Raw genomic sequence first — 57,671 nt, forward strand, 5'->3', positions numbered from 1 at the left:
CGAGGACCAGATCATCTGGATCCCGTCGATCGGCACGACCGGCGTGTCGGTGTGTGTGGTGGGAATGAGGCCGTGCTCGTAGGCGCCCTTCAGCGGGCTCATGTGGTTTGCACGCGATTCGCCGAAGAAGACGTTTTTGTGGCGATCGCCCCAGTAGAACGTATGCCCGATGAAGAAGTCGGGATGCACGTCGAGCGCTGCCATCTGGTTGAGTTGGTCCGGCCGGGTGAACTGGGCATGCTGGATGGTGTGACGCGCATCCTCGCGTGGAGCGGCCAGCTGGGCGGCGGCAAAGGCGTCAAGCGTGTCCTGGATGCCCTGGTCGCCGTTGGAATGGATCGTGACCTGCCAGCCTTCACGGTGCAGTTGTTCGACGAAGTCGAAGAACTGATCACGGTCGTCCCAATAGGAAAAGCCCTTATAGGACCCGTCATCCTGCGGGCGCTGGGTCATGTAGGGCTGGCTGAAATGCGCGGTATAGCCCTGTGGCGACCCGTCGACGGTGATCTTCATCGGCCCATGGGTGATCATGTTGCCGCCGGCGGTGATGTCGGTTCCGGATTTCACGGCCGGATATTCCCGCGCAGCCTCGATATTCCTCTCCCTCGGCCAGTAGATGAGCCGCAGGGACAGATCGCCGGTATCGAGCGCCTCCTTGTAGACGTCGATCGTGCTCGGCTCGTTCGGCTGGTCGTTGGCGGTGGTGAAGCCGTGGGCGGTCCACATCTCGGAGGCCTTGCGAATGGCGGCGAGTTCGTCCTCCTTCGTAGTCTCCGGCGCGATTTCACGGACCAGCGCTCCTGCATTCCCCTCCAGCACGCCGGTCGGCTCGCCGGTCTCGGCATCCTTCTCGATGCGTCCGCCATCGGGATCGGATGTGTCGGCCGTGATCCCTGCCATCTCGAGGGCCTTGGAATTGGCGACCGTGACGTGGCCGGAAATGTGCCTGATGATCACCGGACGCGTCGTGCTGGCCTTGTCGAGATCCTCTTTCGTTGGGTGGCGGTTCTCTTCGAGCAGCGTGTCATCATAGCTGGTTCCGAGGATGACCGGAGCCTCGCTGTCGGTGTCCGCCATCTCTTTCAACTTGGCGATCAGCTGATCCATATTCGTCGTCGTCCCGATCGGCGGCGGGTTGAGATCGGCCTGCAAACCCCAAGTGCCGGCAGCGACGAAGTGGCCGTGCGGGTCGATGAAGCCGGGCAGCATCGTCTTGCCGTCAAGATCGACGCGCTCGGTGTCATCATCGGCCAGTTTCTCAATCTCGGTCATCCGTCCGACATGGGTGATGCGATCACCCTCGATGGCAACTGCTTCGACGAAGAGGTTGTCCTCGTTCATGGTGACGATGTTGCCACCGAAATAGATCTTGTCTGCGTCCGCATAAGCAGTCGTGGACGCCAGCGCAAGAAGCGTCATGGAAACAGGTGTTAGAAATCTGGACATCTCTAAGCCTCTTTTACCCGCCACAAGCGAGTTTTGTTTTAAGCAGATGAAATTACGGATAAAGAGTATTTACCGGCACTTCATGAAGTATGCTTTTCGGACTTTGAAGACTTCTAGATCAACTAGTTATATTAGCTATTACTACCAAGCTAGCTGCCCTTTCTAAGCCTGTCAAAGTAGGACTCCATCAATTTTGAACACTAAACTCAGCGGCGCAGTCCTTAAAACGAGCTGGGCTTGGTCCTAATACAGGATGTCTAGAACATGCAGCACGAAGCGTTTTTCACCCTGAGTTCCTATCACGTCGCTCTGGCGGTCGTCGGCGCGATTGTGATTGTGGCGCGTTGGCTGCCGCGTCTGATTTCCAAGCGTGAACCTGTGGCGGCCCCGCTGATGATCCTTTTTGGTGCGGGTGCTACGTTATTGCTGCCGGGTTTGCCGGTACTGCCCGATCCACGCCAAACACCGCTGCCGTGGGAGCTGATGAGCGAGCTGACTATCATCATTGCGCTATTTGCCGCCGGTATGCGTATCGATAGCTTACGCCCATGGAAAAAATGGACGCCGACGTTGCGGATGCTTGCCATCGCAATGCCACTGACCATTTTCACCGTGACGCTGCTGGGGGTCGGGTTGGCGGGGCTGACCGTGGCCGGTGCGATTCTCTTAGGCGCTGTGCTGGCGCCCACCGATCCAGTTCTGGCGTCGGACGTGCAAGTGGGTCCGCCGCACGAGGGCTCGGAACACCCCGTTCGCTTTACCCTGACGACAGAAGCAGGCCTGAACGACGGGCTGGCATTTCCGTTTGTCTATCTGGGTTTGATTGTCGCCGCGGAAGGTTTGAATCCCGCTGCCTGGGGCCTGGACTGGGTTTTATTAGATGTCTTTTACCGAATTATTTTGGGTGTTGTCATGGGCTGGGGCAGTGGCAAGACGCTTGGCTACGTCCTTTTTAGCGTGCCCAAAGGCGCTCTTTTAGCCGACACCAGTTCAGGCGTGATCGCATTTGCGGCGGTGCTGATGTGCTATGGCCTGACCGAAATAGTCGAAGGGTACGGCTTCATCGCCGTTGCGATACTCGGGTTGACCCTGCGGCGGATAGAAGAGGAACACCATTTCCATCGCCGCCTGCACGATTTCTGCGAATCCATCGAGGACGCGCTTACCGCGCTGCTGCTGGTTGCCTTGGGTAGTGTCCTTCCGCTTTTGTTGGCGGATCTGAGCTGGACGCATTTCGTGGTCGCTATTGTGCTGCTTGCAGTTATTCGTCCTGTCTCGGGGTGGATTGCGCTGCTGAGAACCGATCTCGACTTTCGCGATAGGGCCGTGGTGTCGGTGTACGGGGTGCGGGGCATCGGCTCAATTTATTATCTGTGCTACGCGGGGAATCATATTGAGTTCATCAACGAGATTCAGCTTTGGTCACTCGTTGGCCTGGTTATTCTTCTATCGACGATCCTGCATGGTTTCAGCGTCGGCTGGGCGCTGGACCGGTTGGCCAAGGAATGATCTTAAGACTGCCTTACCGCACCCAATCCCAGTAGGGCTGAGCGCCGAAGCGCAAGGATAGCAAGTCAATCAACATGCTTACCTTGGCAGATAGATGCCGATGCCGGGGGTAAAGCGCACTCACCGTGATATCGGATGGCGGGTAGTCACCAAGAAGCGTGCGCAGTTGTCCGCTTCTCAATGCCTCGCCGGCAATAAAGGTCGGCAGCATGGCGATACCTTGATGATTTATCGCGGCATCCCGCAAGGGCTCGGCGTTGTTTGCCCACATGACGCAGTTGATCGCATAGCTTTGCTCGCCCCCTGCCCCCCGTAGACGCCACTTGCTTCCGGAACCTAGGTAGCCATAGTGCAAACAGCGGTGCATGTTGAGTTCGGTGGGCTTCGATGGCTCTCCCCAGCGGTGCAGATAGCCCGGCGATGCGCACAGCACACGCCGGGCTACCACCAGTTCCCGGGTCACGAGACTGGTCGTGGCCTGCGGAGTTCCAATTCTTATTGTCACATCGAAACCTTCTTCGATCGGATCGATAACGCGATCGTTGAGTACCAGCTCCACATAAACTTCAGGATACAGCGCCATGTATTCGGCCATTACCCGGGATAGATGGTGGGTGCCGAATGACATGGGCGCGTTGACGCGCAGATTGCCGGCCGGCTTGCCCTGGAGCGATGTGACGGATGAAACCGCGTCGTCCAGGTCGTTCAAAATTTGTCGGCAGCGATCGTAGAACGCCATCCCGGTATCCGTCGGCGTTACTTGCCGCGTGCTGCGCCGCAGTAGCTGGATGCCGAGTTCCTGCTCGAGATTGATGACCGCCTTGTTGACCACTGATCGCGACAGATTCATCTCGCGGGCGGCGGCAGCAAAACCGCCGGCTTCCACAACCCGTGTGAATGCGCGAATACTTGCGAAGCGATCCACCTCTAACCCCTCCAATTGTCGCGATAATAACGACAGCATGTAATGTATAATGGATATTGTATCCGTTTCAGAACAGATGCACGATATCGTCATTAGTAAACGAGGAATGGAAGGCGCACGTTTTTCTTCGGTGCACTATCTTCCACAATGGTGCAACACCAAACCAGCAACCCAGGAGATGCTTGATGTCCTTTACCTATAACCGTCTCGACAAAGACAACGTGGCCGTGTTGTTGGTCGACCACCAGGCCGGTCTGCTATCGCTGGTTCGCGACTACAACATGGATGAATTCAAGAACAACGTCCTGGCGGTTGCCGATATCGCCAAGTTCTTCAACCTTCCCACCATCCTGACCACCAGTTTCGCAGACGGTCCCAACGGGCCGATCGTTCCCGAGCTCAAGGAGACCTTTCCCGACGCGCCCTTGATCGCGCGGCCCGGTCAGATCAACGCCTGGGACAACGAAGAGTTCGTCCAGGCGGTCAAGGATACGGGCAAGAAGCAGTTGCTCATCGCCGGCGTCGTCACCGACGTATGTGTCGCCTTCCCGGCGCTGTCAGCTCTGGAAGAAGGCTATGAGGTGTTCGCGATCACCGACGCCTCCGGCACATTCAATCCCGCCGTGCGGGACGCCGCATGGAACCGGATGTCCCAGGCCGGCGTGCAACTGATGAACTGGTTTGCGGTCGGCTGCGAACTGCACCGTGACTGGCGCAACGACATCGAAGGCTTCGGCGCCATTCTGGCCAATCATCTGCCGGCCTACGCCAACCTGATCCAGAGCCGGACCGCCGCCGAGAACGGCTAATGGCGTAGTTGCATCATCTTTGTCCGGTATGCCCTGAGTCGCGTGCACCGTAAGCACGCGGCTTACGGTGCATGGCCACAACACTGGGATTGCGTGTGACGGTAATATTGGCATCGACGAGCTACTACCCCTAGGGGTCACCGCAATCCTGGACAAGACCGGTTTTGTGAGTTGCCAGTCGATACCCAGGCAGGTCGAGCGCATCCAGTTGTTTCGGATTCCCGGTATGATTCTGCACGAGCCAGATACACCGAAGGAAAGCGTGTGAGCGAAAAAGAGACGCCGGAACAAACTTCAACGGCCTTCCCCTGGGCATCACAGACAGGACGGTGCTGATCGTGTTGCCGCGTTTTGCCATCGTTCTTTGTCTGGCGCTGCTGGTCGGGGGCTGTGCCCTTGGCCCGCAACAGCTCACCAGTAGCCGCATGGCTTATAACGATGCGGTTCAAGTTACCGAGCAACGCGAACTGCTGCTCAACATCGTTCGGCTGCGCTATCTCGAAACCCCGGAATTTCTGGCGATAAACGGCATTTCTTCCCAGTTCGAGCTGGATTCCAGCGTCATGCTCGGCGGTGAATTTGATGGTGACGGTGATCTTGCGCTGGTTCAGCCCCAGGCCCAGCTCAGTTTCGCAGAGCGCCCGACCATTACATTCACCCCACAGCAAGGGCCGGAGTTCACGCGTCAGCTCATCGCGCCCATCGGACCGGAAACGCTCTATCATCTGATCGAGTACGGCTGGGGGATCGAACGTATATTCAATCTCGCCGTGCGTCAGATCAACGCAGTCGGCGCGCCTATCGGCGTGGCGCGTGAGTCGACCGGGGGTGCAGGGTCATCCGAACTGCGCCATATCATCGGAACCTTGGCGCAATGGCAGCGCCAGGGCCATATAGCCCTGAGACTAACCCAGGGGTACGAGCCTGTTTCACCGCGCTTGTCGGCCAATCAAATTGCCGGCACAGACGTGGTGGATGCCGCCAAGGAGGGCTATCGGCTGCAGGCAAACGATGACGGCTACGTTCTGGCGCGCAAGATGTATCGCATGACGCTGAACCTGGGCGACGCCTTTGGGCGCACGCCGGCGTGGCAAGAGCTGGCCCATCGGCTGGGCCTGGCGCCGGACCGGCGAAGCTACGCAATCGACATGGCCAGCGAGCAAATACAGGACGATGTACAAAAGGCAGATACGCTTTATCTTGCCACGCGCTCGCCGTTGGGGATCATGGCGCACCTCGCCCAGGGGGTCGCTGTGCCCGCCATCGACCTCGAACGCCACGAAGTCGCGGACGCAGAAGCCTCTTCGAGGCCGCCGTTCACCATCATCAGCAGTCCCGAAAAACCGTCGAATGCCTATCTGGGCGTGCAGCACCGCGGGCACTGGTTTTATCTTGCCGGCGATGACCTGGAATCCCGGCGTAGCCTCGGTGCGCTCATATCCTTGCTGCGCCTGGAGCTTAGCGCCGGCGGCAGTCAGAATCTGCCGGTACTGACGCTGCCGGTCGGCCAGTAAACTTTCAGACTCTGCGTTGCCTAAGCGTTGTCCATTGACGTAAAAGAGAGCTAGATCACATTACTCATTATCGGAGAACGCATGAGACTCACCATCCCCCTCACCCTCGCTTCCACATTGCTCCTTACCGCCTGCGCGACGTCGCAGCAAGACGCCCAAACAGCAGCGCCAAAAACCTATAATTACGCTTGCGAAAGCGGTGAGACAATCGCGGTCTCCTATCCCGACCCGGATTCGGCCAGGATGGAGTATCAAGGCACCACCTACAGCATGCAGATTGCTGTCTCCGGAAGCGGCGCACGTTATGTGGGTAGTGGCCTGGAATGGTGGGCCAAGGGTTCCGGCCCAGGCTCGCACGGTACACTTTTTCAACACAACGCGGATGATACGACCGGTGAGCGCCTCGAGTCTTGCACAGCAGCGAGTGCGCGCTAACGAGACGCTTCGGTTGGCTGCTCCAGCAGCGACTAAGTTTGAGCGACCTATCTAGGGTCTGTTGACGTTTCATTCGCGTCCGCGCTGGTACCAGTTTTTATTCGGGGCAAGGCAGGAGGAGAGAAATTTGGTTATTCCAAATGAGCGACGACTAACGCCGCAGCGGATAAAAACTGACCCAGCCCTTTGGGTTGCGCATCAAAAAGCGCCATCCTGCGTTGCGAAACTTGAAAAGGGAATAACCCTTCACTGCGTTCCGCGCCTTGACTGGCACTTTTTGATGCAGCAACGCGGTTCGCGATGAAACGTCAACAGACCCTAGGATACCGATGCCATGAGCAATACCGAATCAAACCCTGCGCTGTTCGAATCGTTCGAGTGCCCCATCGTTGACGGTCACCGGCTTATTCAGCACCTATCGCCGCGGAAGGCCGAAGTAGGCGGCATTCCCATCAACCGGGTCCTGCCCCAGCGCGGGCGGCGCATGATCGGGGCGTGGTGCTTTCTGGACCACGCGGGACCTGCCGTATTTTCCGTGGACAGCCAGGGCATGCGCGTCGGCCCGCATCCGCATACTAGCCTGCAAACCTTCACCTGGATGCTGGCCGGCGACATCCTGCATCGCGACAGTCTGGGGAGCGAGCAGGTGATCCGCCCTGGGGAAGTCAATTTGATGACCGCCGGTCGTGGTATCGCGCACACCGAAGAATCGCTCCCGAGTGAATCACAGCTACATGCGGCGCAGCTATGGATCGCACTGCCCCATGCCCACCGGCATACCGAGCCACGGTTCGATCACTATCCCGACCTGCCACGTTGGCAGGAACAGGGCGTCGATATCACGCTGCTCACCGGTGCGCTCAACGGTCATGAAGCACCCACCCTGGCATTCTCGCCGCTGGTAGGGGCGGATATGCTCGCCGACACTGCAGCCACCGTTCGCCTGAACCTGCACAATCACTTCGAATACGGCGTGCTGGTACTCGAGGGTAGTCTGCGCATTAATCAGGACACCTTCGCTTCGAACGAACTTGCCTACCTGGGCCGCGGGCTTGATGACACCGCGCTGGAACTCGATGCCGGTACCCGCGTGCTGCTGCTGGGAGGCGAACCGCTGAACGAGGAGATCTTCATCTGGTGGAACTTCGTGGGCCACAGCAAGGCCGAGATTGCACAGGCGCAGAAAGAGTGGGAGGCCGGCGATGCGCGATTCGGCGACGTGCCGGAATTCGACGGCGACCGCATGATGCCGCCGCCCATTCCATGGCGCATCAAGTCTGATACTTGATCGCTCATACTAAAAAAGTTTACAGACCAACCCCTGACACAAACCAAGGAAACTAGAATAGTGAAACTGACCATCGTCCTCACCAGCACCCGCCCCGGCCGAGTCGGCAAGCCCGTCGCCGACTGGTTCCACGGTTATGCCCAGGCCAACCCCGCAGGATTCGAGATCGGGTTCGCGGATCTCCAAGACATCAATCTGCCGATGCTGGACGAACCCAACCATCCCGCTATGCAGAAATACGAGCATGAGCATACCAAGCGCTGGTCGAAGATCGTCGAAAACTCGGATGCCTTCATTTTCGTGTTGCCGGAATACAACTACACGCCGCCGCCGACGTTCATCAACGCACTCGATTACCTGTACAAAGAATGGAACTACAAGCCCGCGGGCTTTGTAAGCTATGGCGGCATCTCGGGAGGTATTCGATCGACCGAGGCCGCCAAACCCATTCTAAACGCGATGGAAATGGTGCCCATCAAACAACAGGTGATGATCCCCATGGTGACCAATCACCTCGAAGATGGCACCTTCGTGGCAACGGATATTCATGAAAAGAGCGCGCAAACTCTGCTTGAGACCATGGCCCGCTGGACCAAGGCACTGAAAGCCATGCGCTGAGCCTAGGCATGGTTCGAGGTAGCGTTTGATCATTGCCGCCGCTGTCATTGCTGTTTTTGTAAATCCCGACACAGCTTTGACAGCGGCGGCACTTTGCTAGGTATGAAGCTGGTATCGCCGAACCTAGACCGGTTATCGGCACCCCATGAATTCAAGAACCAAAGACGCCGGGAATGATCTTCCTATCTGCCGGTGGTCCATCCGCCGTCCATGGTAACCGTCGCTCCGTGCATATAATTGGAATCGTCGGAGGCCAGGAATACGGCTAGCGCTGCAATCTCTTCAGGCTTCCCAGCTCGCTGTGCCGGAATATCATTCAAGCGTTCGTCTTCAATCCCCTCGGTCATTGGTGACTCTATGAACCCCGGGGCGATAAGGTTAGCTTTAATGCCTTTTCTTCCAAAATCATAGGCTAATTGTTTCGTGAAACCTTCTACCGCATGTTTTGACGTGACATATGCCGACCCCCCTGCCCCCGCGACATGGGTAGATTGAGAGCCTACATTGATGATGACGCCCTTGCCTTTCTTTAAAAAGTGCGGAATCACCGCTTTTGAGGCTAGATACGGCCCTTTGACATTGATATCCATCAATTTTTCGTACTCATCTTCTTCTACTTCAGCCGCTGTTTTATAAGCGTCATGGATACCAGCGCCATTATATAAAATATCTATTTGTCCAAATTCTTCGAGCGCTTTATCGACAACTGTTTGCACTTCTTGCGCTTTCGATACATCTGCCTTGACGAAGATTGATTCCTGACTTTTGCCCCGGAGCTCATTGATGATGCGATTACCTTTTGATTCACCGCGACCCACTACCACTACCTTGGCACCTTCATTTGCATAGGCTTTGGCAGTCGCTTCACCCAGACCGGATGTTCCACCGAATATAATGGCAACTCTATCTTTTAATTTCATTTTCTTTCCCTTTAATGAAGCTTCCTTATATTAAATATAGCTCAAAATGGCCCACAAAAAAGCTGGGCCATCGAGCATTTTAATTACCACTTCTACAGCACGCATCAGAACTCATATTCCTGAGCCGGCTGGCTGAAACCAGCGCTATTCACAGGCCCTTCAGGCCAGGTCGAACAGCAATACCTCCGAGGCGCTGCGACCGGTCAGCTCGATTGTCTCATTCGGTGCGAAGGCTGCGGCATCGCCGGCTTCCAGCACTTGTCCATTGACCTCGGCGCTGCCACGGACAATATGCAACCAGACATAGCGCGTCGTCGGCAGGCTCGCACTCTGGCCTTCATCGAACAGGCCGGCATAGAGATTGACGTCCTGATTGATGCTCACAGAGCCGTCACGACCGTCCCGGGAGGCCACGAGCCGCCAATTTCCCTGGCGCTCATCAACAGAAAAGGCCTTTTGCTCGTAGCTGGGCTTGATGCCCCGCTGTTCCGGCTCGATCCAGATCTGCAGGAAATGGACGAGCTTGTCCTTAGCGTTATTGAACTCGCTATGGGTCACGCCGGTGCCGGCAGACATGCGCTGAACCTCGCCGGGGCGGACGACCTCGACATGGCCCATGCTGTCCTTATGGGCCAGTTCGCCTTCCAGCACGTAAGAGATGATCTCCATGTCGCGATGGGAATGTGCACCAAAGCCCTGGCCAGCCTCGACACGGTCCTCGTTGATCACCCGCAGCTTGCGAAAGCCCATGTACTCAGGGTCGTAGTAGTTCGCAAAGGAGAAGGTATGAAAGGAGCGTAGCCAACCATGGTTGGCATAGCCCCGGGCATCACTAGAACGAACAAGCATGCTCCCTCCAAGATATTTCAGTAAATGCTGTTAGTCTGAATTGGCGGTTTCAACTCCAAGTGGCCACTAAACCTTGCTCGCCAGACTGCGATCTATTGACACCTTGCCCGCGCCACTGATGACCAACGATACCGAGATGGCCAGCAGGGCAAGGGCGAACTCATAGCCGTTGTTGCTCATGAACAGGCCATTGCCGATATGCACCGCAAAGATGGCCACCAGCATGGCAATGGACAGCACAACGCCGGCGGGGCGAACCAGAAGCCCGAGCAGCAGGGCAAGACCACCGAAAAACTCGCCGCCGCCGGCCAGCAAGGCCATCAGGTAGCCAGGTTCGAGGCCCATCGACGCCATCCCTTGTGCAGTGGCTTCCAGACCGTTACCGCCAAACCAGCCGAACAGCTTCTGGGCGCCGTGGGCCATGAAGATGATCCCTGCCGGTACGCGCAACGCCAAGGGTGCAAAGCTTTCGTGAGTGGAAAGTACCCTGTTGATCAGTGATGACTGCATGTCGTGTCTCCCTGTGTGTTTTGCAATGAATACAGGATAGCCCTGGTGAGCGAATGAAAGGGTGCAATTATCGGGTCATGAACAACGAATAATTCGATGGATTGTTCTAACCTTCCCAGAAACCGGATCACCGCCAATGTGGGATTTCCGATATTGTTGGCTTGTTAACTGAAATGGCCCGCTTCAAGTTGGATGCTTCCGTTATTTGTTCTAAATGCGGGCAGTCCTATATGGAAAAGGACAGCTTATGCTACAACTATCCTGTACCGCCCCGCCTTGGCAAACAATGTCAGCGTTGAGCTGCACCCAGGTCAGGAGTATTTATGGCATATCGATCCATCATGCTCACTAACGTGTCTCTCATTGCCATTGTAGGCGTCAGCGCCTGCACCGCTGTTGTTGGCTCAGCGCAGGCCGAACCGCCACCAGATTTCAAGAATATCGATGCGGCACTATTCACTTCAGAAAGCGCGCCCCAATCGGCACGTGCCAGGGAAACGATGATTACCGTCCCGGCAGGCCGCTATACGCTCGGTAGAAGCGATGGGCCCGCCATCGAACAACCCGAGCACGCAGTCGAATTGCAAGCCTTCCAGATTGATCGCACCGAAGTCACCAATGCGGCATTTGCCGAATATCTGAATGCGCTGGATATTTCCGTGTCCACACCCTTCAAAGCTGGCCGAGCCTCCCGAGACGACTTATCCGACGATAGCGTTGCCGTGCTGATGGAAGAAAGCCGGAGCAGTGGCCTGTATCCGATCATCGCACTTGATGATGCTCAAGCACGTATCGGCTACCGCGATGGCGCCTTCCGGGTCACTCAGGAATACGAAGACCATCCTGTCACCGAGAGCACCTGGGCGGGCGCGCGGGCTTATTGCGAGTGGCGCGGCGCGCGTCTACCCACCGAAGCGCAGTGGGAAGCCGCGGCCCGGGGCTCGGATGCCAGTCTCTACCCCTGGGGGAATACGGCACCGGATGATAGCCGTGTCTTTGTCTCGGGACGCACTGGCGTGACTGGCGTGGTGGGCGATCACCCGGACGGCGCCTCAGAACTCGGCGCCCTCGACATGAGCGGCTCGCTTGCTGAATGGACGTCAAGCCTGATGCGCCCTTACCCCTATGATCCTGACGATGGGCGAGAGGCGGCGGATCAAGCCGGTGAGCGGGTCACCCGAGGCGGCGACTACATCTATGATGCCAACGCCGCCACGCTTACCGCCACGCACCGCAACGGTTTCTCCAACGCACCCGGGCGCGGCCACCGTCATATCGGTTTTCGTTGTGCCGCCGACATCGACGCTCAGGATGGGTAGGATCATAGACGGCATCTCAAGAAATTCCTGTATCGTCAGTGACGGGTGACCCATCACATGAGACTTGGCAGCCAGAGCGTTCCAAGATCACTTACCTGACAATAGTGCTGCCGTTATTATAGAAGCCCGTGTCGAGATATTGGCCAGCGGTGCGTGAGCGCCTGTTGGCCGGAAACGGCCCGCAGCGTCATGCTGCGGGCCGAGACGTTAGCGGTAAGATGAATGCTTACCACAGACCGCGACGGTGGTTGTCCACCCAGCGGAACATGCCTCGAATGTTGTGGACGCGCATATACTCATAGCCGAACCAGTCGTCCTTGTGCTCGTTGCCCGCCGTGACGTTGCGCCACAGCTGGTCCCAGGGCATCCCCTCGCGATGGAGCTCGAGCACCTGGTCGTGCAGCTCGGTCATGTAGTCCCGCAGTGCGACCTGGTCCTCGGTGGTCGACGGGCTATAGTGGCCTACCTCGACCACGTCTGGATTTTTGTCGATCACCCAGTCCAGCGTTTCGATCCAGCCGGGATAGTAGAAGTCCAGAAAATCCATATAGGGGAAGGTCTCGGACTGGCACACATCCGTGCACTGCATGGCGCTCAACTCGGGAATCCAGACCTGGACCATGCTGTTGGAGTGGTTGCCCGCCGTCTCGTGGTGGAGCAATACTTCGTAGTCGCCGAAGGTGACGGTCATCTCCTCGTCGAAGGTTATGGTGGGCTCGGCCACGGGCATCTTCTCGCCGATGATCGGCTCGAGGGCGTTGCGCTGCGCAATCACTTTGGCGCCGGCGTCCTGATACACGGTCGAGCCCGCGAGGTGGTCGAAATGCGCGTGGGTCAGGATGGCCAGGGTGATGTCCTTGTCGAAGCGCGACTTGATCTCGTCACGCAGCCATTCGGCCGCGCAATTGTTACCCGCATCGATGACCAGAGCGCCTTCGTCCTGAATCAGCACCAGCCCGGAATGGGTCGCCGGGAAGGTGTTGTTGGTGTGGCGATACAGATTCTCCTTGCCTTCGATCGGCACGAGGCTGCGTTCGACATCGCATTGATCGGCCCAGGGGTCGGGGGCGATCTCGCGACCTTCGAACATCGACTTGTCGACGTCTTCACCGGTATGGGTGAAGGCCATCGCGGGGCTCGCGGCCGCCAGCAGCAGCGCGGTGGCCAGGGTACGTTTCTTCAGCATGATTCAACCCTTTTGCATTTCGGCGCTGGCGCCGGTCATAGAGATGTAGGATGGATCGAGGTCGGCCATCGACCGGGCTCCGGTCAGCAGCAAGTCCGAGCGCAGCTCGTTGGCCAGCGATTCAAGCACCGATTGCACGCCCTTGGCGCCGCCAACGCCCAGGCCGTACAGCACCGGGCGGCCGACGGCGACGCAGGTCGCCCCCATCGCCAGCGCACGGATCACATCGATACCGCGACGGATGCCGCTGTCCATGATGACCGGCACGCGGCCGTCAACGGCCTTGGCGACCAGCGGCAGCGCGCTGATCGCGCCTGGCACACCGTCAATCTGGCGTCCGCCGTGGTTCGAGACCTGAATCGCATCCGCGCCGGCGGCGATGATGGGGTCGACGTCTTCGCCGCGCAGGATGCCCTTGACGATCACCGGCAGGCCGGTTTCGTCCTTGATCATCTTGATGTCGTCAGGGGTCAGGTCGGCCTTCTGATCCAGGAAGTTTCCGGTGCCGCCGAAGGCAGGGTCGTGGTTGCCGAAGGTCATGTCACTGCGAAACGGCATACCCATCGCGCGGAACTCATCGGGGGTGCCCGGCCCGAGGGCGTCGGCGGTCAGCACAATGGCGGAGTAGCCCGCATCCTTCGCGCGCCTGAGCAGCGACTTGGTGACGTTCACATCCTGGTTGAAGTATAGCTGGAACCATTTCGGGCCCGTGGTGGCTTCGGCAATCTGTTCCAAGGTCTTGTTCGAGGCACCGGACGAGCAATAGAGCGCCCCCGCCATACCCGCGCCCCGGGCGGTGGCGACTTCGCCTTCTTCATGGACCATGCGGTGGGCGCCCATCGGGGCGACGAAGAACGGGAAGGGCAGCTTTTGACCCAGAATCTCGACGGAAAGATCGATATTGTCGGCGCTGACGCCGGTCAGGCGGTGGGTCATGATGCGAAAGTCTTCCATGGCGCGACGGTTTTCACGCAGGGTCCATTCATCGCCCTTGGCGCCGGTGACAAACACATAGCCCGCCTTGGGAATGGCGGCTTTGAAGTCGTCTTTCAGCCTTGGCAGGCTGACGATATCGAGTTCCTTGTTGGCAGTCGAAGCGCCATAGCCGGAAGCGGCGGACGCGGCAGCCTTGGGCGCGGCGTTGGACGCCGATCCCGAGGAAGAGGTGGAGGAAGAGGTCTGTGCCAGGGCGGCCCCAGCGAAGGGCATCGCACCGACGGCGGTGGCGGCGTAGCCTAGAAAATTTCTGCGAGTGGTCATGTCAGGTCCCAGAGGTCAAAAAGTTTTTGGTACGTTATTCGCTCTCGTTGCGTTAGCGGCCAAGGCCGTGTTGTGCAGGATGAGCGTTCATAAACTACAGCATCACTTCCATTAGCGGTCGAGTACTCAATTTTCGCCGCGATCATGACGATGGCTTGCCAGGGGTGCCCTGAAAACGGCTCCCGATCTCGGCGCGAACCTCGCCACGGCTCAATCTGACCGGCCACCGAACGTTTTACCGCTGAGCATACGCAGCAGTGTCCCGTCGCGATCGATCAGATGGTGCTTCAGTGCGCCTGCGACGTGAACCAGCACGATCGCCACAAGCGCGTATCCGAAATAGGTATGCACGAACCTGGCGGGGGCGCTGAGCCACACGACCTCGCCGAGCCCGGGAATAGTGAACAGCCCGAAAACATCGACCGCGTGGTCACCGAACAGAGCTCTCATCAGCCCGGAAATCGGCATCAGCAGGATGCCGGCAAGCAGTAACCAATGCGTATAGGCTGCAGCCTTCTCCTGCCATGCAGGCATGGGGTCGGCTGGACCGGGGAACCCTTGCATCAGGCGCCAGCCCACCCGCCATACGCCGTATATCAGTACCAGCACGCCGGTTGCCATGTGCACGCCCTGCAGCCAATCCTCCTCTTCACGATCCAGACCGCCGAAATTGAGATAAAGCCCCACTCCGAGCATGGCAATCATCGCGGCGGCGATGACCCAGTGATTGATGCGCGACACAGTGTCATAGCTTTTTGGGGCTGACGATTTCATGCGATGACTCCTGTATGAAAAAGGATCGCTAGGTGAATAATAGTTAAAAACAGCAAGGTGCCTCAGTTTGTTTGCTCGCGGCGCCAGCTCAGCACCGACACCGTCAGCGCGGGCAAGAACGTCAGCGTGACCGTGGCCGCCCCCAGCAGACCGAACAACACGATGGCCCCCACCCCCCGATACAGTTCCGTGCCTTCGCCGGGCAAAAACACCAGCGGCGACAGGCCGCAGATGGTGGTCAATGTGGTCATGGCAATGGGTCGCAGGCGGGTGGCCACCGCACCGATCACGGCATCCACCACCGAGGCGCCGTGGGTACGCAGATTCTGGCGGGCCTGTTCCACCACCAGGATCGGGTTGTTGACCACCGTTCCCATCAGAATCAGAAAGCCCAGCATGGTGATCATGTCAAAGGGCTGACTGAGGGGGCGCAGGCCAATCATCGGCAAGAGCCCGCCAACCAGATTCATCAGCGCCAGACCCACGATGCCTCCGGCAATCCCCAGCGGAATCGCGGTCAGTATCAGCAGGGGAAAGCCCCAGTGGGAGAAGATGGCTACCAGCAGCAGATAGACAATCACCAGCGCGATCATGAAGTTACCGCTGAGTGCATCCCGAGTGGCATTGAGCTGATCGCTGGCGCCGGAGATCTCGATGGCGACATCCGTGGGCACTTCGCCGCTATCACGCATGGCGGCCAGCAGTTCGGTGTTGACGCGTTCGACGCCAGCTTCAAGAGGCACGTCTTCGGGTGGAATCACGTTGAGGGTCACGGTCCTGCGGCCGTCAAGGCGCCGCACGACGCTGGTATCGACGGTTTCTTCGATGGCGGCCAGGCTGGACAGCGGCAGCGTCGCGCCTTGCGGCGTATACACCATGGCATCCGGCAACACCTGCAGGCCCGGATTCGGGCCTTTACTGCCGTACAGATAGATATCGATTTTCTCGTCGTCGAGGAAGAAATCGTCCACGTAGGCCCCTTCCGTCAGCGACGCCACGGTAAAGCCGATCGCTTCGGTATCCAGCCCCAGCTCGGCGGCGCGATCCCAGTCCGGGCGCACCTGGATCAGCGGCTGCGCCAGGGACAGGGTGGCCGGTTGCGTCTGGATGCGGGGGTTGTCGAATATCGTCTGGGCCCGCTGGTAGGCGCGGTTGGCGACGCGATAGATGGACACCAGATCGGGGCCGGATATGTCCAGATTGATGCTGCGGGTTCCCCCATCGTTGCTGGAGATGATCGACCCCTTGGCGGCAAAGGCGCGCATGCCGGGGAACCGCTCGTAAAGTTCGGTGAGCTCTGTCATCAACGCTTCGATGTGATCAGGGTCGCGGGTTTGCGCGATGATGCGCATGTCCGTGGGATTGACTTGGGTGTACATGAAGGCCAGCGGCGGGATCGAGGTCTCCCCCGCTTCGTAGGACGCCGGATCGGCGTTCACCTGGGGCAGCAGCTGCGCTTCCACCTGCTGGGCGATGCGATCCATTTCCTCGAGGTTGTAGCCCGGCGGGGCGTTCATGGAGGCAAAGGTCTTGGGCTCCTCCCCCTCGGGCAGGTATTCCGCCGGCGGGGTCAGCACCAGGATGATCAGGGCGCTCACGGCGACGGTGCCCAGAATCACCGCGCCACGCCGCAGCGGGCCGGCCACCAGCCAGCGCACCGCCGATACCATGGCCCCGGCCCAGCCCCCGGCGGTTACATTGCCGTATTCATCCGTCGCGGATTGACCATTGCCGAAGTCCAGCCGCGCACTCAGGGTGGGAATGAGAGTGACCGCCACCAGCATCGAGGCGAAGATGGCTGAAGAAATGGCGATCGCCACGTCCGAATACAGCTGGCCGGCTTCTTCTTCGATGAACAGAATGGGCAGGAACACCAGCATGGTGGTCATGGTCGAGGCGAGCACCGCCGGCCAGACTTCCTGAACTCCTTTCAGCGCGGACGCAAACCGGTCCAGGCCCAGTCGGCGGTGCCGTTCGATGTTTTCCAGCACGACGATACTGTTATCCACGGTCATGCCGAGCGCGAACGCGACCCCGGCCAGGGAAATCACGTTGATGGTACGACCGGTGAGCATCAGGCCCATGAAGGCGGCGATGGCGCACAGCGGCACGCCGACCACGCCGGTAAAGGTCGCGCGGCCAGAACGCAGGAACAGATACATAACCAGGGTGGCAAAGACGGCGCCGATCCCCAGGTTGGTCCAGACGTTGGCCACCGAGGCCTCGACGTAGCGCACATCATCGTTGGTGAGGGTAAGCCGCATCCCTTCTGGTTCCAGCACCTCCTCATTGATGCGTTTCACTTCGTCCAGCATGGCGCGCTTGATATCGATGACGTTCGAGCCGGCTTCCCGGCGCACTCGCATCATCAGCACGCGCTGACCGTTGACGTAGGACAGCTCGCGCATGCGGGACTGCCCTTGGCGCACCGCAGCCACCTCTGAGAGTCTCACCACGCTGTCGCCGCGGCGGGAAACCACCAGCTGGCGCAGTTCGTCCAGATCACGGAACCGGCCTTCGGTTCGCAGCAGATAGCGACGCTTGCCGGCGTCCACCTCACCGCCGGAGACGTCCTGATTGCGGCGGGTGATGGCGTCACGCAGATCGAGCAGGCTCAGGCCACGCTGGGCCAGTTTCGCTTCATCCACGATGATCTGCATCTGCCGGTCGGCGCCGCCGCCCACCGTCACCTCCGAGACGCCGGCCACGCTCTCCATCCGGGGCCTGACGCGATCCTCCACAAAGTCGCGCATCAGATCGATATTCAGCTCGTTCGGATTGTCCGGCAGGGTGGTGATGCGAAAGCCCATGAAGGCGTTGGAAGAAAAAGAGGCGGCCACGATGCGCGGCTCATCGACATTGTTGGGGTAGCTGGGCACCTGACTGAGGGCGTTGTTCACCTGGATCAGGGTTTCGGTGATATCGACCCCAAATGGAAACTCCAGCTCGATTTCGGCAACGCCGCTGGTAGCCGTCGAGGTCAGCTCACTGAGGTTGGGTACGTTGCGCAGAAAGCGCTCCTGCTCGATCAGTATTTCCTTCTCGATGTCCTGGGGGGTGGCGCCCGCCCAGGTGGTTTCGACCGTGACCGTGCGGGTTTCCAGATCCGGAATCATCTGAATGGGAATGCGCAGCGCCGCGGCCGCCCCAAGAATCGTGAGGATCAAGGTGATTACCGTCACCAGGGTGCCGTGGCGAATGATTCCGGCAAACATCAGCGCGCGCTCCGCGGCGCTTGGGTGACTCGGGCGCCTTCCTGCAGGGATTCATTGCCACGCACCACCACCTGTTCGGTGCCGTCGAGTCCGCTCAGAATCTCTACGCGGTCGCTAAACCCGGCGCCGATTTCCACCCGCTTTTCCCGAACTTCATACTCCTTTTCCCGAACTTCATCATCCGAGCCGCTGACCGGCTCGGCAATCCACACCGTCACCCGGCCCTCGGGATAGCGGTTGATCGCATCCCGCGAAACCGTCAGACCCTGCTCGCCGGTGGCTACCTGCAGCGTGGCCTTGACCGCCATGCCGGGCAGCACCTGCAGTTCATCGCCACCGGTTGTCCGCAGCAGAAAGGTTCTGGCCTGAGGGTCGTTGACCGGCACCAGGGAGTCGATGGTCAAGGAGACTGGTTCTGCTTCGGTGCCGACAGGAGTGGCCAGCAGCCGGGCATTGTCGTCAATGCGCTGGTAGTAGCTCTGGGGTACGCGAAAGTCCAGTCGCAGGTTCGTGGTATCCACCAGCGTCAGCAGCGTGTCTCCGGGGGTCACCCACTCGCCAAGATCCGCCGACCGGCTGCTGACCACGCCGTCATAAGGGGCTTTGATGCTATGGCGCTCATGCAAGACCTGACGGCGCGCCTCTTCGGCTTTCAGCCGGGCCAGCGCGGCTTCGGTCGCCGACACTTCACTTTCCCGGGCGCTTACTTCGGTGGCGGCGATATTGCGGCCCGCCCCCACGGATTCGGCCTCGGTAAAGCGCCGGCGCGCTTCTGCCAGGAGTGCCTGAGCTTCCGCGGATTCCGCACGAGCGCTTTGTAGTTCAAGCGTCGCTTCTTTCTCGTCCAGGCCGATCAATAGATCGCCGGCGGCCACGCGATCGCCTGCATTCACCTGAACGCTATCCACAAGGCCAGCCACCGCTGCCGAGAGCTGCGACGTGCGCAGCGCATTGACCGTGCCATTGAGGCGCACTTCGCTGATGATGTCCGTTCGGGTTACCTTTTCAAGGGCCACTCCCGGGCGGTCTTGGGCCTGCGCCGACAGCACTGAAAGGCACCACAACATTGTCAGGCACCATGATCGACGGATAACCGGTTTCACCAAGCTACTCCTTGTCCTGGGCTCCGCGCTGAAAGCGGACCGGATGCCATTCAAGTGGTTGTATATCAATAGAATCTAATAACAAGCCACTAAAAGCGGCGCCATCTCCATTACCGGTAATGGAAAGATAGCGCCGTAGATCGAGTAAATAAAAGCCACTATTGCAAAGCGGGCGACGAACGATGAGTCGCCTGGTCCATTACCAGTCAAGCGGTTTGGACGCCGTCGGCTCGTTGCTGGAGTCATTGGAGTAGCTTGTCTCACTGGCAGTTACTTCCGATATATAAATCGCATGTTGCTTGAGCGCATCGCTTTGGCCGAGCAAGTTTCTTGCCTGCTTTTTCGTAATATCCTGCTGAGAAACGTTGATATTCTGCTGCGATATCGTGGATGAAAGCGGCTCGCGAATTTCCTCGTTGATGCGGGCGGTCACTGCGCTGGCAGATGCGGTCATGGAGAAAGTCGCGGCGACAATTGCTGAGAAAAGCAGTGTGGTTTTCATGATTTCTACCTCCGATTGAATACGTCTGGTTGGCTGTGTTTCTAAGCAAAATTATGCGCACTTGCCCCGGATGATTCGAATCGAACGTGGCAAAAATAGTTATCATGCCGATTAATGGTATATAAATGACGACGATAATGACGTGAACTTAATCACCGAATGGCGTCACGGGATTTTCCGCATCATCTGCGAGCATTTGAATGCGCGATCGCATCCACCGCTCAGCGGGATCGTTGTCCTGCGCGCCGCTCCATACCATGGACAGATCGAAGTCGGAAGCCTCGAAGGGCAGCGCCTCTTCGCGCAGCCCGCCATGGGCGGTGAGCGTCGCCGCCACATAGTCCGGCACCGTGGCGATGATGTTCGTTTCCGAAAGCAGCGTGCTCAAACCACTGAACTGAGAAATGGCCAGCACGATTTGCCGGGCGCGTCCCTGCGCCGCCAAATACTTGTCGACAAAACCGCTCAGGTCTCCCGCAGGGGACACCAGGGCATGCGGGCGGGCGCAGTACTCGTCCAACGACAAGGCGCCGGGGATGCGGTCGGCGCGTAATACCCTGGGCTTGCTGACACGCAGCCTTTTGCGTTTGGCGTTGGCAGGCAGTTCGCTCGTATGGCTGACCCCCAGGGATATCTCGCCGGAGCTGAGCAGCGTCGGCATCAAGAGATGGTTGGCGCGGCGCACGACCAGCACGATATTCGGCGCCTCCGACCGTATGCGCCGAAGCAGGGAAGGCATCAGCCCGAATTCCACGTCATCGGAAAGGCCGATGCGAAAGACCCTGTCGCTGGTGGCAGGGTCAAACTCCTGAGTATGGCTGAGCGCATTGGAGATGGCATCCAGCGCCGGGTGCAGCTGGGTGAATATTTCCTCGGCCCGGGCAGTGGGTTCCATGGTACGCCCGGTGCGTATGAACAGGGGATCGTCAAACAGTTGGCGCAGGCGTGAAAGGGCCGCGCTGATCGCGGGTTGACCGAGGAAAAGCTTCTCCGCGGTTCGCGTGACGCTGCGCTCGTGCATTAGCGTCTCGAACACCACCAGCAGGTTGAAGTCGACACGTCTAAGATCGCTGCGATTCATCGATCGTCTCTCCAGAGTCACACAAGACTCGAACTCGTGAGTCACTGTCTTGATCAAGTCAAAGCGGACACATTTTCAAGCCGCGGCTGCCAATTCGATCTTTCTCGACATCTGATAGCCGGGGGCGAATGGAGCCACCAGACAGCGCCATCCTTGCAGCATCCAGATCACGATGATGGTGACCACTGAAGAGCGGCACCGGCGACTTCCACTACGGTGAGGCGGCCCGCATGAGCCCTTAACAGGGGAGGTTGGTATGGCCGAAAATTGAATCGCCTCTCTCTGGAGGCGATCCACAGTGCGTGCCTGATCAGGACTTCTCGCGCACGCCACGCCCTGTCAGGCGCTCCCGATCGTGCGGACGGTCAAAATCGAGCACAGGCCCTTTGGGAACGATGCGCGTGGGGTTGATGGTGTCGTGGCTGTAGTAATAGTGGCGCTTGATATGATCGAGGTTGACGGTCTCCTTGATACCCGGCCACTGGTACAGCTCGCGCAGGTAGTTCGACAGATTCGGGTAATCCTCGATGCGGCGCAGGTTGCATTTGAAATGGCCGTGATAGACGGCATCGAAGCGCACCAGGGTGGTAAACAGCCGGATATCCGCTTCGGTCAGCCATTCACCGGCCAGGTAGCGCTGCTCGGAAAGCCGAGCTTCCATGCGATCCAGCGACTCGAACAGGGCTACCACATGCTTTTCGTAAACCTCCTGTTCGGTGGCGAACCCGGACTTGTAGACGCCGTTGTTGATGTGATCGTAGACATCGGCGTTGACCGCATCGATGGTCTCGCGCAGGTCCTCGGGGTAGAAATCGAGACGGTTGCCGGTTATCTCGTCAAAAGCACCATTGAAGATCCGCACCAAATCGGCGGACTCATTGTTGAGGATGCGCTTGTCCTGCTTGTCCCACAGCACCGGCACCGTGACGCGCCCGGTATATTCCGGATTGGTGAGGGTATAGAGCTCACGATGATATTCCGCCCCGTTCACAGGATCACCGCTGGCCCCCTCATCGACATTGTACGTCCAGCCTTCACCCAGCATCAGCGGGCTGACGTGAGAGGCCCCCATCAGCGGCTCCAGTCCCTTGAGCTTACGCATGATCAGGGTGCGATGCGCCCAGGGGCAGGCCAGTGATACATAAAGATGAAAGCGATCAGACTCGGCAGGCACGCTCTCTTGACCATCAGGAGTCGGCTGTCCGTCTGCCGTCACCCAGTCGCGCAGCTTGGCGGATTCGCGCACGAACTCACCGCCGTGCTTTTTGGTGTCGTACCATTGATCGTGCCATTCGCCGTTGATTAACAGACCCATGATCGTTCTCCGTTTGAAAGTTGCCTATGCATTCAGGTGCGCCGCGCTGATTCAGCGCCACGAGCCACGTGCTCGATAGAGATAGGCGTATAGAAATGACGGGCGAAGGGAGGGCAATGCCCTCCCTCGGTCAGGTAGGATTAGCCTTTCAGCTTGGCCGCGATTTTAGCCACGTGTTCGCCCTGGAAGCGGGCAATGGTCAGCTCCCGCTCGTCGGGTTGGCGCGAGCCGTCGCCACCGGCGATGGTCGAGGCGCCATAAGGCGTACCGCCGCCGACCTGGGAGATATCAAACATCTCCGGGGTAGCATAGCCGATTGGCACGAGCACCATGCCGTGGTGCGCAAGGGTCGTCCAGGTGGAGGTGATGGTCATTTCTTCCCCGCCGCCGGTGCCGGTGGAAGTAAAGACACTCGCCACCTTGCCGACCAGGCCGCCCTTGGCCCACAGGCCGCCGGTCTGATCCAGGAAGGTACGCATCTGGCCCGCCATGTTGCCAAAGCGCGTCGGCGTGCCAAAGATGATCGCATCGTATTCCGCAAGCTCTGCGGGGGTTGCCACCGGCGCACCCTGTTCCGTCTTGCCACCGGCGGACTTGAAGGCTTCGGTATCCATGGTTTCCGGAACGCGCTTGACCGTCACGTCGACGCCTTCCACGCTGCGCGCGCCTTCAGCCACGGTGTTGGCCATGGTTTCGATATGGCCGTACATGGAATAATAGAGAACTAATACCTTTGTCATTTCGGGTTCCTCTTGGATTGAAGATTCGCTGTTTTCCGCACCGCTGAAAAGCCGCGACAGGAAATCGGTAAGCCGTCCCATGCAACAACTCCTTGTATTGCTTATACCAAGATAGCCGGTCAGGGCTCATTGCCCACAAGAGTAACGCCTGGGGTCGGGTGATTGGTTCTGATTATCGGGCCATAACGATCGAAAAATTCGATGGGTTACAGGCCTGCCGTATTGGTGCTTGAAGCCCGCCTATTGCCTGGCCTGGTTGTAAGCACGGCAAACCCTTTGCAGGGCCCGGGCCAGCGCCTGGGTTGCCGGGCCTGCGCTATCCCGGTTGGCAAAGACCAGATACAGCTCCTCGTGCCGGTTGCCTCCCTCGGCCAGAGGCAAGGGCTTGAGTATCTCGGCCTCCAGTTCCTCGCGAATATGCTCCAGAGGCAACCAAGCAAAGCCCAGCCCCTGGGTGACGAACTGAATCGAGGTCTTGAGCTGGGAGACGGTCCAGCGCTCATCCGCACCCAGCCAGCCTGCGTCCTGACTGCGCTTGATGCCGGTATCGCGGACCACGAACTGCCGGTGGGCCCTCAGGTCTTGCTGGGTCAGTTCGCGCCCCAGGTGATGCAGGGGGTGCTGAGCGTGGGCAACCGCCACAAACTCGATGGGCAAGAGAGGTTGCCCCAAAAGGCCGGGGGGCGGCCGGTTGGTGACGATCAAATCGGCACTGCCATTGGCCAGCGCCTCATGGGTGCCGGAGAGTACCGATTCGATGAGCTGTACACGAGACGATCGGCTTTCGGGAATAAAAGCCGCCAGCGCTTGGCCCAGAAGCTCGGGCGGGAAGATCGTCTCTATGGCCAGCCGAACCTCCGGTTCCCAATCCTGGGCCAGGTTGGCGGCCAGTCGTTCCAGGCTCTGAGCCTCTTCGATGAGCACGCGGGCGCGGCGCAGCAATGTCTCGCCTGCCTCGGAGAGTTCCGCCTTGCGCCCGCGTATCACGAGCATCTCGACGGGCAGTTGCTCCTGCATGCTCTTGAGGGTATAGCTTACCGCCGACTGGCTCTTGTTGAGCGCTTCGGCGGCGCGGGCAAAACTGCCTTCATCGACCACGGCTTGCAGCACTGCCCACTGTTCGAGGCTGATGCGAGGAATACTGGTAGCCATCTGACGCGGGCTCCCCTTGGTGAGTTGGCTGGTCATCATAGCTTAGCGGCGATCGAACCATTGCTCACTATTCGACCAGCCCTCGCCAGAACATAAAAATGATTGGTACACTCCCGCCGTTGCGAGCCGCGTATCATGCGATTTTATTTCAATCGAATAGCGGCATAATTTCATTCATTCAAGACCTCTGGCCATGTTGCATAGAGGTACACCGCTGCCATGGAAGGAGACTTTTAGCGTGTCTTTATCCCGCTTGAACGCCCATTTGGGGCGCTGGCTTGCTGTGGCGCTGATGCTGATTGCGCTGCCTGTTTTTGCTCAGCAGAGCGGGCCTTCTAAAGAGCCCGCCCCCGATGGACCCGCCTACTCAACCTTAGCGGATCTACTCGAAAACGAGGGGTCGCGTCAGCGCTTGATTGAAGAACTGCGCTCCTTGGCAGCGAATCAGCAAGAAGAATCGGATGCGACAGAGGGGGTGTCTCAGGCCAGCAACGCCGAGCAGGCACCTGGCAAGCAAGACGCCAAAGATATCTCCCTTGCGCGACAGCTTGCCGAAACTACCAGTTCTATTGCCGGTGATCTAAGCGGTCAATTCAAGAATCTCACCGGCGCACTAGCCACACTGATATCCCCCGCGGACGACAGCTTGGCGCCTCGCGTCAGCATGGCAGAACTGAGCCGGTTGGCGCTTAATATGGCGCTGGTCATTGTTGCTACCTTCGCGGTGTTTTTCATTCTGCGCGGCCTGGCTCGCCCCCTGTTCAATCGGATAAGCCATTGGACCCGGCAGGGCGATGATCGCAGCACGTTGTTGAGAACGTCGGCAGCGGTCGTACTGGCAGCACTTATAGATGTTGCCGTCGTTGCACTGGCTTACGTGGGGGGTAACCTGATCGCCACTTTCGCAATTGGCGAAAGCGGCGCCCTGTCGACACAAGCCTCGCTTTTCCTCAATGCCTTCCTGATCATCGAACTGATCAAGGCAGCCATACGCGTACTTTTCGCCTCTCATCATGAGGGATTACGTCTACTACCCATCGATGCCCAGGAAGCCGCACACTGGAATCGCTGGCTAGCGTTACTGACCGGCTTCGTGGGCTACGGCATGCTGGTGGCCGTCCCGCTGACCAATACCAACACCTCATTGGCGCTGGGCCATGCCCTTGGTCTGATCATCATGTTGCTGGCCTTCGTTTACGCCACGACCTTCGTGTTGAAAAATCGCCTCAAGGTCCGCGCCGCCCTCGAAAGCAAGGCGTCCAATGCTTCCATGGGAGCTTCCAGTCTGGCGCTGCGAGTGATCGCCCGAAGCTGGCACCTGCTCGCCATTGCCTATTTTCTGTTCATCCTGGTACTCAGCATCCTGCGCCCTGAAGATGCGCTACCCAGCGTCATGCTGGCGACCCTGCGAACGCTTCTCATCGTTGGCATCGGACTACTGCTCTCGGGAATGCTCACTCAGCTCATCGGCAAACGCATTACCCTGTCCGCAGACTGGCGGCGCAAGATGCCCAAGCTCGAATCACGCCTCAACGCCTACATCCCCACTTTTTTGAAAGTGATTCGGACACTCATCTTGGTCACTGTCGTACTGTTGGTACTCGATACCTGGGGAGCGTTCGACCTAGCAGCCTGGTACGCCACGGAAGCCGGTTACAACACGGTCAGCAAGCTGATCGACATCATCCTCATTCTTGCCGTAGCGGCTGCCATATGGATCGTACTGGCCAGTCTCATCGAACACCGCCTGAATGACGACAGCCGCCGGGGCGAGCCTACCGCCCGAGCCAAGACGCTATTGAGCCTGTTTCGTAATGCTTTGGCGATCACTCTCATCACCATGACCGGCATGATCGTACTGGCAGAAATCGGGATCAATATTGGTCCGCTGATCGCCGGCGCCGGTGTTCTGGGCCTGGCCATCGGCTTCGGCGCCCAAAAGCTGGTTCAGGACATCATCACCGGGGTATTCATCCAGATCGAAAATGCCATGAACACCGGCGATGTGGTCACGGTGGGCGGCATCACCGGTACTGCAGAGCGCTTGAGCATTCGCTCCGTAGGTATTCGCGATCTCTCCGGCACTTACCACATCGTGCCTTTCTCAAGCGTCGACACCGTGTCCAACTACATGCGCGGATTCGGCAATCACGTCGGCGAATACGGCATTGCCTATCGTGAGAGCATCGACGACGCCATCGTGCAACTCGAACATGCCTTCGAGGAACTCAAGGCCAGCGAAGAGCATGGCCACAAGCTACTCGAACCTCTCAGCGTTGCCGGCGTCGTTGCGCTGGCCGACAGCTCGGTCAATATACGGACGGTCATCAAGACCACCCCAGGGGATCAATGGGCCGTGGGACGCGCCTACAACCGCCTGGTCAAGAAGCACTTCGATGCCGCCGGAATCGAGATCCCCTTCCCGCACACCACCCTGTACTTCGGCCAGGACAAGAACGGTTCGGCGCCGCCCGCCAATCTGCGCGTCATGCAGCAAGATTTCAGCATCGATGGCAGCCCGGCAGGGCAGTCGACAGCCAGCTCCGCGCCTAGGTCAACGTCGGAAACGCAGGAGCACGAGCCGGCGCCTATACCCAAAGAACATACCAGGCCGGATATTGATAACGACGAAAACACCTAGCGTCGATGCGCCTCCAACTGGGGGCACGAGCATCGCTGCAAACTGTGCAAGGGCTGCCTGAGAGCAGCCCTTTCTTGCGGTTGTTTCCTAGCAGCAGAGCCTTTTCTGAAATATTCAGGACGGGTCACTGGCATAAAAAAGGGCGCCAAGAGGCGCCCAGGAGAGCAATACGACTCTATGCTTAGGGGTTCTGCTCGCTCGGCTGCGGCAATGCCGGCAGCGATCTATCGAGCAGTTCGACACTCTGACGATAATAGAGCTGGCTTTTGTTGTGCTCACCCATATTGGCGAACAATCGCGCCAGTTCGGCACATACAACCCCGTTGGGTCGTTGGCGCTGACTGGCCTCGAAATACTCTTGCGCCTTGCCCCAATAAGCATTGCGCAGCGAGAGCCGGCCTAACGTCAGCAATAGATCAGGGTCGTTGGGTCGCTCCTGCAGCCATTTTTCCGCATAGGCGAGCTGGCGGCCTGCATCGACGTTGAGTACGCCATAGCGCAACACCAGACGGTTATCCCAATGCTCCCTGAGAGTATGACGCAAGAGCCGCTCGGCAAGCCCCTCTTCATTACCACGCACCAATGCCTCGGTGTAGAGCCCTACCAGTTCGATGTCGGTGCGCAAATAATCCGGAATATCCGCCCACAGGTTGCGCACCCGCTCGATATCGTTGGGATTACGTGCCGCCTGGATAAGCAACTCCCGGTAAGCCCGCTTCTCGAGCTCGTGGCGCTCTTCCTGGGTCACCAGCTGGTGGCGCGCCAATCGTGGCATCAAGCGACGCAGGCCATCCCAGTCGTTGACGCTCAAATAGGCCTGCTTGAGCAGCTTGAGTACCTGAGGATGTTCGGGAAGCTGGCGTTCAAGACGCGTCAATGTTGCCAGCGCCTCTTCAAACTGCTGACGGTCGAGCATCAGCTGCGCCTGCATCATGCCAACGGCCGTATCGGAACCTTCGGTACTGTAATGCGCTCGCTTCAACAGCACGTCGGCTTGGTCATAGCGCCCTTGATAGTGAGCAGCCAGCGCTGCGGACAAGTAGTTGACCAGCGGTGTGCTCGAGTCATCCGCGGCGCGAGTCAAGGCTTTCTCCGCCCGCTTCCAGCGCCCTTCCGCCAGTGCGACCAAGCCCCGCACCGTACGCCGCATGGCGTTACGGTTACGGTTGCGGCTGTTCCAGATCTTAAGACGACTGACCGGACGACGCAGCCGCGACAACAGTCTCAGCAAGAAGTGTAGAACGACGAACAGCGCCAGCAACAGTACCAGACCGAACCAGAACGAGGTCTGAAATGATGTATCGCCGACCCGTATGAGCCAGTAACCTGGTACGGCCTGCATCAACTGACCGAACAGGGCACCAATGGCGAGCCCGAGAACGATGATGAGAATTAGCTTCCTCATGCGTCAGCGCTCCCGCCGTCCTGACGGCGCTTCATGAAGTCACGTAGATTCTGCAAGGACTCGCTGATGTCCGGCAGTTCAGGGTGTATCGTTTTCTCGGATAGCTGAGGCAATTGCTCGAGAATTTTCTTCACCCCGTCACTATCCGGATCGTAATACCCCTCGATCAGCTTGCGTGCCTTTTCCAAACTGGCCTCATAGAGTTTGGGGTTGGCCTGCAATACCGCCAATTGTGCCTGTTCCAGCTGTAGACGCGCGTTCTGGCGCAGATAAGATTCCTGCTGCGGGGTCATCAGCGCCTCCAGAGCTTGCTCGTGCTTACGCACCACGACCAGCTCCTTCAGCTCCTGACCGAAGCGGGAAAGCTGTTGCTGCCAGCCGCCTTCGACCTGAGACGTATCCCCGCCCTTGGCAGCGATCTGCTCGATATCCTGTTGCAACGGCAGCTTGGCCAGCTGTTCCTGTATTCCCATGAGCGTCAGATAAAGGCCCGTGCGGTCGACGTCGGGCACGGAATTCAGCTCGCCAAGTTCGGATTGGATGGCACGGCGTACCGGGGTCAAGGCCGGGTTGTCGATTTCGGTCAGCCGCTTGTCAGCCGTTTGCAGCAGTGACTGCGCGCCATTGACATCCCGTTCGAGCTGCAGGCGCTGATTGGCGAGCTTCAGCAAATACTCGACTTCGGCATAAACCCACTCGCTCTCATCGGTCTGTTGCTGGCTGGAGAGCTGCTCAAGCACACGATCAAGGGTCTGATTGACGCTATCGCGGTACTCCTGCATCTGTGAATTCATTTCCTGATTCAGCTTGCTCAACGCCTCTTCGCGCTGTTCACCGCTCTGATCGATCCGGGATCTGAGCTGGTCGATGTCATTGGCATTGCTCTCGACCTGGGACGACTGGGGCAGTTGCGTCAATCGCTGTTGTTGCGCCGACATCTGCTGCCATAGCCACCAGCCCGCAACCACGCCTGCCACTGCCAGAATCAACACCAGCACCAGCGCCACGATGCCGGTGATACTGCGTCCACTTCCACCACCCCCGCGATGGCCGCTAGCCGTGGTACCCGACATGGCGCCACCGCCGCCCGCTCCCGGCCTGGGCGTGGAGGCACTTGCAGCGGCGCCGCTCTGAGCAGCCCCTTTCGTACCGTTATTCGTCGTTCGGGTCGCCTCAGGCTTGGAGTCCGTGCTTGCTGTCGATGCGACCTCAGGACCTGATCGACTCGCAGCGGAGCTAGCTGCAGATGTGGTGGCGGAGGTAGAAGTATTGCTCATCGGTGCGCCGCTTTGCGAGCGTGTTGCCGCACTTTCATCCGCTGCAAGGTTGGCGGTTGCCGACTTGTCATCCGCGAGCTTACTTGTCGATGGCTTGGCTGCCGTTTCCCTGCCTGACCCCTTGCCTCTACCGCTTTTGCCCGATCCACGCCGTGAGGAGTGTCGTTTGCCGGCCTCGTCTCTACCCTGGCTATCGACCGTACCATCACCGGTCGTCGTGGCAGTCGTTGCCGGTTTCTGGGCTGTGCTCAAAGGCACTTCCTTGGCATCCGAGGTTTGTTTCATGTCCGATGTATGCGATGCATCACTAGGTGACCGGCTATCATTGGTACCACCGGGTACCCCTTGTTGTTTGTCCTGATCGTGTCCTTGCTTGCTCATCTCTTGCTAGCCTTTTTCAAGATCGTCATGATCGGCGCCACCCAGGTTGCAAACATCGGCCACAGCCGCTGCCAAGGCAGAGGATGTGGCACCTTGCGCCACTATAGGATGCAAAAATCCCAACATATAAGCCAGTGTAGCCAAACGCTGGCTAGAAACGACTAGCGGTTGGTTCAACGCCTTGGGCATGCACCATCCTGCCAGATGTTCGAGTACTTCGCTGCTGCTCACCAGCAGCGCTGAAAAATCTCCGTTCGCCAAGTGTAACGCGCCCACGCCCTCAGGTGTCATCAGGTTACGCCGATATAGTGCGATACGATCCACTCTGGCGCCACGCTGCGCAAGACTCTCCGCGAGCAGAGTGCGCCCACCCTCGCCCGCCACCAGCAATACGCGCCGCTGATCCAGTCGCTGCAACGACGCCAATTGCAGCAATGCTTCACTCGTATCCTCTTTGGCCGCAACAGGAATACGCACACGCACGCCAAGACGTTCATTCAACACCTGGGCGGTGCCTGCACCCACCGCATAGAAGCCAGGCCCCGATGGTAGCTGCGGCCAGTAGCGGTCAAGCCCTTCCACCAGGCATTCGGCGGCAAAAGGACTAATCACAATCACCACATGATAGTGATCGAAATCGAGCAATACCTGGCGTATATCGTGACTCTCGGGAAGCGCCTCGAGTCGCATGATATCCAGACTTTCCACTTCGGAGCCCAAGGCTTCAAGCGCGTGACGCAAGGGTATGCTACGGGCGCCAGGACGCGTGATCAGTATCCTGGGACGATCTTTCATTCGGTATCGCCGTAGACCTCGGCTAGGATTTCCCCGGCGCCCTGATCGAGAAGCTCCTCGGCTACGCGGATACCCAATATTTCCGGCTCATTCGCCGAGCCACGACCCTCGGCACGCAGCACTCGAGAGCCATCCGGCATACCGACCAAGGCGCGCAGCCACAGGGTTCGCCCACCTTCTTCGAGCACCGCATGCCCGGCAATAGGCACCTGGCACCCCCCATCCAGACGTGTATTCATGGCGCGTTCGGCCCGCACACGTGTCGCGGTATCCAGATGATCAAGAGGTACCAGCAAATCCAGCAGCTCAGGATCATTGATCCGGCACTCGATGCCCAACGCGCCCTGGCCACAGGCAGGCAAACTGATTTCCGCCGGCAACTCCATGGTAATGCGCTCGCTGAGGCCCAGTCGGCGCAACCCTGAAGTGGCAAGTATGATGGCATCATACTCGCCATCATCGAGCTTGCGCAGCCGCGTCTGCACGTTGCCACGCAGAGTGAGCACTTCCAGATCCGGGCGCTTTTCGCTGACCTGCAATCCTCGCCGCAAGCTGGAGGTACCGACTTTAGCGCCTTCAGGCAAGGCTTCGAAGCTGGCGTAGTGGTTGGAAATAAAGGCATCGGTGGGCTCGGCACCTTCGAGGATCACCGAGAGCCCCAAACCTTCAGGGAAATGCATCGGCACATCCTTCATCGAATGCACCGCGATATCTGCTCGACCGTCGAGCATAGATTCTTCCAGTTCCTTGACGAACAGCCCCTTACCCCCGACCTTGGCCAGCGGCGTGTCGAGAATCTTGTCACCTCGGGTGGACATGGCGACCAGTTCGACCTCGAGACCGGGATGCAATTCCAGTAGGCGATCACGTACATGTTCGGCCTGCCATAGGGCAAGCATGCTTTTACGGGTGGCAATACGAAGGGTCGTGATGGCGGACACGGCAAACTCCTGCGGCAGGTGGTCGAGTCATCCGTCGACCACGATAGACGTCTGCCGCGACAGCGGCATTTACTCCTTATGATAAAGCAGTCGTCGGTTTAGTAAAATCCAATGACACTCACTGCATCGGTCTTCCATGCCGATCTCGCCTGTAACGATGACTCTGGTACAATCTTGAACAAACTATCACCAAGAGCCCGTTCACGTTCGTTAACGAGTTCCAAGACCTTGCAGGACGCATCGCACCATGAGCCAGCAAACCAACCAGTCCTGGGGTGGCCGCTTCAGCGAGCCCACCGATGCCTTTGTCGAAAAGTTCACCGCCTCGGTGGATTTCGATCGCCGTCTCTACCACCACGACATTCTCGGCTCCAAGGCCCATGCCACCATGCTTGAGCGGGTCGGCGTACTGACCAGCGATGAACGCGCCGCCATCCTCGAGGGGCTTGCCGAGGTCGAGGCAGAGATCGAGGCCGGTCAATTCCCTTGGTCCGTCGCCCTGGAAGACGTGCACATGAACGTCGAGGCGCGGCTGACCGAGAAAATCGGTATTACCGGCAAGAAACTGCATACCGGGCGCTCCCGCAACGATCAGGTGGCCACGGACATTCGTCTTTATCTGCGTGACGAGATCGACGTCATCGACTCGGAACTTGCGCGTCTGCGCAGCGGCATGATCGAACTGGCGGACCGCGAAGCCGATACCATCATGCCGGGGTTCACCCACCTGCAGACCGCCCAGCCGGTCACCTTTGGTCATCATCTGCTGGCCTGGCAGGAGATGATCGCCCGGGATCAGGAGCGTCTGCGGGACTGTCGCAAGCGGGTCAACGTGATGCCCCTGGGGGCGGCGGCGCTTGCCGGTACAACCTACCCCATCGATCGTCACGTTACCGCGGAATTGCTGGGATTCGAGCGCCCTGCCGAGAACTCCCTGGACGCGGTGAGCGATCGCGATTTCGCTATCGAGTTCGTGAGCTTTGCCAGCCTCTTGCTGATGCACCTGTCCCGCATGAGCGAAGAGCTGGTACTGTGGAGCAGCGCCCAGTTCGACTTCATCGACCTGCCGGATCGCTTCTGCACCGGCTCCTCGATCATGCCCCAGAAGAAGAACCCGGATGTGCCGGAACTGGTGCGGGGCAAGTCCGGGCGCGTCTATGGCCACCTGATGAGCCTGCTGACGCTGATGAAGTCCCAGCCCCTGGCCTACAACAAGGACAATCAGGAAGACAAGGAACCCTTGTTCGACACTCTGGACACCGTCAAGGGCTGTCTCAAGGCCTTTGCGGACATGGTGCCCACCATCGAAGCCAAGACGGAACGCATGTTCGAGGCCGCGCGCAAAGGTTTCTCGACTGCCACGGATCTGGCGGATTACCTGGTGCGCAAGGGGGTGGCGTTCCGCGACGCGCACGAGATCGTGGGTCAATCCGTGGCCTACGGCATCGAGCAAGGCAAGGATCTTTCCGAAATGAGCCTGGAGGAGCTGCGCCAATTCTCCGATGCGATCACCGACGACGTTTTCGAGGTACTGACCCTGGAAGGCTCCGTGGCCGCACGTAACCACATCGGCGGCACCGCCCCGAATCAGGTGCGTGCCGCAGCCCAGCGGGCCCGGGATGCGCTCAACGCACTAAACACTCTGTCAGCGGGCCGCCAAGCGGCAGGAGATGCTTGAGATGCGCAGATTATCAAGTGTCGGCATCACTGCGCTGCTCCTGATGTTGCTGGCGGGCTGCGGTCAGAAAGGCCCGCTTTATCTTCCTGGCGATGAAGAAGCCGCCGAGGCCTACGATCCTGCCCGGGAGCACATGGAGCCCGGCCTGGAAAAGGACGATAGCGACAACGATGGCTTCCCCGACAGCAAAGAAGAGCGCTGAGCATGGATCATTTCGACTACCGCGACGACAACCTTCATGCCGAAGACGTGCCCGTGGCCAGCATTGCCGAGCGTTTCGGCACCCCGTGCTATGTCTACTCTCGAGCCACCCTGGAGCGCCACTACCGCGCCTATAGCGAAGCGCTGGGGAATCACCCGCATCTGATCTGCTACGCGGTCAAGGCCAACTCCAATCTGGCGGTGCTCAACGTGCTGGCACGACTGGGAGCGGGCTTCGATATCGTTTCCGTGGGGGAACTTGAGCGGGTGCTGGCTGCCGGGGGCGATCCTGCCAAGGTGGTCTTTTCCGGGGTGGCCAAGCAGGCAGACGAAATGGCGCGCGCCCTGGAGGTGGGCATCAAGTGTTTCAACGTCGAGTCCCTGCCGGAGCTTGAGCGCCTCAATGACGTGGCGGCGCAGCTGGGCAAGGTCGCGGCGGTGTCGGTGCGGGTCAATCCGGATGTGGACGCCCGCACTCACCCCTATATTTCAACCGGACTCAAGGCCAACAAGTTCGGTGTACCGGTGGATCAGGCTCTCGAGGTCTATGCCCGGGCGGCCGCCATGGAAAACGTTCAGCCGGTGGGTATCGACTGCCACATCGGCTCCCAGCTCACCGAGCTCGAACCGTTCCTGGATGCCCTGGATCGGCTGCTGGTACTGCTGGACCGACTCAGCGAACAGGGTATTGCCATCACCCATCTCGACCTGGGCGGCGGCCTTGGTGTGCCTTACCAGGACGAGCAGCCTCCACAACCCTTCGACTACGCCCGCGCCCTGCTCGAACGCCTCGAAGGACGCGATCTCACCCTGCTGTTCGAGCCGGGGCGTTCGATCGCCGCCAACGCGGGCATCCTGTTGACCCGGGTCGAATACCTCAAGCCCGGCGAAACGAAGAACTTTGCCATCATCGATGCGGGCATGAACGACCTGATTCGCCCTTCGCTTTATCAGGCCTGGCAGGCGATCATTCCGGTAGACAAACGAACGCCCCGCAACAGAGCGCTCTACGACGTGGTGGGGCCGGTCTGCGAAACCGGCGACTTCCTGGGCAAGGATCGCGAACTGGCTCTGGCCGAGGGGGATCTGCTAGCGGTACGCTCCGCCGGTGCCTACGGCTTCGTGATGGCGTCGAACTACAACAGTCGCCCGCGCCCGCCGGAAATCATGGTGGATGGCGACCAAATGCATGAGGTACGGCGTCGGGAAACCATCGAGACGCTATGGAATGGCGAAGCCCTGCTTCCGGAGAGGTTGTGATGTTGCTGCAATTCACCAAGATGCAGGGCCTGGGCAACGATTTCATGATGATCGACCTAGTCACCCAGCGCGCACGACTGGAGACGGAGCAGATTCGCCAGTTGGCGGATCGCCACTTTGGCGTCGGTTTCGATCAACTGCTCACCGTCGAGCCGCCTCGCGACCCGGAGATGGACTTTCGCTATCGCATCTACAATGCGGATGGCAGTGAAGTGGAAAACTGCGGTAACGGCGCCCGTTGCTTCGCGCGCTTCGTTTACGATCAACGCCTGACGCATAAGCGCGAGATTCGCGTCGAGACCCAGGGCGGCCCTCTCACCCTCATGATCGAGGAAGATGGCCGGGTGCGGGTCGACATGGGCAAACCTCGCTTCGAGCCCGTAGAAGTACCCTTCAGCGCGGAGCAGGATCTGCCATTGCACGCGCTGGATGTGGATGGCGAACATCTTGAAATCGGCGTAGTGTCGATGGGGAATCCCCATGCGCTATTGCGCGTTGACGATGTCGATGCCGCCCCCGTGGCGCGCCTCGGCAGCGCCATCGAGAGGCATCCGCGGTTCCCACGGCGCGTCAACGCAGGGTTCATGCAGGTTGTGACACGCCAGGAGATCCGGCTGCGCGTCTTTGAACGCGGTGTCGGCGAAACCCTGGCGTGTGGCACGGGCGCCTGCGCGGCCGTGGCAAACGGCATTCGTTGGGGCCTGCTCGAAAGCCCCGTAGAGGTCGAGTTACCCGGCGGCCGGCTGACTATCGAATGGTCCGACAAAGATGCCACCATGTTCATGACCGGCCCCGCCCTAAAGGTCTTCGATGGTCGCGTTCCACTTAGCTGATTGCGTACAACTAGTTGCAACGAGGTAGCTTATTCATGCCCCAGGCCCAAGCCCCGGACACCCCTCAGACATTGGATCCCGAGCATGTGGCCCAATGGCTAGCGCAGCATCCCGACTTCTTCGTCGAGCGCGAAGGGCTATTACAGCAACTCAAGGTGCCCCACCCGGACATCGGCGGGGCCATCTCCCTGCTCGAGCGTCTTGTGCTCGACCTGCGTAGACGGGCCGAAAGTGCCGAAGAGCGACTGGAACAGCTACTTGAATCGGCGCGGCACAACGAATCCCAGTATCGGCGCACCCGGGAATTGGTATTGGCACTACTCGAGGCGGAAAACAACGACGCCTTGGGCCAAGCGTTGGCGACACAGCTTTCCGAGCGCTTTCGCACCCAGTCCGTGGCGCTATGGTGCGCTTCCAATCTGACGGATGCCGAGCCCACCGCCCCTCAGCCCCCCCGCTTCGTGCTTGATAACAATGCAGGGGCACGCTTGGGAGCGCTGCTCGACGGTCGCGCCAGCCGCTGCCGACGCCTGTCGCGCAAGGACTGGCAGCTATTGCTGCCGCATATCGAGCCGCCCAAGAAGGCGGGCTCCTGCGCCCTGACGCGACTCACCCTAGGTGAGCCCTTAGGGTATCTGGTGCTGGCCAGTCACGACACCGAGCACTTTCGCGCCACCCTGGACACGCTATTCACCGAATATCTGGGCGAAGTCGTTGCGCGCTTGATGGTGCAGCATAGCCGGTCCCGCTGAAGCTCTTTACAAGTCCGCTGAGGCTCTTGATAAACCCGCTGAAGCTCTTTATTTAAAAGCCCGCTGAAGCTCCTCACCAACCGCCGAGCGCTCCATATCCATGCAAGAAGACGTCGACGCTTTTTTAGCCGACCTGGCCCAGCAGGCAAGCTCGGCAACCGTTGATGCCTATCGCCGCGATCTGGTGGTCTTCATGGACTACCTCGGCGAGCAGGGTATCACCGATTGGCGCAGGCTCGAGGCGGGGCTAATAAAGCGTTTCCTCGCTCAAGAGCGCAGTCGCGGCCTGGCACCTCGCAGCCTGGCGCGCCGTCGTGCCGCCCTGTCGCGCTTCGTAGAAGAGCTGGTGCACCATCAGGTGCTGACCCACAACCCAGTCAAGCTGGTACGTACACCGCGTCAACCTCAACATCTGCCACGGCCGGTGGATGTCGATCTACTTTCGCGTTTTCTCGACACGCCTCACGATGATTCGCCGCTGGCCCTGCGCGATCAGGCCATGCTGGAGCTGCTCTACTCCTGCGGGTTGCGACTGGCAGAGCTGGCATCGCTGAATCTTGATAGCCTGGATGCACGGCGTGTGCGCGTTGTAGGCAAGGGCAGCAAACCACGTCAGGTGCCGCTGGGTAATCGTGCTCGCCAAGCGCTGGAGGCTTGGAAGGCAGTACGTAGACAACTTGCAGAGAGCGAGGAATCCGCCCTGTTCGTGGGGCTCAGGGGTAAGCGCCTGGGCCACCGGGCCATTCAACTGCGCCTGGCGCAAACCGCCATCGAGCGTGGCTTGCCGGAGCATCTGCATCCGCACCGGCTGCGCCACTCCTTCGCCAGCCATCTGCTCGAGTCCAGCCAGGATCTGCGTGCGGTGCAGGAACTGCTGGGTCATGCCAATCTATCTACTACCCAAGTCTACACCCGGCTCGATTGGCAGCACCTGGCGAGCGTCTACGATGCCGCCCATCCCCGGGCACGCAGACGTAGCAATACCTCTCACGACGATCCGGCGATCTGACACCATGACCTCTTTTAGCTCTCCCTTGACAGCCCTGACCTTCGATCTCGACGACACTCTTTGGGACAACCATGGGGTGATGGTCGCCACCGAAAACGGTCACTATGACTGGCTGGATGAGGCCATCGCCTCTCTGGAGATCCAGCGCGAACGCATGAGCGAACGCTTTCCCTTGAGCGCTTATCAGGAACGACGCCAGCAGGTGGCTCGGCGCGAACCGCTGCGGCGAGGAGATTTCACCTGGATTCGCCAGCAAAGCCTGCTCGAGATGCTGCGAGAGTACGGGTTACGCCCCCAGGACGCCGAGGATTATGCTGCGGCAGCCATGGAACAGTTCATGATCTTTCGCCATCAGCTCACTCCTTACCCGGAGGTAGAAACGATGCTCGACGATCTCAGGCAGCACTACGCCTTGGCAGCGATCACCAACGGTAACGTGCAGATCACACGCCTGCCCCTAGCGCGGCATTTTCCCATCGCCATTGCCGCCGGCGAACTGCTTGCGCCCAAACCCGACGCACGGCCTTTCCTGGCGGCGCTGGCGCGGCTTGGCAGCACCCCCTCTCAGACGATGCATGTCGGCGACTCCTGGCGTGAAGACGTGCTTCCGGCACGGCGTCTGGGAATGCGGGTGGCCTGGATCGACAAGCATGGCGAACACCCCAGCGATATTCCCGAGGGGGTCTTCCGGCTCGATCATATCCGCGAACTGCCGGCGCTGCTTGCTCGGCTATCCCTAGCGCTCGGTTCTCGATCTTAGCGCTTGGCTCGCGATTTCAATTCTCCTGGGGAGAAAGCCAGTCATCCAGACGTGCCTGGGCTTCTTCGACGCCTTGGCGCTTCAGCGCCGAAAACAGCTGCACACTGACCAGATCTTCCCACTCCTGCAGACGCTTACGAACCTGCAGCAGGCTGTTCTTGGCCGCCCCAGGCTTGAGCTTGTCCGCCTTGGTCAACAGAATATGGACTGCCATGTCCTTGTCGTCCGCCCAACCCAGCATCATTTCATCGAATTCGCTGAGCGGATGACGCACATCCATGACCAGCACCAGCCCCTGCAGCGACGCCCGCCGCTGCAGATACTCGGCCAGGTGGCGTTGCCATTCGAGCTTGACCTTCTCGGGCACCTTGGCGAAACCATAGCCGGGTAGATCGACCAAGCGCCGGGACTCATCGTCGCCAAAAGCGAAGAAATTGATGAGCTGCGTGCGCCCCGGAGTCTTGGAGGTTCGCGCCAGCGCTTTTTGTTGCGTCAATGTGTTTATGGCACTGGATTTTCCCGCATTGGAGCGCCCCGCAAAAGCAACTTCCAGGCCTTGATCCGCAGGGCACATTGCCAGCGTCGGCGCGCTGATCATGAAGCGGGCGGTGTTATAGTGAAGACGGGTCACGACGAATCTCGTTATGGCTAGAATGGTGGAACACCCGGCCGGCTCAAGGTGCGGCATTATGGCCACGTTTCCGCGGCCAAAGGGATTCGATATACTACTCCGATAATACATTTCGCGTCGGCTCGATCCAGTGCAAGAAAATCGCCATGGTTGACGAGGGCCTTGCACAGCAGCGACAGCGCACCGGCCGGCAGCATGGTACCAGGCTCGAAAGTCGGATACTGACATCGGTTACAACGAAACGGCATAGTGAAATAGCGATGAGACAGATACTGGTAAGTTTGGCACTGATCATGGGGTTCTCGACGTTGGCACAAGCGGCTGTCGAGGGCGATCCTGCCGCTGGCAAGGAAAAGGCACAGGTCTGCGCGGCCTGTCACGGCCAGCAAGGCAATAGCGCTGCACCCACGTTTCCTAACATTGCAGGGCAGCAGCCTGCTTACATGGTGAAGCAGATTACCGAAATTCGAGACGGCGTGCGCCCGGTGCCTGAAATGGCAGGGATCGTGGCCAATCTCGATGAACAGGATATTGCCGATCTGTCCGCCTTCTATGCCAACCAAGAACTCAATCTTGGTCAGGCCGATCCGGCGCTCGTCGACCGAGGCAAAAGCCTTTACAAGTCTGGCGATCTTGCCAAGGGTATTCCTGCCTGCATGGCCTGTCACATGCCCACGGGTGTAGGCGTCGATTCAGCAAAATTCCCGGCGCTTTCGGGGCAGCATCCTGAATATACTGCCTCCACGCTTCAGGATTACGCCAAAGGCGAACGTAGCAACGATCCCAATGCCATCATGCGCAATATTGCGTCCAAGATGAGCGATGCGGATATGGAAGCCGTGGCCAGCTATGTCAACGGCCTGCATTGATAACCCGATATTCAGGATAGAAGGCGGCTTCGGCCGCCTTTTTTCATTTTCCGGCACGACTTTAATCGCCTAATATGGTCTGACTCTCTAGGGTGCGAACGTCACTCGCGCCTTGTTTTCTCGAATCGAATCTACCCTATTTTTTCAGGAGCTCTGACAAATGTTGAAACAGTGGATGGCCGTTGTTGCTGGACTGAGTCTCTCGACGCTGGCGCTAGCAGCGCCGGTAGCGGGAGAGGATTACATGGTGTTGGACACACCTGTCGAAACCGGTGTGGAAAACGGTCAAATCGAGGTTACCGAAGTGTTCTGGTATGGCTGCCCCCATTGCTACGATCTGGAAGAACCACTCAACACCTGGGTTGAGGATCTATCGGAAGATGTAGTTTTCGAACGTTTGCCAGCCACCATGGGCGAGACCTGGGTTCGTCATGCGGCAGCCTTTTTCGCCGCAAAGCAGCTGGGCATTCTCGATCAGGTACATGAAGATTTCTTCGACGCCATTCATCAGGATGGCAAGAAATTGATCGATGAGGATGATATTGCGGCTTTCTACAGCGACTACGGTGTCACTGAAGAAGACGCCAAGAAGGCCCTGAACTCATTCGGGGTGAAAAGCCAGATCAACCAGGCCCATGCCAAGATGCGTGGCTATCAGCTGATGGGCGTTCCGGCGCTGGTGGTCGAGGGTCGCTACGTCATCACGCCGAGCAGCGCGGGCAGCCTCGAGAACATGCCGCAAATTGCCAGCGCACTCATCGATCAGGAGCGCAACGAACGGTCCGACTCGGAACAAGCACAAGGGGAATGAGTTTGTGACCCAGGCCTTGGCAACGAGTAATGAGCAGGGTTTCACGCTGCGTTTACTGACGTTCAATCTTCAGGTCGGCATTCAAACGTCGGCCTATCATCACTATCTGACCCGCAGCTGGCAGCATCTTCTGCCCAATCCCAAGCGACGCGGTCGTCTGGACATCATGGCCCGGGTGCTGGGGGATTTCGACATCGTCGGATTGCAGGAGATCGATGGCGGCAGCTTTCGCTCGAGCAATGTCAATCAGCTTGAATATCTGGCGCAACGCGCCGAGTTTCCTTATCACTATCAACAACTCAACCGCAATCTAGGCCGAGTCGCTCAGCACAGCAACGGCTTACTGTCCCGCATGCAGCCCCAGTCCATTCAGGAGCATCGCCTGCCCGGTGCACCAGGACGCGGTGCGATTCATGCCCGCTATGGCAACGGGCCCGAGGCGCTGCATGTCTTCGTTGCTCATCTGGCATTGAGCCGCCGCGGACGCACTCGTCAGCTCGATTATCTCAGTGAACTGATCGAACCCTTGAAACATGTGGTGGTCATGGGAGATCTCAACTGTACGCCGGATCAACTGACCACCCATTCCCGCTTCTGCCTGTCGCTGCCGCTGCATCCTGTACGCCCCTTGCCAAGCTACCCTGCCTGGCAGCCGCGCCGCGCCCTGGATCATATCCTGTTGTCCCCTAGCCTGACTGCGGACGACCCCCAGGCGCTGGATCAGCTTTTTTCCGATCATCTGCCCTTGTCCGTGAACATTCATCTGCCGGCCGCATGCTATCAGGCGGTTTATCTTCCGCCGCTGTATTGAGTACCCGTACCGATGAAAATGAATAATCACGTTGCTCGTGTGGTTCCGGGTTCGCTTGCGTCGATGACATATACCCGTGGTACTCACCTCGTCTACCATCACCGATAGGATCTTCATAGCTTTAAGAGGACTTTGTGATGCGCGCTTCCTTGCCTCCGCCACTGGCGTGGATTGATGCCCTTATCGAGCGATTGGGCAAGGCGTTGACCTGGCTGGTACTGATCATGATGCTGACCGAGTTTTCGATCGTAGTGCTGCGCTACCTGTTCAACGTCAGCAACACACCGATGCAGGAATCCGTGATGTATCTGCACGCGACGGTTTTCCTGCTGGCGGCGGGGTATACCTTGAAACACGATGGGCATGTGCGCGTCGATATCTTCTATCGCAGCATGTCGATGAAGAAAAAAGCCTGGGTCGATCTTATGGGCACAGTGTTTCTGCTACTGCCGGTCATGATCTTCGTGGTGATGGCAAGCCTTGGCTATGTGGAAAAATCCTGGCGTATTCTCGAAGGCTCGCCGGAATCCGGTGGTCTGCCGGGTGTCTTCCTGCTCAAGACGCTGATTCCTGTCTTCGCCATACTGATGATCCTGCAAGGGCTGGTCGAAATCACACGCAATCTTTTGATTATTCGGGGGCATACACCCTTGGAGGATGATCACGACCATCCCGAGGAGTATGTGTAATGCTGGAGCTCATGCCCCTCGCGCTATTTGCGGTGATCTGTTTGGTGTTGATGACCGGCTACCCGGTCGCATTGTCTCTGGCAGGTACCGCGCTGGCCTTCGCCGGGCTAGGAGTGGGCCTGCAATCACTAGGCATTGACGCTCATTTCGACGGTAGCTTCCTGGCGGCCTTTCCCAACCGCCTTTACGGCATCATGACCAATCAAACGCTACTAGCCGTGCCCCTGTTCGTTCTGATGGGCGTACTGCTGGAGAAATCCAAGGTCGCCGAGATCCTGCTCGATGCCATGGCTCTGCTGTTTGGCTCACTGCGAGGGGGATTGGGTATTTCGGTAACCCTGGTCGGCATGCTGTTGGCCGCGTCCACTGGCATCGTCGGCGCCACGGTGGTCACCATGGGACTGCTGTCGCTGCCCACCATGTTGAAGCGCGGCTACAGCATGTCCCTGGCCACCGGCACCATCTGCGCCACGGGAACGCTGGGGCAGATCATTCCACCCTCCATTGCCTTGGTACTGCTGGGCGATGTGCTGTCCTCGGCTTATCAGCAGGCGCAACTGAGCATGGGTATCTTCAGTCCCAAGACGGTGTCGGTGGGCGATCTCTTCATGGGCGCCCTGGTACCGGGTCTGATACTGGTGACGCTCTACATCGCCTATGTGGCTATCATCGCCTGGCTCAAGCCCGAGATTGCCCCGCCAGCGAATCGTGACGAACTGATGAACGAACTCGGCCATAAAAGCGGCCTGGGAACCTTGCTGCTCAAGGGGCTGATACCCCCCATCCTTCTCATCGTTGCCGTGCTGGGCTCCATACTGGGCGGCTTCGCCACCCCCACGGAAGCCTCGGCGGTAGGAGCGTTCGGCGCACTGATACTGGCCCTAGCCTATCGTAAGCTGGATTTTGCCACCCTCAAGGACGCACTGACCTCCACGACTCGTGTCACCAGCATGGTGTTCCTGATCCTGATTGGCGCGGCGCTGTTTTCCCTGGTGTTTCGCGCCTACGGCGGGGAGGAATTGATCCAGGAACTGTTCGATCACATGCCCGGGGGCGTGGTGGGGGCGACGCTTATCGTGATGCTGGTCATCTTCCTGCTCGGCTTCATTCTCGACTTCATCGAGATCACCTTCGTGGTGGTACCCATCATCGGCCCGATTCTGTTAGCCATGGGGCTCGATCCGATCTGGCTGGGCATCATGATCGCCATCAACCTGCAGACCTCGTTTCTGACTCCACCGTTTGGCTTCGCCCTGTTTTATCTACGCGGCGTGGCACCCGCCTCGGTGCCCACCACCGCCATCTACCGTGGCGTCATTCCCTTCATTCTGTTGCAGCTTGCCATGCTGTTGGCCCTGGCCTTCTTCCCGGGGCTTGCCACCTGGCTACCGAACAATTTCTAAATGCATGAAATTGTCGAGAAGCAAGTCATTCATAAGGGGATGTTTACAAAAGTCACGAGCGACGAACAGGCACGGCGAAATCAGTCGAAAAAAGGACCGGGCTGGCGCACCAGACTGATTTCAACGCAGCATGGTCGAGCGCAGTAATTTGTAAACACCCTCTTAGCCTATCCGGGTGGCGGCCAGTAGTTTCACCCACTCCACCATCGGCGCAGGATACAAACCAAGCACCACCATCAGTAGCGCCAACCCCAGCAACACCACACCACCGGCGCGCATGCCCCAGTTATGAGGCGCGTCTCGACGCTGCATGCCGGCTTCCGTCAGAAACAGCGTGACCATCACCCGCAGATAGTAGTAAAGACCGATCGCACTACCCAGAATGATGCCGCCTACCAGCCACCAGCGCTGGGCCTCGACACCGAGAGCGATGATATAGAACTTGCCGATGAATCCGGCAGTTGAGGGAATCCCTGCCAGGGACAGCATGCTCACGGTCAATACGGCGGTCAGATAGGGGCGACGCCAGAACAGGCCACGATAGTGATGCAGTGCCGAGGCATCCGTCCCGCCATAAGGACTGGAAATGAGCGTGACGATGCCGAAGGCGGCCAGGACGGTTACCACATAGGTAAGCAGGTAGACGCCGGCAGTCTCCAGCGCCAGGCCGTCGCTGACCACCAGTGTCACCATTAGATAGCCGAAATGGGCGATGGATGAGTAAGCCAGCAAACGCTTGAGGTCGGACTGGGTCAAGGCCAGCAGATTGCCGACGATCATGGTCAATAGCGCCAGTACCGTCAGGGTCTCGTTGAGCCATTCGCCCTGGAAAGCCGGCGTGGTCATGACCAGACGCAACAGCACGACGAAGGCGGCCACCTTGCTCGCCGACGCCAGGAAAATCGACGCGGGCCCTGGCCCTCCTTCATATACATCCGGTGCCCAGAGATGAAACGGCACGATGGATAGCTTGAAACCAAGCCCTACCAGCATCATGCCAGCGCCCGCCAGGGCCCAGATATCAGCGTTGTTCGCCAGACCCGCCGTCAGGCCCGGCAGATCCAGTCGCCCACTCTGGGCGTACAGAAGCGCCATACCGAAGAGCAGGAATGCGGTTGCGGCGGCAGAGAGGATCAGATACTTGATTCCCGCCTCCAGAGATCGGCGCTCGTGAAAGGCATAGGCCAACATGCCGTACAACGGCATGGAAAGAAGTTCCAGGCCGAAGAACAGCGTCGCCAGATGCTGACTCGATGCCAGCACCATGGCGCCGGCGACCGAACACAGCAAGAGAAGATAAAACTCTTCGACAGGCCCTTTGTAATGCTCCAGATAAGCATGACCCAGGGTGGTACAGGCCAAGGCCGAGACGAGAATGAGCACCATGGCGAAAACGCTCAAGCCGTCGATGACCAGCAGTGGCGTCTCGATAGGCGTTACTTGCCAGACGATCAATAGCGACACCAGAGCCAGATTGAGCCCCAGAGCGGTGACGATGGTGGTGCCAGTGTGGTGACGACGCCATGCAATGCCCAGCATCACCAGGATGGCCGTCGCGCACACCAGGATCACTGGCAAAAGCGCAACCAGATGAGTCGTCGTCAGCGTCATGAAGCCCCCGTCGGCAGAATAGTGGTGGTAAGCGCCGGATCGGTGAAGAGGCGTTGGATTTCGTGCATGGCGGCACCACTGGTCTCGAGTAGCGGCTGTGGATAAAGACCGAAAAACAGTACCAGCGCTAATATGCCCAGCAACATGACGTACTCACGATGATCGAGCCCTTCCAGCGGCTCATCGCTCTTGGCCGGGCCATAGTGCACGCGTTGCATCAAAAACAGCGAATAGATGGCCGCCAGTACCAGACCGACACTGGCGATGGCGACCACCCAGGGCGCTACCGGGAAGGTACCGAACAACACCATGAACTCGCCGATGAAATTCGCGGTGCCCGGCATCCCCAGGGACGCGGCGACGAAGCATAGAGAAAACCCTGGCAGGCTACCCAAACGACCCCACAGCCCCCCCATCTGGGTCATGTCCCGGGTATGTATCCGTTCGTAGATCTGGCCGCTCATGATGAATAAGCCCGCCGCGGAGAAAGCGTGGGCCACCATCAACACTACCACGCCCTGCAATGCCAGTTGCGTGCCTGCATAGATACCGATCAGCACGAACCCCATATGGGAAATACTGGTATAGGCGATCAGGCGCTTAATGTCCTGCTGACCACAGGCCAGCAAGGCACCGTAGAAGATACCCACCACCCCGAGCGCCATGGCGACCGGGGCGAAGGCCTGAGATGCCTCGGGGAACAGCGGCAACGTGAAGCGCAGCATGCCGTAGGCGGCAGTCTTGAGCAGAATACCCGCCAGATCGACACTGCCCGCGGTAGGCGCCTGGGCATGGGCATCCGGCAGCCACCCGTGTAGCGGCACCACCGGCAGCTTGACCGCGAAGGCGATGAAAAAGCCCAGCATCAGCCACATGGCCAGCTCATCGGAAACCGGCGCATTGCGCAGCTCATCGTAGCTGAAGGAGTAGACCCCGGTCGCCGCATGATGAGCAAACGCCAGCCCGAGAATCGCAACCAGCATCAACAGACCGCTGGCCTGGGTATAGATGAAAAACTTGGTAGCCGCGCCGATGCGAGTCTTGCCCTGGGTGCCGCTATGACCCCAGAGCGCGATCAGGAAGTACATCGGTACCAGCATCAGTTCCCAGAAGAAGAAGAATAGGAACAGATCGATGGCCAGGAACACTCCCACGACGCCGCCAAGAATCCACAGCAGATTGAGATGGAAGAAGCCGACGCGCCCGATGATCTCTTTCCAGGAGCACACCACCGCAAGAACGCCAAGAAAACCGGTCAGTGCAATCAGGATCAGCGACAGGCCATCCAGGGCCAGATGAATCTCGATGCCGAACCGGGGAATCCAGGGCGCGCGAAACTCCAGAGCCCACTGGGATGCTTGCGCACCGGCGATTTCCGGCAACTGGAAGTCACCGCTCCACCACAGCCATAGAGTCAGCAAGAGCTCGAGCCCCATGGTGCCCAGTGCGATCCAACGGGGCGGCGTGTCGCCTATGCGTTCGGCTTGCCAACACAATAGCCCGCCGATGAAGGGAATCAGGATCAGCCACACCAGCATCATAAGCGTCGTGTCCCTTGTTCGTGTAGTCTCAACTCACTTCCTTGCAGGTTTCGCATCACTCTATTTTATCCTTCAAGGCACCAGCGCCAACGCCAGCAAGATCAGCGTCGCCCCGGCGACCATCGAAGTGGCATAAAAGCGCAGCTTGCCGGTCTGGGTTCTTGAAAGCCCCTGGTGCAGCAACCAGGCAAGCTTGGCAAACAGGCTGCAGGTTCTATCGATGATGTCACTGCGCAGGAACCTGACCAGGCCGCGATAGGGCTTCACCAGCACTCGATCATAAAGGTCGTCGACGCCCCAGGCGTGATTCCAGAAGGTCCATAGCCAGGCACCCCAGCCGCTCGACGTATGCTTGGCAAGCCAACCCCGACGGCGTAAATATAGCCAGGCACCAACGGCAATACCCGCGATCACAACGCCTGCCGCAGCGAGTTCGAGTATCAGATGCCAGAATTCTTCGCCCTCCGCCGGGGCCGGTAATACGTTTTCCAACGGTGGGTTAATCCAGGCACCAAGAAAGGTCGAGAGCAGTGCCAGCACGATCAGCGGCACCCCGTGCACGAGGCCGCGCCCCGCCTCGGCATTACGGGCGTTATCGCTCTTCGGCTTGCCATGGAAGGTGAGGATGATCAAGCGCACGGTATAAAGTGAGGTCAGGAAGGCACCGATCATGCCCGCCAGTAGAAGGCCGCCGTGTCCGGTCGCCAGCTCCTGCCAGAGTATCTCGTCCTTGCTGTAGAAGCCGGCGGATACCAGCGGCAGTGCTGCAAGTGCCGAGCCGCCGACGATGAAACCGGCATAGGCCAAGGGCAGCTGTCGCCATAAGCCTCCCAGGCGGCGCATGTCCTGCTCATGGTGACAGCTGACGATCACTGCCCCGGCGGACAGGAACAGCAGCGCCTTGAAGAAGGCATGGGTCATGAGATGAAAGATTGCTGCATCGAAGGCGCCGGCGCCCAGGGCCAGGAACATGTAGCCGATCTGGCTCATGGTGGAATAGGCCAGTACACGCTTGATATCGGTTTGGGCGAGGGCGGCAAAACCGGCCATCAACAGCGTCAAGGCACCGATGATGCCGGTCAACTGGAGCACATCCGGCGCCAGCAGAAACAACCCGTTCATGCGCGCAATGAGATAAACCCCGGCGGTAACCATGGTGGCTGCGTGAATCAATGCCGATACCGGCGTCGGCCCCGCCATGGCGTCCGCCAGCCAGGTATGCAACGGCAGCTGGGCTGACTTGCCCACGGCGCCGCCCAGCATCAGCAGGGCTGCAAGCTCCACCGTCGGATCGCCTTCGGCCCACATTTGCGGCGCGCGGTTCAATATCTCGGCGATATCCAGGGTACCGAGTTCGAAAAACAGCAGGAACATGCCAATCGCCAGAAAGACATCCCCAATGCGGGTAACGACGAATGCCTTGAAGGCGGCCCAGCCGTTCTCGGAGTGCTCGTAGTAATAGCCAATCAGCAGATAGCTGCACAGACCGACCCCTTCCCAGCCGAAGAACAGCAACAGCAGGTTATCCCCCAGCACCAGCAGCACCATGCTGAACACGAACAGATTCATGTAGGCGTAAAAGCGCGTGATGCCCTTCTCGCCTTGCATGTACCAGGCAGCGAACAGATGGATCAGAAAACCCACACCGGTGATGATGCCGAGCATCGTCAAGGAGAGGCCGTCCAGCGCCAGCCCGATGCTTGGCTGAAAATCCCCGACGCTGATCCAGCGCCACAAGGTGACACCGTAGACCTGAGGCTCGGCGATATATTGCCACGCAATCAGCACCGTTACGAGGGCGGACAAGCCCATCGACGTGACGCCTACCGTAGCACTGGCGCGTTCACCCAGGCGGCCATTCGACAGAGACAGGATCAACGTGCCCGCCAGCGGCAACAGAAATGTCAGGGGCAAGAGTAGCGATATCGAAAGATCCATTATCCACGCATCCTGCTGGCCGCATCCGTGTCCAGCGTCTTGAAACGGTGGTTGAGCTGCAGCAGGAGCGCCAGGCCGACGCTGGCTTCCGCTGCCGCCAGGGTGATCACCAGAAGGAACATCGCCTGACCTTCGGGCTGACCCCAGGCGGTACCACCGACGATGAAGGCAAGCCCCGCGGAGTTGAGCATGATTTCAAGGCTCATCAGGATGAAGATCATGTTGCGGCGAAACATCAGCCCTGCCAGACCCAGCGCGAACAGCACAGCCGCCAGCACCAGTCCGTGTTCCATCGGTACTCCGCTCATGAGGGCTCCTTTCTCGCGCCGGTTTCCTTGTCCATCGCCGGCTTCTCCGGTGACGACAATCGCCCTACGTGGGACGCCGTGACCAGGGCCGCCAGCAACAGCATCGCCGCCAGTTCGACGATGAGCAGCCAGGGCCCGAACAGCGTCGTGCCCACTTCCTTGGCGGTCAGTGTATCGCCTTCTATCACCTTGCCGATGTCACCCAGCCACAGGGCGGCGATCAAAGTCAGCAGCAGCACCGCCGCCAGCACCGACGGCCCTAGCCAGGCCTTGGGCGTGAGCCAGGCCTTTTCCTGGGCCACTACCGACTCGCCCAGATTGAGCATCATCACCACGAAGACGAACAGCACCATGATCGCGCCGGCATAGACGATGATCTCGAGCGCCCCCGCAAAGGGAGCGCCGAGTGCAAAAAACACGATGGCCACGGCGATCAACGATACGATCAGGTACAGCAGCGCATGAACCGGATTGGCGTTGGTGATGACTCCAAGCGTCGCCAGCACGGCAACGAGACCACTTAGATAGAAGGCGACTTCCATTTTTGCTTTCCCACTAATGAATCCAACTTATGGCAGAAGCGACGTAACGTTGACCGGCTCTTCCTCGTTCTGCGCTCGTCCCTTGTCCTTGCCTGCGATGGCAAGACCGGCCACCTTGTAGAAGTGGTAGTCATGATCCTTGCCCGGCCCACTGATGAGCAGGTCTTCCTTTTCGTAGACCAGCTCCTGACGCCGATACTCGCCCATTTCGAAATCCGGTGTCAGCTGAATCGCCGAGGTCGGGCATGCCTCTTCGCACATGCCGCAATAAATGCAGCGAGAGAAATTGATGCGAAAGAATTCGGGGTACCAACGACCATCGTCCTTTTCACCCTTCTGAAGTGAAATGCAGGCCACCGGACAGGCCACCGCGCACAGATTACAGGCCACGCAGCGCTCTTCACCGTCCGGGTCCCGGGTCAATACAATGCGACCACGATAGCGCGGCGGCAGGTAGACCTTCTCTTCCGGATAATTGATGGTTTCCCGTTTGCGAAAGGCATGCATGAACACCAAGCCCAACGTTCGAAGCTGCGACCAGGTACCTTTGAACAGCCAGGTTAGCATGTCAGTTCTCCTTGCTTATTCAGGGGTCGTCAACAGGATCACCGCACCGGTAACCATCAGATTGATCAGGGTCAGCGGCAGGCAGACCTTCCAGCCAAAACTCATCACCCGGTCATAGCGCGGCCGGGGCAGCGACGCCCGCACCAGCACGAACAGCACCAGGAAAAACCCGGTCTTGAGCGCGAACCAGACGATCGGCGGCAACAAGGGGCCGTGCCAGCCACCGAAGAACAGGGTCACGGTCAACGCCGATACCAGCACCATGCCAACATATTCGCCGATGAAGAACATGCCGAACTTCATGCTCGAATATTCCACGTGATAGCCATCCGCCAACTCTTGTTCTGCCTCGGGCTGGTCGAAGGGATGACGATGCACCACCGCGAAACCGGCGATGATGAAATTACAGAAGCCTAGAAATTGAGGAATGACGAACCAGAGTCCTTCCTGAGCGTTGACGATCTCGCGCAAGTTGAAGGAGCCAGCCATCGCCACCACCCCCATCAAGGCCAGGCCCATGAACACCTCGTAGGAAATCGTCTGGGCCGAAGAGCGCATGGCGCCGAGCAGGGCATACTTGTTACCGCTGGACCATCCGCCCAGCAGTACTGAGTAGACGTTGATGCCGCCCATGGCAAGGAAGAACAGCAGGCCAATGTTCCAGTCCGCGACGTGCAAGGCCGGCGTGAAAGGAATGACAATAAAGGACAGCAGCAAGGACGCCATGGCGATGGCCGGCGCCAGCATGAACAAGGTACGATCGGCGAAGGGTGGTACCCAATCCTCTTTGAAGAAGATCTTGAGCATATCGGCGATCAGCTGCAGCGAGCCAAAGGGGCCTACCCGATTGGGTCCATAGCGATCCTGCCACAGCCCTAGCAGGCGCCGCTCCACCACAGTCATCACCGCGCCAAGCAGCACCGCCCCCAGCAAAATGCCCAAGGCCTGGGCCATGGCCACGAAGACCGCAACGACTTGGGGCGTCAGCCAGCTCATGGGCGATCCCCCGGGCGATCCGGCTGCGCGTCGCCTTGCGGCTGACGGCTGCTCTCATCCCCCTGATGCTGCTGTTCTCTGGATACACGCACCCAGTCACCGCCATGCAGTGCGCTACTCACTCCCATCGGCACTCCCAGCACCCCGGCCGGTAGCGCTGCATCGAGATGCAAGGGTAGAACGAGTCGGCCAGTCGATGCTTCCACCGCGAGAGCGTCGCCTTCGCCCACATTCAGTCGCTGGGCGTCGTCTGCGGAGAGCGTCAGCATTGCCGGCGTCGTACGCTCGATGATCGGCTCGGCCCGGGAGGAGGTTTCATCACCGCCAAACAGACGCGGTAGACACACCACTTGCCACTCGTTGTCACGAGCACGGAATCCCTGGGGAATCTCTCTCGCATAATCGTAGTGACCGGGCCGTGAATGCAGCAGCCGTGCCCCTGGGTCGCCGGCGCGTAGATGGCCTCCCACCTCGTCGGTGAACTTGTTCCAGGCTTGGGGCGAGTTCCAGCCGGGGGCCCAGGCAAAGGCCACCTCCTTGCGCGGCCGATCGAAGCCGTTGTAGCCCTCCATGGAGAAGGTGAAAGGCGTATCCGGGTCCTGGGGTACGCGGGGCTCGCTGACGCACAGGTTGGCGCGCATGGCGGTGCGTCCGCTGTAGCGATGAGGCTCCCGGGCCAGCTTGAGCCCCTGCACACGATAATCCGCATCCCGAGACGCCTCGACGATACCCGCCAGCGCTGGATGCCGCCGGGCACAGGCTTCCGTCACATCATCCAGCGTGATGTTTGCGGATTCGTAGCGATTGAGGCTCGCCTTCAAGGTGTACAGCCAGCGCCAGCTCTCGTGAATACGGGTTTCAGGGCGGATATAGCGCGGATCGAACACCTGAAAGAAGCGTTGCGCTCGCCCCTCGAAATTGACCAGGGTGCCATCTGCCTCGGCGAAGCTCGAGGCCGGCAACCCTAGGTGGGCATGCACCCAGGTCGGCGTGCGCTGATGATCGAGGACGATGACGCTCTCGGCACCTTCCAGCGCCGCATCGACTTGGGCCTGAGGCAGACGCTGATAGAGATCGTTTTCGAGCACCACCACGGCGTCGGCATTCTTTGCCATCAGTTCGTCCAGCGCCCATTCCAGGGAGTGACCACCCAACAGCGCCAGGCCGGTACTATTGGCTTCACTGCGAATCAAGGTCAACCCGCCACGACTGGCGCGACGCGCCAGGGCCCGAGCGATGTTGCCCGCCGCCTCCAGAATGGCCAGCGATCCCAGTGAGCCACCGCTGATGACCAGCGGACGCTGAGCCGCCATCAAGGCTTTCGCGATGCGCTGGGCTTCACTGCCCAGGGCCTCGTCGAGATTGTCGACGGTCGGCGCCGAATCATCGATAGCGTGGGCCACCGCAAAACCGAGCCGAGCGATGTCGTCCACTGCCAGGGCCCAGCTCGACTGACTGATCTGATCGAGCCCGGTACGGGTCGGATAGGCGATGAACAATGGATGACGCTCGTCCTGGCCCAGAGTCTTGACGGCTTCGGCATTCCAGGCCGGAATGCTACGTGCCTCGGCCAGCTCGTCACGGCGTCCAAGCACTGCCTGACGCACCGACAACCCGACTCGGGCAGCGCTCTGAATCAGGTCTTCGCCCAGTACCAGTACCGCGTCATGCTCTTCGATATCCCGCAGTGTCGGCGTGGATAATCCCGACTCGCAATTGAGTCGGGTCATGGTTTTCAGGCAGGCCTGTTCGTTGGCCACGATACCCGTCGAGAAATTATCTTCACCCACCAGTTCGCGCAGCTGATGGTTACTCTCGAGACTTGCCCGAGGCGAACCGATACCGATGACACGGCGGGCACTGCGCAAGAGATCGCCCCCCCGATCCAGAGCGGCATCCACATCCAGGGTAACACTCTCATCCGCCCGATCGCTGCGCCATTCCGGCACCCGCGGGCGATCCTTGCGATTGACATAGCCATAGCCAAAGCGCCCGCGATCGCACAGGAAATAGCGGTTGAGCTCACCGTGATAACGGTTCTCGATACGTCGGATATCGCCGTAGCGCTCTCCGGGGCTGATATTGCAGCCCACGGAACATTGATGACAGATACTTGGCGCGAACTGCAGGTCCCACTTGCGGGTGTAATGCTCCGAATGGGTCCGGTCGGTGAATACACCGGTGGGACACACCTCGGTCAAATTGCCGGAAAACGGGCTCTCCAGCACGCCTTCCTGATAGCGCCCAAAATAGATGTTGTCGTTGGCACCGAAGGCACCCAGATCCTCGCCGCCGGCGTAATCCTCGTAAAAACGCACGCAGCGATAGCAGGTGATGCAGCGATTCATCTCGTGGCCGATAAAAGGGCCCAGATATTGATTGCGATGGGTACGCTTGCGGAAGCGATAACGCCTGCGGTCATGACCGGTCATGACGGTCATATCCTGCAGATGGCAGTGACCGCCCTCCTCGCACACCGGACAGTCGTGGGGATGGTTGATCATCAGCCATTCGATGACATTCTTGCGAAACGCCTTGGCCTCCTCGTCGTCGATGGAGATCCAGCTGTCATCCGTCGCCGGAGTCATGCAGGACATCACCAGCATGCCCTTGTCGTCATCCTTGTCCTTGTACTGCTTGACCGCGCACTGACGGCAGGCGCCCACGCTGCCCATGGCCGGATGCCAGCAGAAATAGGGCACGTCCAGCCCCAGAGACAGGCAGGCCTGGAGCAGATTGTCCGCCCCGTCGACATCAAACGCCTGGCCGTCTACATGAATCGTTGCCATCTACAGTGCTCCCTGGCTGTTCTTCATACCTCACCTACCGGGATCGGATCTTCATGGGCGGCGTGTCGACGATGTGTGATACCCGCCTCGAACTCATGACGAAAATGCCTGATTGACGACTCCAGCGGCATCGCCGCCCCGGGCGCGTGGGCGCAGAAGGTTCTACCCGGCCCGAGATCCGTGGCCAGACTCTCGAGCAATTCGATATCGCCCTGCTCGCCCTCGCCTCGCTCCAGGGACTGCAAAATCTTCAGCGTCCAGGGCAGGCCATCGCGACACGGCGTGCACCAACCGCAGGATTCTCGGGCAAAAAAGGCTTCGAGATTGCGCGTCAGAGAGACCACGCTCTGATCCTCGGTCACCACGGTCAGAAGGCCGGTGCCCAGGCGACTGCCGTATTCGCCGATGGTGTCGAAGTCCAGCGCCAATTCGAGATGCTCCGGCAGAAGAAAACCGGTACTGCCGCCGCCGGGCAGCCAGGTCTTGAGCCCTCGACCGTCCTTCACGCCCCCCGCCCGATCAAGCAGCTCCGCACCACTGGTACCGATCGGCAATTCCCATAAACCGGTACGATTGACACGACCGGAGACACCGTACAACTTGGTGCCGCCATCGTCGCTCAAGCCACCGGAGAGCTCCTGATACCACTTGGCGCCGTGCTGCATGACCGCCGGCACGTTGCACAGGGTCTCGACGTTGTTGACCACCGTAGGCTTGCCCCAGGCTCCGGATTGACCGGGAAACGGGGGCTTGTTGCGAGGGTTGGCGCGCTTGCCTTCCAGGGAATTGATCAGCGCCGTCTCTTCGCCACAGATGTAGCGGCCAGCGCCGGTATGCAAGGCGATGTCGAAATCGAAACCGCTACCGGCAATGTCCTTGCCCAGCCAGCCCGCGGCTCGGGCTTCATCTATCGCCCGGGCCAAGGCGTTGGCGGCTTCGATATATTCACCACGCAGAAAGATGTAGCCGTAGCAGGAGTTGTTGGCGTAGGCGCCGAGAATCATGCCCTCGATCAGCAGATGGGGCTGCTGCTCGAGCAGCAAGCGGTCCTTGAAGGTGCCCGGCTCCATCTCGTCGGCATTGCAGACGATATAGCCCCGGGGCAGATCGCCGCCCTGCATGGTCAGGCTCCATTTCACCCCGGCGGAGAACCCTGCACCCCCGCGACCGCGCACGTTGGCCTCTTTCATGGTGTCGATCACATCCGAAGACGATAGCTCACCGAGCACCTTCTTGACCGCGGCGTAACCTTCCTTCTCGACGTATTCCTCAAGGCCGATCAGCGCGCCGTCTTCCCGCAGGCGCCAGGTGAGCGGATGGGTCTCGGCGCGGCGTTCGGCGGCACTTTGACGCAATTGGCTGTGATAGCGAAGGGACGCAGGAGATGAGGTCATGAATACTCCTTCAAAAGCTCGGCCACGGCCTCCGGTGGTACGGGGCCAAAGGTATCGTCACCGATCATCATGGCGGGACCGCGATCGCAGGCGCCCAGGCAGCATACCGGCAGCAGGGTGAAGCGGCCGTCTGGGGTGGTCTGGCCAAAATCGATGCCCAGTTCCGCGGTGATGGCCTCGCGCAGCTCATCGAAGCCGGTCAGAAAACAGGAGCTGCTGTCGCAGATCAGGATGACGTGACGCCCCACCGGTTGCCGGAAGATTAGACTGTAGAACGTGGCCACGCCTTCGACGGAAGCGGGCCCTACTCCAAGCACCTCGGCAATGGCGGGAATCGCCCCGTCCGGCACCCAGCCGTGGCGACGCTGAACGATCTTCAGCGCCTCGATGCAGGCCGCCTGGGGCTGCTCGTAATGATCGCGTTCCTCCAGGATGGCGGCGCGATCCTCTTCGTGTAGAACGAAGCCATCGCCGTCGCTGGCGATAGAAGAGTGAATATTGAGAGAAGCATTGTCGTTCATGTTCAGCGATCCACGTCGGCCATGACGAAATCGATACTGCCCAGATGGGCAATCAGATCCGGTACGAAACCGCCCCGCATCAAGGCCGGAATATGCTGCAAGTGCGGGAAGCTTGGCGTCCGGATCCGGGTACGATAACTCATGGTATTGCCGTCACTGGTCAGGTAGTAGCTGTTGATGCCCTTGGTCGCCTCGATCATCTGCATCGATTCGTTGGGCTTCAAGACCGGCCCCCAGGAAACCTGAAGGAAATGGGTAATCAGGGTCTCGATATGCTGCAGCATACGCTCTCGAGGAGGGGGCGTAGTCAAGGGGTGATCCGCCTTGTAATCCCCGGCCGGCATGTGATCGAGACACTGCTGAATGATGCGCAGACTCTGGCGCATTTCATCGATGCGCACCTGGCCGCGGTCGAAGGCATCCCCGTTGTGTCCGGTTGGAATCTCGAAGTCGAAGTTTTCATAACCCGAATAGGGGCGCTGCTTGCGTAGATCGAAATCGAGCCCCGTGGCACGTAGATTGGGACCGGTGATGCCCCAGGCCAGGGCTTCCGTGGTGTCATGAGCGGCGATATGACGCGTACGCTCGCGCACGATGGCATTCTCCATCATCACCCGCTCGTATTCCCGCAAGCGTTTGGGCATCCAGTCGAGGAAGCCTTTCACCAGCTTCTCCCAGCCCTTGGGCAGATCGTGAGCCACGCCGCCGATACGGTACCAGGCCGGATGCATGCGAAAACCGGTGATCGCCTCGATTACCTCATAGCCCTTCTGCCGATCGGTGAAGGTGAAGAATACCGGGGTCATGGCCCCGAGGTCTTGAAGATAGGTCCCGAGGAACAGTAGATGGCTGGTGATACGGAACATTTCCGCCATCATCACCCGGATAGTCTCGGCACGCTTTGTCACGGTAATCCCGGCGAGCTTTTCCACCGCCAGCACGTAGGGCAGGTTGTTCATCACCCCACCGGTGTAATCGATGCGGTCGGTATAGGGGATGAAACTGTGCCAGGATTGGCGCTCCGCCATCTTCTCAGCGCCGCGATGGTGATAGCCGATGTCCGGCACGCAGTCGATGATCTCTTCGCCATCGAGCTGCAGCACGAGGCGAAAGGCGCCGTGGGCGGACGGGTGGTTGGGGCCAAGATTGAGAAACATGAACTCGCTATCGTCATGCTTGCGCCGCATGCCCCAGGCTTCCGGGTCGAACTTGAGCGCCTGCTGCTCCCTGTCCTGGCCTTCCACGGTCAGGGTGTAGGGATCGAATTCCGTGGCCCGGGCGTGATGATCCTTGCGCAGGGGGTGCCCGTGCCAGGTCGGCGGCATGAGAATGCGCGTCAGGTGCGGATGACCTTCGAAGGAGATGCCGAACAAATCCCACACTTCCCGCTCGTACCAGTTGGCGTTGGGGTAGAGCGAGACGATACTGGGGAGCGACAGGCCGGCCTCGTGGAGTGCCACCTTGAGGATCACATCCCGGTTACGCGATACCGAAAGCAGATGATAAAAGACGGTAAAGTCCGAGTCCGGCAGACCCCGGCGATGGCTACGCAGGCGCTCATCGGTGGCCGAGAGATCATAGAGCATCTCGAAGGCTTGAGACTTGTCCCGCAAAAAGGCGAGCACATCGATCAGCGCGTCCCGGGCCACCCAGACCACCGGCCAGCCGGTCAGAGTAGTCTGCTCCAGCACGATCTGTTCTTCGAAGCGCTGATGGAGCGCTTCTACAACGGTATCAGGACCGGTCTTGAGGGTGTCGGATGATGGTGACGCGACGCTCATTAGGATGAATGCTTCCCTTGCCTGGCAATGAAACGGAGCACATGTACTGACTCAGATGCTGTCCGG

The 57,671-nt window shown here is 59.3% G+C and carries 52 protein-coding genes and 1 pseudogene (2 of these 53 cut by a window edge); 21 read left to right on the forward strand and 32 right to left on the reverse strand.

All coding sequences use genetic code 11. The features are described 5' to 3' along the window. On the reverse strand, positions 1 to 1,446 hold the 5' portion of the coding sequence (locus tag H7850_RS15780) for an amidohydrolase (RefSeq protein WP_227370440.1). 300 nt of this gene lie to the left of the window's left edge; 1,446 of the gene's 1,746 nt are visible here — the first part of the coding sequence; its start codon is at positions 1,444 to 1,446; its stop codon lies off the left edge, out of view. A 264-nt stretch (positions 1,447 to 1,710) separates the two neighbouring features. Here H7850_RS15780 and H7850_RS15785 point away from each other — a divergent pair, with 264 nt between their 5' ends. After that, positions 1,711 to 2,955, forward strand: a complete 1,245-nt coding sequence (locus H7850_RS15785) for a cation:proton antiporter (RefSeq protein ID WP_227370441.1) — start codon at positions 1,711 to 1,713, stop codon at positions 2,953 to 2,955. Between the two features lie 13 nt (positions 2,956 to 2,968). Here the strand turns inward: H7850_RS15785 and H7850_RS15790 are convergent, their stop codons facing one another. Beyond that, entirely contained in the window at positions 2,969 to 3,880 is a 912-nt protein-coding gene (locus tag H7850_RS15790; RefSeq protein ID WP_227370442.1) for a LysR family transcriptional regulator, read from the reverse strand. A gap of 185 nt (positions 3,881 to 4,065) precedes the next feature. Between H7850_RS15790 and ycaC the strand changes: the two genes are divergently transcribed. From ycaC to H7850_RS15820, 6 genes are all read left to right on the forward strand, one after another. Further along, complete coding sequence (gene ycaC, locus H7850_RS15795; protein WP_147183787.1) at positions 4,066 to 4,689, forward strand: isochorismate family cysteine hydrolase YcaC; 624 nt, start codon at positions 4,066 to 4,068, stop codon at positions 4,687 to 4,689. Between the two features lie 67 nt (positions 4,690 to 4,756). Beyond that, the gene (locus tag H7850_RS15800) at positions 4,757 to 4,957 is read left to right on the forward strand and encodes a hypothetical protein (RefSeq protein WP_227370443.1); all 201 of its coding nucleotides are present in this window, start codon (positions 4,757 to 4,759) and stop codon (positions 4,955 to 4,957) included. A gap of 61 nt (positions 4,958 to 5,018) precedes the next feature. Next, on the forward strand, positions 5,019 to 6,203 hold the full coding sequence (locus tag H7850_RS15805; RefSeq protein WP_227370444.1) for a hypothetical protein: 1,185 nt from the start codon (positions 5,019 to 5,021) through the stop codon (positions 6,201 to 6,203). 81 nt (positions 6,204 to 6,284) lie between these two features. Next, complete coding sequence (locus tag H7850_RS15810) at positions 6,285 to 6,638, forward strand: MliC family protein (protein WP_227370445.1); 354 nt, start codon at positions 6,285 to 6,287, stop codon at positions 6,636 to 6,638. Positions 6,639 to 6,972: 334 nt separating this feature from the next. Continuing rightward, positions 6,973 to 7,926 carry a pirin family protein gene (locus H7850_RS15815; RefSeq protein ID WP_227370446.1) on the forward strand — a complete coding sequence of 318 codons (954 nt, stop codon included), beginning with the start codon at positions 6,973 to 6,975 and terminating at the stop codon, positions 7,924 to 7,926. A 60-nt stretch (positions 7,927 to 7,986) separates the two neighbouring features. Further along, a complete protein-coding gene (locus H7850_RS15820) occupies positions 7,987 to 8,544 on the forward strand; it encodes an NADPH-dependent FMN reductase (RefSeq protein ID WP_227370447.1) in 558 nt (185 codons plus the stop codon). A 182-nt stretch (positions 8,545 to 8,726) separates the two neighbouring features. Here H7850_RS15820 and H7850_RS15825 read toward each other — a convergent pair whose 3' ends face one another. From H7850_RS15825 to H7850_RS15835, 3 genes are all read right to left on the reverse strand, one after another. Beyond that, on the reverse strand, positions 8,727 to 9,464 hold the full coding sequence (locus H7850_RS15825) for an SDR family NAD(P)-dependent oxidoreductase (protein ID WP_227370448.1): 738 nt from the start codon (positions 9,462 to 9,464) through the stop codon (positions 8,727 to 8,729). Positions 9,465 to 9,623: 159 nt separating this feature from the next. Next, positions 9,624 to 10,313, reverse strand: a complete 690-nt coding sequence (locus tag H7850_RS15830) for a pirin family protein (protein ID WP_227370449.1) — start codon at positions 10,311 to 10,313, stop codon at positions 9,624 to 9,626. 66 nt (positions 10,314 to 10,379) lie between these two features. Beyond that, positions 10,380 to 10,823, reverse strand: coding sequence for a DoxX family protein (locus H7850_RS15835; RefSeq protein WP_227370450.1), 444 nt, complete (start codon positions 10,821 to 10,823; stop codon positions 10,380 to 10,382). Positions 10,824 to 11,146: 323 nt separating this feature from the next. Here H7850_RS15835 and H7850_RS15840 point away from each other — a divergent pair, with 323 nt between their 5' ends. Next, complete coding sequence (locus H7850_RS15840) at positions 11,147 to 12,142, forward strand: formylglycine-generating enzyme family protein (protein ID WP_227370451.1); 996 nt, start codon at positions 11,147 to 11,149, stop codon at positions 12,140 to 12,142. Positions 12,143 to 12,368: 226 nt separating this feature from the next. On the opposite strand, the gene H7850_RS15845 is transcribed toward H7850_RS15840, so the two are convergent. The 10 genes from H7850_RS15845 to H7850_RS15890 all read right to left on the reverse strand — a co-directional run bounded on the left by H7850_RS15845 (position 12,369) and on the right by H7850_RS15890 (position 24,470). After that, positions 12,369 to 13,271, reverse strand: coding sequence for an MBL fold metallo-hydrolase (locus H7850_RS15845; protein WP_227370452.1), 903 nt, complete (start codon positions 13,269 to 13,271; stop codon positions 12,369 to 12,371). Between the two features lie 60 nt (positions 13,272 to 13,331). Further along, positions 13,332 to 14,588 carry an alpha-hydroxy-acid oxidizing protein gene (locus H7850_RS15850; RefSeq protein ID WP_227370453.1) on the reverse strand — a complete coding sequence of 419 codons (1,257 nt, stop codon included), beginning with the start codon at positions 14,586 to 14,588 and terminating at the stop codon, positions 13,332 to 13,334. Between the two features lie 210 nt (positions 14,589 to 14,798). Continuing rightward, positions 14,799 to 15,362, reverse strand: a complete 564-nt coding sequence (locus H7850_RS15855; protein ID WP_227370454.1) for a cytochrome b — start codon at positions 15,360 to 15,362, stop codon at positions 14,799 to 14,801. A 62-nt stretch (positions 15,363 to 15,424) separates the two neighbouring features. Beyond that, positions 15,425 to 18,577, reverse strand: a complete 3,153-nt coding sequence (locus tag H7850_RS15860; RefSeq protein WP_227370455.1) for an efflux RND transporter permease subunit — start codon at positions 18,575 to 18,577, stop codon at positions 15,425 to 15,427. Next, on the reverse strand, positions 18,577 to 19,644 hold the full coding sequence (locus tag H7850_RS15865) for an efflux RND transporter periplasmic adaptor subunit (protein ID WP_227370456.1): 1,068 nt from the start codon (positions 19,642 to 19,644) through the stop codon (positions 18,577 to 18,579). The genes H7850_RS15860 and H7850_RS15865 overlap by 1 nt, the downstream gene beginning before the upstream one ends. Before the next feature lie 235 nt (positions 19,645 to 19,879). After that, the gene (locus tag H7850_RS15870; RefSeq protein ID WP_227370457.1) at positions 19,880 to 20,182 is read right to left on the reverse strand and encodes a hypothetical protein; all 303 of its coding nucleotides are present in this window, start codon (positions 20,180 to 20,182) and stop codon (positions 19,880 to 19,882) included. A 148-nt stretch (positions 20,183 to 20,330) separates the two neighbouring features. Next, positions 20,331 to 21,263, reverse strand: coding sequence for a LysR family transcriptional regulator (locus H7850_RS15875; protein WP_227370458.1), 933 nt, complete (start codon positions 21,261 to 21,263; stop codon positions 20,331 to 20,333). 310 nt (positions 21,264 to 21,573) lie between these two features. Continuing rightward, positions 21,574 to 22,578, reverse strand: coding sequence for a glutathione S-transferase family protein (locus tag H7850_RS15880; RefSeq protein WP_227370459.1), 1,005 nt, complete (start codon positions 22,576 to 22,578; stop codon positions 21,574 to 21,576). Positions 22,579 to 22,718: 140 nt separating this feature from the next. Beyond that, positions 22,719 to 23,318: an NAD(P)H:quinone oxidoreductase gene (wrbA, locus tag H7850_RS15885; RefSeq protein ID WP_227370523.1), complete on the reverse strand. Its 600-nt coding sequence runs from the start codon at positions 23,316 to 23,318 to the stop codon at positions 22,719 to 22,721. Between the two features lie 240 nt (positions 23,319 to 23,558). Further along, entirely contained in the window at positions 23,559 to 24,470 is a 912-nt protein-coding gene (locus H7850_RS15890) for a LysR family transcriptional regulator (protein ID WP_227370460.1), read from the reverse strand. 238 nt (positions 24,471 to 24,708) lie between these two features. On the opposite strand from H7850_RS15890, the gene ybiO reads away from it, so the two are divergent. Continuing rightward, positions 24,709 to 27,111: a mechanosensitive channel protein gene (ybiO, locus tag H7850_RS15895; RefSeq protein WP_413614168.1), complete on the forward strand. Its 2,403-nt coding sequence runs from the start codon at positions 24,709 to 24,711 to the stop codon at positions 27,109 to 27,111. A gap of 181 nt (positions 27,112 to 27,292) precedes the next feature. On the opposite strand, the gene H7850_RS15900 is transcribed toward ybiO, so the two are convergent. The 4 genes from H7850_RS15900 to hemC are packed head-to-tail and all read right to left on the reverse strand — an operon-like array spanning position 27,293 to position 31,910. Continuing rightward, on the reverse strand, positions 27,293 to 28,516 hold the full coding sequence (locus tag H7850_RS15900; protein WP_227370461.1) for a heme biosynthesis protein HemY: 1,224 nt from the start codon (positions 28,514 to 28,516) through the stop codon (positions 27,293 to 27,295). Continuing rightward, on the reverse strand, positions 28,513 to 30,174 hold the full coding sequence (locus H7850_RS15905; RefSeq protein ID WP_227370462.1) for a uroporphyrinogen-III C-methyltransferase: 1,662 nt from the start codon (positions 30,172 to 30,174) through the stop codon (positions 28,513 to 28,515). The genes H7850_RS15900 and H7850_RS15905 overlap by 4 nt, the downstream gene beginning before the upstream one ends. Before the next feature lie 6 nt (positions 30,175 to 30,180). Continuing rightward, positions 30,181 to 30,969 carry a uroporphyrinogen-III synthase gene (locus H7850_RS15910; protein ID WP_227370463.1) on the reverse strand — a complete coding sequence of 263 codons (789 nt, stop codon included), beginning with the start codon at positions 30,967 to 30,969 and terminating at the stop codon, positions 30,181 to 30,183. Then, entirely contained in the window at positions 30,966 to 31,910 is a 945-nt protein-coding gene (gene hemC / locus H7850_RS15915) for a hydroxymethylbilane synthase (protein ID WP_227370464.1), read from the reverse strand. The genes H7850_RS15910 and hemC overlap by 4 nt, the downstream gene beginning before the upstream one ends. 247 nt (positions 31,911 to 32,157) lie before the next feature. Between hemC and argH the strand changes: the two genes are divergently transcribed. From argH to H7850_RS15950, 7 genes and pseudogenes are all read left to right on the forward strand, one after another. Beyond that, entirely contained in the window at positions 32,158 to 33,588 is a 1,431-nt protein-coding gene (gene argH, locus H7850_RS15920) for an argininosuccinate lyase (RefSeq protein WP_227370465.1), read from the forward strand. Between the two features lies 1 nt (position 33,589). Further along, positions 33,590 to 33,697, forward strand: a pseudogene (gene lptM / locus H7850_RS18280) (LPS translocon maturation chaperone LptM); the annotation flags it as partial. Between the two features lie 95 nt (positions 33,698 to 33,792). Beyond that, the gene (gene lysA, locus H7850_RS15930; protein ID WP_227370467.1) at positions 33,793 to 35,049 is read left to right on the forward strand and encodes a diaminopimelate decarboxylase; all 1,257 of its coding nucleotides are present in this window, start codon (positions 33,793 to 33,795) and stop codon (positions 35,047 to 35,049) included. Then, positions 35,049 to 35,882, forward strand: coding sequence for a diaminopimelate epimerase (gene dapF / locus H7850_RS15935; RefSeq protein ID WP_227370468.1), 834 nt, complete (start codon positions 35,049 to 35,051; stop codon positions 35,880 to 35,882). The genes lysA and dapF overlap by 1 nt, the downstream gene beginning before the upstream one ends. A 35-nt stretch (positions 35,883 to 35,917) precedes the next feature. Further along, on the forward strand, positions 35,918 to 36,634 hold the full coding sequence (locus H7850_RS15940) for a DUF484 family protein (RefSeq protein WP_227370469.1): 717 nt from the start codon (positions 35,918 to 35,920) through the stop codon (positions 36,632 to 36,634). Between the two features lie 100 nt (positions 36,635 to 36,734). Then, positions 36,735 to 37,643 (forward strand): tyrosine recombinase XerC, encoded by a 909-nt coding sequence (locus H7850_RS15945; RefSeq protein ID WP_227370470.1) that lies wholly within the window; start codon positions 36,735 to 36,737, stop codon positions 37,641 to 37,643. A 4-nt stretch (positions 37,644 to 37,647) separates the two neighbouring features. After that, entirely contained in the window at positions 37,648 to 38,403 is a 756-nt protein-coding gene (locus H7850_RS15950) for an HAD family hydrolase (RefSeq protein WP_227370471.1), read from the forward strand. Between the two features lie 16 nt (positions 38,404 to 38,419). On the opposite strand, the gene yihA is transcribed toward H7850_RS15950, so the two are convergent. After that, a complete protein-coding gene (yihA, locus tag H7850_RS15955) occupies positions 38,420 to 39,001 on the reverse strand; it encodes a ribosome biogenesis GTP-binding protein YihA/YsxC (RefSeq protein ID WP_227370525.1) in 582 nt (193 codons plus the stop codon). Positions 39,002 to 39,294: 293 nt separating this feature from the next. Between yihA and H7850_RS15960 the strand changes: the two genes are divergently transcribed. The 5 genes from H7850_RS15960 (at position 39,295) to H7850_RS15980 (ending at position 43,617) form a co-directional block, all read left to right on the forward strand. After that, a complete protein-coding gene (locus tag H7850_RS15960; protein WP_227370472.1) occupies positions 39,295 to 39,903 on the forward strand; it encodes a c-type cytochrome in 609 nt (202 codons plus the stop codon). 160 nt (positions 39,904 to 40,063) lie between these two features. Continuing rightward, entirely contained in the window at positions 40,064 to 40,714 is a 651-nt protein-coding gene (locus H7850_RS15965; RefSeq protein WP_227370473.1) for a thiol:disulfide interchange protein DsbA/DsbL, read from the forward strand. 4 nt (positions 40,715 to 40,718) lie between these two features. Beyond that, positions 40,719 to 41,525, forward strand: coding sequence for an endonuclease/exonuclease/phosphatase family protein (locus tag H7850_RS15970; protein WP_227370474.1), 807 nt, complete (start codon positions 40,719 to 40,721; stop codon positions 41,523 to 41,525). A gap of 137 nt (positions 41,526 to 41,662) precedes the next feature. Further along, complete coding sequence (locus tag H7850_RS15975) at positions 41,663 to 42,214, forward strand: TRAP transporter small permease subunit (protein WP_227370475.1); 552 nt, start codon at positions 41,663 to 41,665, stop codon at positions 42,212 to 42,214. After that, positions 42,214 to 43,617 carry a TRAP transporter large permease gene (locus H7850_RS15980; protein WP_227370476.1) on the forward strand — a complete coding sequence of 468 codons (1,404 nt, stop codon included), beginning with the start codon at positions 42,214 to 42,216 and terminating at the stop codon, positions 43,615 to 43,617. Before H7850_RS15975 ends, H7850_RS15980 begins: the two co-directional genes overlap by 1 nt. Before the next feature lie 162 nt (positions 43,618 to 43,779). Here H7850_RS15980 and nuoN read toward each other — a convergent pair whose 3' ends face one another. From nuoN to H7850_RS16040, 12 genes are all read right to left on the reverse strand, one after another. Then, positions 43,780 to 45,228 (reverse strand): NADH-quinone oxidoreductase subunit NuoN, encoded by a 1,449-nt coding sequence (gene nuoN / locus H7850_RS15985; protein WP_227370477.1) that lies wholly within the window; start codon positions 45,226 to 45,228, stop codon positions 43,780 to 43,782. Beyond that, entirely contained in the window at positions 45,225 to 46,769 is a 1,545-nt protein-coding gene (gene nuoM, locus H7850_RS15990) for an NADH-quinone oxidoreductase subunit M (protein WP_227370478.1), read from the reverse strand. The genes nuoN and nuoM overlap by 4 nt, the downstream gene beginning before the upstream one ends. 72 nt (positions 46,770 to 46,841) lie before the next feature. Further along, on the reverse strand, positions 46,842 to 48,707 hold the full coding sequence (gene nuoL / locus H7850_RS15995) for an NADH-quinone oxidoreductase subunit L (protein ID WP_227370479.1): 1,866 nt from the start codon (positions 48,705 to 48,707) through the stop codon (positions 46,842 to 46,844). Further along, the gene (gene nuoK / locus H7850_RS16000; protein ID WP_227370480.1) at positions 48,707 to 49,015 is read right to left on the reverse strand and encodes an NADH-quinone oxidoreductase subunit NuoK; all 309 of its coding nucleotides are present in this window, start codon (positions 49,013 to 49,015) and stop codon (positions 48,707 to 48,709) included. The genes nuoL and nuoK overlap by 1 nt, the downstream gene beginning before the upstream one ends. Beyond that, positions 49,012 to 49,557: an NADH-quinone oxidoreductase subunit J gene (gene nuoJ, locus H7850_RS16005; RefSeq protein ID WP_227370481.1), complete on the reverse strand. Its 546-nt coding sequence runs from the start codon at positions 49,555 to 49,557 to the stop codon at positions 49,012 to 49,014. Before nuoJ ends, nuoK begins: the two co-directional genes overlap by 4 nt. 27 nt (positions 49,558 to 49,584) lie before the next feature. Beyond that, the gene (nuoI, locus tag H7850_RS16010; protein WP_227370482.1) at positions 49,585 to 50,124 is read right to left on the reverse strand and encodes an NADH-quinone oxidoreductase subunit NuoI; all 540 of its coding nucleotides are present in this window, start codon (positions 50,122 to 50,124) and stop codon (positions 49,585 to 49,587) included. Between the two features lie 15 nt (positions 50,125 to 50,139). Beyond that, complete coding sequence (nuoH, locus tag H7850_RS16015; RefSeq protein WP_227370483.1) at positions 50,140 to 51,120, reverse strand: NADH-quinone oxidoreductase subunit NuoH; 981 nt, start codon at positions 51,118 to 51,120, stop codon at positions 50,140 to 50,142. Further along, on the reverse strand, positions 51,117 to 53,909 hold the full coding sequence (gene nuoG / locus H7850_RS16020) for an NADH-quinone oxidoreductase subunit NuoG (RefSeq protein ID WP_227370484.1): 2,793 nt from the start codon (positions 53,907 to 53,909) through the stop codon (positions 51,117 to 51,119). Before nuoG ends, nuoH begins: the two co-directional genes overlap by 4 nt. A gap of 23 nt (positions 53,910 to 53,932) precedes the next feature. Beyond that, a complete protein-coding gene (gene nuoF / locus H7850_RS16025; RefSeq protein ID WP_227370485.1) occupies positions 53,933 to 55,303 on the reverse strand; it encodes an NADH-quinone oxidoreductase subunit NuoF in 1,371 nt (456 codons plus the stop codon). Next, complete coding sequence (gene nuoE / locus H7850_RS16030; protein ID WP_227370486.1) at positions 55,300 to 55,824, reverse strand: NADH-quinone oxidoreductase subunit NuoE; 525 nt, start codon at positions 55,822 to 55,824, stop codon at positions 55,300 to 55,302. The genes nuoF and nuoE overlap by 4 nt, the downstream gene beginning before the upstream one ends. A 2-nt stretch (positions 55,825 to 55,826) precedes the next feature. Then, positions 55,827 to 57,605: an NADH-quinone oxidoreductase subunit C/D gene (gene nuoC / locus H7850_RS16035; RefSeq protein WP_227370487.1), complete on the reverse strand. Its 1,779-nt coding sequence runs from the start codon at positions 57,603 to 57,605 to the stop codon at positions 55,827 to 55,829. Between the two features lie 51 nt (positions 57,606 to 57,656). Beyond that, positions 57,657 to 57,671, reverse strand: the 3' portion of a protein-coding gene (locus tag H7850_RS16040; protein ID WP_227370488.1) for a NuoB/complex I 20 kDa subunit family protein. Its footprint extends 666 nt past the window's final position; only the last 15 of its 681 coding nucleotides appear in the window; its start codon lies off the right edge, out of view; its stop codon occupies positions 57,657 to 57,659.

This window comes from Halomonas sp. M20 (genome assembly GCF_020622265.1).
Lineage (GTDB): Bacteria > Pseudomonadota > Gammaproteobacteria > Pseudomonadales > Halomonadaceae > Modicisalibacter.

What these genes read in the sequence shown, in the direction of transcription:
- H7850_RS15785 (WP_227370441.1), top strand. Translation starts at nt 1,711, where the DNA reads ATGCAGCACGAAGCGTTTTTCACCCTGAGTTCCTATCACGTCGCTCTG.
- ycaC (WP_147183787.1), top strand. Translation starts at nt 4,066, where the DNA reads ATGTCCTTTACCTATAACCGTCTCGACAAAGACAACGTGGCCGTGTTG.
- H7850_RS15810 (WP_227370445.1), top strand. Translation starts at nt 6,285, where the DNA reads ATGAGACTCACCATCCCCCTCACCCTCGCTTCCACATTGCTCCTTACC.
- H7850_RS15815 (WP_227370446.1), top strand. Translation starts at nt 6,973, where the DNA reads ATGAGCAATACCGAATCAAACCCTGCGCTGTTCGAATCGTTCGAGTGC.
- H7850_RS15825 (WP_227370448.1), bottom strand. Translation starts at nt 9,464, where the DNA reads ATGAAATTAAAAGATAGAGTTGCCATTATATTCGGTGGAACATCCGGT.
- H7850_RS15830 (WP_227370449.1), bottom strand. Translation starts at nt 10,313, where the DNA reads ATGCTTGTTCGTTCTAGTGATGCCCGGGGCTATGCCAACCATGGTTGG.
- H7850_RS15835 (WP_227370450.1), bottom strand. Translation starts at nt 10,823, where the DNA reads ATGCAGTCATCACTGATCAACAGGGTACTTTCCACTCACGAAAGCTTT.
- H7850_RS15840 (WP_227370451.1), top strand. Translation starts at nt 11,147, where the DNA reads ATGGCATATCGATCCATCATGCTCACTAACGTGTCTCTCATTGCCATT.
- H7850_RS15845 (WP_227370452.1), bottom strand. Translation starts at nt 13,271, where the DNA reads ATGGCCTTCACCCATACCGGTGAAGACGTCGACAAGTCGATGTTCGAA.
- H7850_RS15850 (WP_227370453.1), bottom strand. Translation starts at nt 14,588, where the DNA reads ATGACCACTCGCAGAAATTTTCTAGGCTACGCCGCCACCGCCGTCGGT.
- H7850_RS15855 (WP_227370454.1), bottom strand. Translation starts at nt 15,362, where the DNA reads ATGAAATCGTCAGCCCCAAAAAGCTATGACACTGTGTCGCGCATCAAT.
- H7850_RS15860 (WP_227370455.1), bottom strand. Translation starts at nt 18,577, where the DNA reads ATGTTTGCCGGAATCATTCGCCACGGCACCCTGGTGACGGTAATCACC.
- H7850_RS15865 (WP_227370456.1), bottom strand. Translation starts at nt 19,644, where the DNA reads ATGTTGTGGTGCCTTTCAGTGCTGTCGGCGCAGGCCCAAGACCGCCCG.
- H7850_RS15870 (WP_227370457.1), bottom strand. Translation starts at nt 20,182, where the DNA reads ATGAAAACCACACTGCTTTTCTCAGCAATTGTCGCCGCGACTTTCTCC.
- H7850_RS15875 (WP_227370458.1), bottom strand. Translation starts at nt 21,263, where the DNA reads ATGAATCGCAGCGATCTTAGACGTGTCGACTTCAACCTGCTGGTGGTG.
- H7850_RS15880 (WP_227370459.1), bottom strand. Translation starts at nt 22,578, where the DNA reads ATGGGTCTGTTAATCAACGGCGAATGGCACGATCAATGGTACGACACC.
- wrbA (WP_227370523.1), bottom strand. Translation starts at nt 23,318, where the DNA reads ATGACAAAGGTATTAGTTCTCTATTATTCCATGTACGGCCATATCGAA.
- H7850_RS15890 (WP_227370460.1), bottom strand. Translation starts at nt 24,470, where the DNA reads ATGGCTACCAGTATTCCTCGCATCAGCCTCGAACAGTGGGCAGTGCTG.
- H7850_RS15900 (WP_227370461.1), bottom strand. Translation starts at nt 28,516, where the DNA reads ATGAGGAAGCTAATTCTCATCATCGTTCTCGGGCTCGCCATTGGTGCC.
- H7850_RS15905 (WP_227370462.1), bottom strand. Translation starts at nt 30,174, where the DNA reads ATGAGCAAGCAAGGACACGATCAGGACAAACAACAAGGGGTACCCGGT.
- H7850_RS15910 (WP_227370463.1), bottom strand. Translation starts at nt 30,969, where the DNA reads ATGAAAGATCGTCCCAGGATACTGATCACGCGTCCTGGCGCCCGTAGC.
- argH (WP_227370465.1), top strand. Translation starts at nt 32,158, where the DNA reads ATGAGCCAGCAAACCAACCAGTCCTGGGGTGGCCGCTTCAGCGAGCCC.
- lysA (WP_227370467.1), top strand. Translation starts at nt 33,793, where the DNA reads ATGGATCATTTCGACTACCGCGACGACAACCTTCATGCCGAAGACGTG.
- dapF (WP_227370468.1), top strand. Translation starts at nt 35,049, where the DNA reads ATGTTGCTGCAATTCACCAAGATGCAGGGCCTGGGCAACGATTTCATG.
- H7850_RS15940 (WP_227370469.1), top strand. Translation starts at nt 35,918, where the DNA reads ATGCCCCAGGCCCAAGCCCCGGACACCCCTCAGACATTGGATCCCGAG.
- H7850_RS15945 (WP_227370470.1), top strand. Translation starts at nt 36,735, where the DNA reads ATGCAAGAAGACGTCGACGCTTTTTTAGCCGACCTGGCCCAGCAGGCA.
- H7850_RS15950 (WP_227370471.1), top strand. Translation starts at nt 37,648, where the DNA reads ATGACCTCTTTTAGCTCTCCCTTGACAGCCCTGACCTTCGATCTCGAC.
- yihA (WP_227370525.1), bottom strand. Translation starts at nt 39,001, where the DNA reads ATGATCAGCGCGCCGACGCTGGCAATGTGCCCTGCGGATCAAGGCCTG.
- H7850_RS15960 (WP_227370472.1), top strand. Translation starts at nt 39,295, where the DNA reads ATGAGACAGATACTGGTAAGTTTGGCACTGATCATGGGGTTCTCGACG.
- H7850_RS15965 (WP_227370473.1), top strand. Translation starts at nt 40,064, where the DNA reads ATGTTGAAACAGTGGATGGCCGTTGTTGCTGGACTGAGTCTCTCGACG.
- H7850_RS15975 (WP_227370475.1), top strand. Translation starts at nt 41,663, where the DNA reads ATGCGCGCTTCCTTGCCTCCGCCACTGGCGTGGATTGATGCCCTTATC.
- H7850_RS15980 (WP_227370476.1), top strand. Translation starts at nt 42,214, where the DNA reads ATGCTGGAGCTCATGCCCCTCGCGCTATTTGCGGTGATCTGTTTGGTG.
- nuoN (WP_227370477.1), bottom strand. Translation starts at nt 45,228, where the DNA reads ATGACGCTGACGACGACTCATCTGGTTGCGCTTTTGCCAGTGATCCTG.
- nuoM (WP_227370478.1), bottom strand. Translation starts at nt 46,769, where the DNA reads ATGATGCTGGTGTGGCTGATCCTGATTCCCTTCATCGGCGGGCTATTG.
- nuoL (WP_227370479.1), bottom strand. Translation starts at nt 48,707, where the DNA reads ATGGATCTTTCGATATCGCTACTCTTGCCCCTGACATTTCTGTTGCCG.
- nuoK (WP_227370480.1), bottom strand. Translation starts at nt 49,015, where the DNA reads ATGAGCGGAGTACCGATGGAACACGGACTGGTGCTGGCGGCTGTGCTG.
- nuoJ (WP_227370481.1), bottom strand. Translation starts at nt 49,557, where the DNA reads ATGGAAGTCGCCTTCTATCTAAGTGGTCTCGTTGCCGTGCTGGCGACG.
- nuoI (WP_227370482.1), bottom strand. Translation starts at nt 50,124, where the DNA reads ATGCTAACCTGGCTGTTCAAAGGTACCTGGTCGCAGCTTCGAACGTTG.
- nuoH (WP_227370483.1), bottom strand. Translation starts at nt 51,120, where the DNA reads ATGAGCTGGCTGACGCCCCAAGTCGTTGCGGTCTTCGTGGCCATGGCC.
- nuoG (WP_227370484.1), bottom strand. Translation starts at nt 53,909, where the DNA reads ATGGCAACGATTCATGTAGACGGCCAGGCGTTTGATGTCGACGGGGCG.
- nuoF (WP_227370485.1), bottom strand. Translation starts at nt 55,303, where the DNA reads ATGACCTCATCTCCTGCGTCCCTTCGCTATCACAGCCAATTGCGTCAA.
- nuoE (WP_227370486.1), bottom strand. Translation starts at nt 55,824, where the DNA reads ATGAACGACAATGCTTCTCTCAATATTCACTCTTCTATCGCCAGCGAC.
- nuoC (WP_227370487.1), bottom strand. Translation starts at nt 57,605, where the DNA reads ATGAGCGTCGCGTCACCATCATCCGACACCCTCAAGACCGGTCCTGAT.